Source organism: Eoetvoesiella caeni (genome assembly GCF_003315175.1).
GTDB classification, from domain to species: domain Bacteria; phylum Pseudomonadota; class Gammaproteobacteria; order Burkholderiales; family Burkholderiaceae_B; genus Eoetvoesia; species Eoetvoesia caeni.
The window spans coordinates 287,243-338,568 of the sequence record NZ_QNRQ01000002.1; the positions used below are offsets into that span (position 1 = coordinate 287,243).

Here is a 51,326-nt window from a genome sequence, read left to right on the forward strand (position 1 = left end):
TTCAGCTTGCGCAGGCCCAGGCCGCGAACTGTGTCGCGATGGGATTGCTTGGTGCCGATAATAGAGCGCACCAGGGTGATTTTGATTTGCTTCTGTGTCGTCATGACTTACCCCAGAATATCTTCGACCGACTTGCCGCGCTTGGCAGCAATTTCGGACGGAGTCGAGCAGGCACGCAAACCATTGAGCGTTGCACGCACCATGTTGTAGGGGTTGCTAGAGCCAAGGCTCTTGGCCACTACGTTGCGTACACCCATCACTTCGAAAATAGCGCGCATCGGGCCGCCGGCGATAACGCCAGTACCTTCAGCTGCAGGCGAAATGAGAACGGTGGAAGCGCCATGCTTGCCCACGACGGTGTGATGCAAAGTGCCGTCTTTCAGGGCGACCTTGTGCAGACCACGACGTGCCTGTTCCATTGCTTTTTGAACAGCGACGGGCACTTCGCGGGCTTTACCTTTGCCCATACCGATGCGACCATCGCCATCACCTACCACGGTCAGCGCAGCAAAGCTCATGGTGCGACCACCCTTGACCACTTTGCTGACGCGGTTGACCGCGATCATCTTTTCACGCAGGCCGTCGTCGTTTTCCTTCTCGGCGGCGTGCCTACCTTGTGCTTTAGCCATTTGACAATTCCTCGCTTAGAATTTCAAGCCGGCTTCACGCGCGGCATCAGCCAGCGCTTTCACGCGGCCATGATAACGGAAGCCCGAGCGGTCAAAGGCAACCACTTCGATACCGGCTGCTTTCGCCCGTTCGGCAACGCGCTTACCAATGAGGCCGGCAGCGGCAACATTGCCACCGTTGACTTTCTGGCTGGCGAGTTCTTTACGAACTTCGGGCTCGAGCGTCGAAGCGCTGATGAGCACACGGTCGCCTTCCGGCGAAATAATGTTGGCGTAAATATGCAGATTCGAGCGGAATACCGAGAGGCGATGTACGCGCAACTCGGTGATTTTCCGGCGACTCGGAACCGCACGACGCAAACGGGATACTTTCTTGTCCATGATTCGTCCTTGCCTGTGCGCTTATTTCTTCTTGGTTTCTTTCATGATGACGCGCTCATCTGCGTAGCGCACGCCCTTGCCCTTGTAGGGTTCGGGTTTGCGGTAGGCGCGGATGTTTGCAGCCACCTGACCGACAGCCTGCTTGTCCGCACCCTTGACCACAATTTCGGTCTGGGTGGGGCATTCGATTTTGATGCCGGCAGGCATCTCGTGCAGAATGTCGTGGGAGAAACCAAGTTGCAGTTTCAGCGCGTCGCCCTGGACCTGTGCGCGGAAACCCACGCCGACCAGAGTCAATTTACGCTCGAAACCTTTGCTGACGCCAGTCACCATATTGTGAACAAGCGCGCGCGTCGTACCCGACATGGCCTTGGCCAGGCGGGAGTCGTTTGCGACCGAAAATGTCAACTGGCCGTCTTCCTGGGCAATGGTGACGTCGCCGGTAAGGGCTTGCGTCAGTGTGCCGAGGGGACCCTTGACAATGATCTGGTCGTTGTTGATGGTTGCTTCTACGCCCTTGGGCAGCGCGACCGGGTATTTTGCTATACGTGACATATGGTTCTCCTTATGCGACGTAGCAAAGCACTTCGCCGCCCACGCCATTGGCGCGAGCTTTGCGATCGGTCATGACACCGCGCGGAGTCGACACGATAGCCACGCCCAAACCATTCATAACCTGAGGAATGGCCTTGCTGCCTTTGTATATACGCAGCCCTGGACGCGAAACGCGGTCGATACGCTCGATGACCGGACGGCCGGCGTAGTACTTAAGTGTGATCTCGAGGACAGGCTTGGCCTTGTCGCCGACGATCTGGAAACTGTCGATATAGCCTTCGTCTTTCAGCACGGCAGCAATAGCTACCTTAAGCTTCGAGGAGGGCATGCTGACCGACGTTTTGTTAACTTGTTGCGCATTGCGCACGCGGGTCAACATGTCGGCGATGGGATCGCTCATGCTCATGTGTGTTTCTCCTACCAGCTAGCTTTAGTCATGCCCGGCACTTCGCCACGCATCGCCATTTCGCGAAGTTTGTGACGAGTTAAACCGAACTTGCTGTAAACGCCACGCGGACGACCGGTAACAACGCAACGGTTGCGCTGACGAGTCGGGTTGGAATTGCGCGGCAATTGTTGCAGTTGCAAACGGGCCTGATAGCGCTCTTCGTCAGTCTTGGACTGATCTTCGATGATGGCTTTCAAGGCAGCGCGTTTGGGAGCAAATTTCTCTGCCAGCTTGGCGCGTTTGATATCGCGATTAATGAGTGAAAGTTTAGCCACGTCATCGCCCCTTAATTGCGGAACGGGAAGCTGAAGGCTGTCAACAGCGCTTTGGCTTCGTCGTCCGTCTTGGCAGTGGTCGTGATGCTGATATTCATACCACGGACTGCGTCGATTTTGTCGTATTCGATTTCAGGGAAAATGATTTGCTCTTTAACCCCAACGTTGTAATTACCCCGTCCGTCGAATGCACGCCCGGAAATACCGCGGAAGTCGCGAACGCGCGGCAGAGCCACGGCGACCAGGCGATCCAGGAATTCGTACATGCGCTGGCCACGCAGGGTGACCATGCAACCGATAGGGTAATCTTCACGGATCTTGAAACCCGCGATAGCTTTGCGCGTTTTGGTGACCACAGGCTTTTGGCCGGAGATCTTGGTCAGGTCGGACACGGCGTGCTCGATGACCTTCTTGTCTGCAACCGCTTCGGACACACCCATGTTGAGGGTGATCTTCGAGATGCGAGGCACTTCCATAACGCTTTTGTAGCCAAATTTGGCTTGCAGGTCGGCTACGACCTTGCTGCGGTAAAACTCTTGTAAACGAGCCATGTTATTCGCCCCTTAAGCCTTAGCGCCAACGACAGCGCCGCTGGAACGAAATACACGAACCTTGCGGCCGTCGACTTCTTTGATACCCACGCGATCGGCCTTGCCGCTTTCGGGGTTGAAGAGCGCCACATTCGAAATGTGGATAGGCATGGTTTTGTCGATGATGCCGCCCTGCGAGCCAGCCATGGGATTTGGCTTGACGTGTTTCTTGACGACATTAATGCCTTCGACCAGAACGTGGTCGGCATCTACGCGCTGCAAAACAGTGCCGCGGCGGGTTTTGTCGCGACCAGTCAATACGATGACTTCGTCGCCTTTACGGATTTTTTCCATGATGGCTCCTTACAGCACTTCTGGGGCCAAGGATACGATCTTCATGAACTTTTCTGTACGCAATTCGCGCGTGACAGGTCCGAAGATACGGGTACCGATGGGTTCCAGTTTAGCGTTGAGCAAAACAGCGGCATTGCCACCGAACTTGATCAGTGAGCCGTCTTTACGGCGTACGCCCTTAGCGGTACGAACCACTACAGCGTTGTAAATTTCGCCTTTTTTGACGCGTCCGCGCGGAGCCGCATCCTTGACGCTAACTTTAATAACGTCACCGATTGCGGCATAACGGCGCTTGGAGCCGCCCAGCACTTTGATGCACATAACAGAACGCGCACCTGTGTTGTCGGCCACGTCCAGCGTGGTCTGCATTTGTATCATGATTTTTCCTGTTCCAACTTAGCCGCGTTGTTCGCACGGCCATTAAGACCGACAAAGTCGCGCAACCAGTTTTGGTCCCGTCAGGCTCGAACAGACGACGCCTGTCGAACCCTGGGTTGAAATCTTGCCATTAACTGCTTCTTGGGTACTACTTGCTTTTACTGCCTGGTATTGCCAGCCCGCTTAAAGCCAACCTGGCGCATCAGTTGCGCTAGAGGGCTTTTGCTTTTACTAGCAAGTCAGTCATCATATACGGTTTAAACCAAACTTGCAAGCCCAGGCGCAAAAGAAGGGCTTGTGCGGGTTGAGGCGTAGGATTGCCGCAACGAAAGCCCCGGCCGCAGCCCCGGCTTGCCGCTTTCCAGTGCGTTGCCTGGAAAGGCCAGGCGCGCTTGGCATACAGCGCTGCCCAGGGGGCAGCGGCGCGCCCGCTACTCCATGGTAAAGCCGACCTTGATCGTAACCTGCCAATGGGCCACCTTGCCATCGGCAACATGGCCGCGCGTCTCGACAACCTCGAACCATTGAATATTGCGTACGGTTTCGTGTGCCTTGGCTATGGCCGTACTGACCGCGTCTTCGATGCTTGTAGGGGACGAACCAACTAAATCAAGCTGCTTGTACACATGACTGCTCATGATGACCTCCTGGGTGCGACAACGATTTAGGACGGACTTGCCCTGGCGGGCAAGTCTTGCGGCAGCCCTTGGGCTTCCAGCCCTAGGTTACCTCATCCAGAACCTCCGGCCTCGTGTTTCCCCGGACCTCAATAACGGCCGGACAGCAGGCTGCCTGCGTTTGGCACTTCGCGCTGCAAGTTCAATACTTTCAGCATCTGGTAGACCGTGCTGATTGCGGCGGTGGTTACCGGCAGGCCAAGTTGCTGTTCGACCTGGTGCACTGACTGGAACGAGGGCATTTGCACGCAGGCCGAGAGCACCACGGCGTCGACGCCGCTGGTATTCAGGCGCTTTACGTGTTCGGCCGGCGCCAGCGGGTTTTGGCGGCCGACTTCAAGGTTGTCGGGAATCTCGAGCGACACGGCGTCGTGCACCTCGATGCCTTCGTTTTCAATGTAGTCGACAACCAATTGTGTAAGCGGCTTCATGTAGGGGGTCAAAATGGACACTTTCTTTGCACCCATTGCGTGCAGGCCCTCGACCAGGGCGCCGGCGCTGGACACAACAGGGGCTGCGCCGCCGTTGGCCACCGTGGCTTCGTGCAAGCGCTTTTCAGACTGGCGGTGGTAGCCCAGGCCCATGCTCATGATGGCAACCAGGCAGGCATAGCCCAGCACATCGACGCGGGCGTCCGAGAGCTCCAGCGCACAGCGGTCGGAGTCGGCGTCCATGGCCTTGAGCTCTTCAGCGGTAACCTTCTTCATGCGCATGCGGCTGGAATGGAACGTAAAGCGTTCGCTGAACTTTTCCTCGCGGCTGCGCAGCATAAGGGGGATTTCCGTTTCCATGGTGGTGTTGGAACTGGGAACGATCTGGCCGATGCGGTAGTTGCGTGGCGAAGTAGTGGACATGTCGATGGCACCTGAAAATGATTATCGTAAACAACATCATCGGCCATTTCTTGCCGATGCACCAATATTGAATTCGTCTTGCGTGCCAGCTTTTGGCTATGGCCAAGGTAAACTTGGCCTATTCCCTTCCATAATAACGGCCCTTCCGTGGAACTACGTCAGCTACGCTATTTTATTGCCCTGGCCGAAGAGCTCAACTTTACCCGGGCGGCCGAACGCCTGCATATTTCGCAGCCGCCCCTTAGCGCGCAAATTGCCCAGCTGGAAACCGAACTGGGGGTCAAGCTGTTCGAGCGCAACAGCCGCAAAGTCAGCCTGACCGACGCCGGCGCCGTGTTCCTGCATGATGTACGGCTTATTCAAAGCCGGCTGCGCGAGGCCACCGAACGGGTCAAGCACGTGCACTCCGGCCTGGCCGGCCGAATCGAAATCGGGCTGTCGGGCTCCCACTTTCTGGGCCCCCTGCCCTTGTTCATCGGCAAACTGGCGGCCACGCATCCCGATATCGACGTCGTGCTCAACGAAATGGCGCCCAACGAACAACTGGAAGCCTTGCGCGAACAGCGCATCGACATCAGCATTTCCCGGCAATCAGTTGAAGACGACCTGCTGTGCAGCCGGCTTTTGTGGCCCGATCCGTTATTGGTGGCCCTGCCCGGCGGCCACCCTTTGGCGGCGCACGCAAGCCTAAAGCTTGCCTCCCTGGCCAAAGAGCGGTTCATCATGCTGCGGCGCGAGACCTCCTACTTTGCCGATCAGGTTTTCCTGGCTTGCGCCGCGCACGGCTTTACGCCGCATGTCGCCCACAGCGTCGCGGAGGTCCCCGCCCAGCTCAATCTGGTTGCAGCCGGCCTGGGCATTGCGCTCGTACCCGCGTCGACTCATAACCGCCAGCCCGACTCGCTGCTTTTTCGCCCCCTGGACGAACCCGGCCTTCAGGGCCACGTACACGCAGTCGTTCGCAAAGAGCACAAGAAGACAGCGGTCGAGACCTTCCTGGCCCTGCTCGGGCAATATCAGCCTTAAGTCGCACGGATCCCACACACCGTGTGCCGGTCGCGGCCCATGTATGGCTCAGGCCGTACCGTCCTTGACCACCTGGCGTACACATTCCAGCGCCTGCTCCACCGATTTGGGATAAAGCTCGTCGTTGCGCCAGTACATGGAAACCGAGCCGTAGCCATCCAGCTGCAGCGGCAAAATCCGCAGCAGCTTCATTTCGACCAGCATTACCGTGGCCCGGTGCGAGGCCGTACCGATGACATCGCTATTATTGATAAGCGTTATGTTGGCAATGACGGAATTGGATTCAATGTAGTTGGCCGGCAGCGGTATCCCCGCGGCCGCCAGCGCCGCTTCCAGCGCGTTGCGAATAGGCGTGCGGCGCGGCCAGACAATCCAGCGGTAGGCCTGCACGTCGCTCCAGCCAATCTCGGGCTTGCTGAACAGCGGGTGGTCGGGGCGGGCCACCAGATCGATAGGCTCGATATAAAGCACTTCGCTGTTGATGCTGGACTCGTCGAAATGATTGCTGACGCTGCGCCCAATGACAATGTCCAGATCGCCCTGCGACAGCAACGACAACAAGCGGTCCATCGTGCCTTCCAGCAAGTCGATGCGCATTTCGGGCAAGCGTTCAGCGATGGCCAGCACCGCCCTGGGCGCAGCTTCCGAGGCCGCGGCACCCGAAGCCCCAATGGCAATGCGCCCGCCGCCGCCCTCAAGCAGTACATTCATATCGACAACGGCTCGGTCCAGCTGAGCGTTGATGCGGCGCGCATGTTCGATCAGCACTTCGCCATGCGGCGTCGGCGACAAACCGCGCGCATGGCGCTCGAACAAGGCCAGGCCGATATCGCCCTCAAGGTCTTTGAGCCACTTGGACAAGCCTGGCTGAGTCGTATTGAGCAAGACCGCCGAATGGCTCAGGTTGCGCGTTTGCGCAAGACTAAGCAGGAATTTCAGGTTGCGCAGGCGAATGCGGTCAGTCCAATCTGTTGCCATGCCATTCACAAAACAGTTATCGAAAACCGCAAGCTTACGTCAAGAATGCCATGGTGGCCCACTCATCTTGCCACTTGCGCCAGAAAGGGATACATTATCGAAAATACCTATTATTTTATAAAATCGAATTTACCGAGACACGCCATGAAAACTGCTGCCCGCGCAAACCATCGCGAAGACATCGTCGGACGAGCCAATGTTGAGGATACTCCTGAACTTCTGGCCTATTACGACGAACTGGACAAACACCATACGGCCGCCCTCTGGACGGTCGCGAACAAGATCGAACCCTGGCAACCGCAGTCCAGCTCAGTGCCCGTAGTATGGCGCTACAAGGACTTGCGCGAACATGTGCTGCGGTCGGCCGACCTCGTTTCCCCTGAAAAGGCCGGGCGGCGCGTGGTGTACCTGAGCAACCCGGGGCGGCAGGACGTCGCGGCAGCCGTGGGCTGGCTATATTCGGGACTGCAAACCATGCGTCCGGGCGAACTGGCCACATCGCACAAGCACTCGGCCAGCGCGCTGCGCTTCATCATGGAAGGCAGCGGCGCCTTTACCATCGTCGACGGGCACAAAATGACGCTGGGCGCCAATGACTTCGTCATCACGCCCAATGGCACATGGCATGAACACGGCGTCAGCGAAGACGGCACTCAATGCATCTGGCAAGACGGCCTGGACATTCCCTTGATGAACGCCCTGGAAGCCAACTTCTTTACCGTGCATCCCGAGCTGCAGCAAGCCGTTACCTATCCTGTCGAAGACAGCACCGCCGCCTGGGCCGCCGGCACCGGACTGGTGCCGGCCAACGACACCTGGTCGCACGGTTATTCGCCGCTGTTCAAATACGAATGGGCGCCCACCTACGAAGCGCTGGCGCGCTATGCCAAGGTTACCGACGGCTCGCCGTTCGACGGCGTCATGATGAATTACATCAACCCTAAAACAGGGGGCCCCGTCATGCAAACCATGGGAGCCAGCATGCAGTTGCTGCGCCCCGGCGAGCACACCAAAGCGCACCGCCACACGGGCAGCGTCCTGTACCAGGTGGCCAAGGGCAAGGGCTATTCCATCATCAACGGCCAGCGATTCGACTGGGAAGAACACGACATTTTCTGCGTGCCGACCTGGATGTTCCATGAACACGTCAACGCCAACCCAAGCGAAGACGCCTGCCTGTTCAGCTTCAACGACATGCCTGTCATGAATTCTCTGGGCATCTATCGCGAAGAAGCCCTCAAAGAAAACGGCGGCCACCAGAAAATCCAAACACCATAATTTTCAATCCGGACACGGCAACAGCCCGACCAAACAACCAAGGAAAACTTCATGCGTCTAGTTACCTACCGCGCCAACGTTCTGGAAGCCGCCCGCCTGGGCGCTATTGTCGACACAATGGTCGTCGACCTCGAGAACCTGGGTGCCGACAATGGCATCCACTTGCCCGACAACATGCTGGACTTCATCGACCTGGGTCCCAGCGCCGTCAAGACAGCAACCATGCTGCTCGAGCAGAATCGCGCCAACTGGCCCGTAGGCACCGCCGTACCAGTGCAAAACGTCAAATTGCTGGCGCCCATTCCGCGCCCCCGCAAGAACATCTTCGGCATCGGCCTGAACTACGTCGAACACGTCGAAGAATCCAGCCGCTCGCTGGACACCTCGGCCGACCTGCCCAAGCAGCCCATCATCTTCACCAAGCCGCCCACCAGCGTCATCGGCCCCGGCGATGCCGTGCACCACAATGCCAAGATCACGCAACAGCTGGACTGGGAAGTGGAACTGGCCGCCATCATCGGCACACAGGCCTGCCGCATTGAAGAAAAAGACGCGCTCTCGCATGTGTTCGGCTACAGCGTCATGGTCGACATGAGCGCCCGCGACTGCAGCCGCGCCGGCCAATGGGTGTACTCCAAGGGCATGGACACCTACGCGCCCTTCGGACCCTGCATCATCACCGCCGACGAAATTCCCGATCCCCAGACACTGGATCTTTGGCTGACCGTGAACGGCGAAATCAAGCAAAAATCCAACACCAAGTTCATGCTGTTCAATGTTGCGCATCTTATCGCCGACATCAGCGCCGGCATGACGCTGGAACCGGGCGACATCATTGCCACCGGCACTCCGGCTGGCGTGGGCGCCGGACGCACACCGCAAGAATGGCTCTGGCCGGGCGACGTGATCGAAGCCCACGTACAGGGCATCGGTACTTTGCGTCACCCGATCGTCGCCATCTAAATCCGGCCTGACACAGGCGTTATCGAACCAGCTCAACAAGTAAGGACACCCATGCTTAACCTGCCCGCTTTCAAAGTCGCTGCCGTCCAGGCGGCGCCGGTTTTCCTGGACACCCAGGCAACCATCGACAAGGCCTGCGCGCTGATCCAGGAAGCGGCCGGCAACGGCGCCAAGCTCGTCGCCTTCCCGGAAGTTTTCGTGGCGGGGTATCCCTACTGGAACTGGATCATGACACCTGTCGAGGGCAGCCCGTGGTTCGACAAGCTGTGCCGCAGCGCCATCGAGATCCCCGGGCCCGAAATCCACCGGGTGGCGCAAGCCGCCAAACAACACGGCGTACATGTCGTCATAGGCGTCAATGAGCGCAGCAAAACCGGCATCGGCACGCTGTACAACACCCTGGTATTCATAGGGCCGGACGGCAAGCTGCTGGGCCGGCATCGCAAGCTGATTCCGACCTGGGCTGAAAAACTGACCTGGGCCAATGGCGATGGCGCCTCGCTGCGCGTCTACGACACCAATATCGGCAAGCTGGGCGGCCTGGCCTGCGGCGAAAACACCAATACTCTGGCGCGCTTCAGTCTGCTTGCCCAAGGCGAGCTGCTGCACGTGGCCAGCTATATTTCGCTGCCGGTGGCGCCGCCCGACTACGACATGTCCGAAGCCATCAAAGTACGCGCCATGGCGCACTCGTTCGAAGGCAAGGTCTATACCGTGGTTTCATGTTCGACCATCTCCGACGAGATCATCGACGCCTTCACGCCCACCATTCCCAACGCGGCGCAGATGCTTAAACGCAAGAACAGCGCGTTCTCGGGCGTCATCGGCCCCGATGGCCGCGTGGTCGGCGAGCCACTCATCGACCAGGAAGGCATCGTCTATGCCGAGGTCGACTTGGGCAAATGCATACAGCCGCGCCAAATGCACGACATCGTCGGGCATTACAATCGCTTCGATATTTTCGATCTGCGCGTCAACCGGCGCACACAGCAATCGGCCTCGTTCTCCGACACTTCCGAAAACCCGTCGCTCGACTACGACGACGAATCCTCGGGCAACGGTTCAACCGACAACCTTGGCAGCGCCCTTAGATGATACTGCCCGCCACCGAGACTCCTTCTACCGTACCGGCCAAATCATCCACCCTGGCCGAACAGGCATACCGCGGCCTGAAGCGCGACATCATGTCGGGCGAACTGCAACCGGGTGAGCCTTTGCGCCTGGAATTCCTGAAAAGTAAATATCAGCTGAGCTTTTCGCCGCTGCGCGAGGCGCTTAATCGCCTGCAAAGCGAAAACCTGGTTGACGCCATTGCACTGAAGGGATTTCGCGTAGCGCCGCTATCGCTCAAAGAGATGCGCGACTCTATCGACACACGCATTTTTGTCGACTGCGAAGCCTTGCGCCGCTCGATCGAGCGCGCGTCCGACGAATGGGAGACCCAGATCGTCGCGGCCTTGCATGCGCTGGGCATCGTTACCCAGCGGCGCGGCAACGCCGAAGCGGACGATGCCTTTCATGAACAATTAGAAGACCGCCACCTGGCCCTGCACCGGTCGCTGATCGCCGCCTGCGACTCGCGCTGGCTGCTGGATTTTTCCATGCGCCTGTATGTGCAAACCGAAAGATACCGGCGTCCCATGCTGCTGGCCGCAGCGGGCGTGCAGCCACCCCGCGACGTTACCCAAGAGCACCAGGAAATTGTCGCTGCAACCCTGAAACGCGATGCCGCGTCGGCATGTGCGCTATTGGCCGAGCATTACAACCAGACCGCAAGGCTTATTGAAAATTCGCTGCAAACACGGCAGGCCGGCTAAACGCCGACACCTTCATTGCGTGTAGCGGATCACGCCAAACGCGAAAGCGAAACGCGGACCTTACCTGCGTAAGGTCCGCGCGGCCGGCACGCCGGCTATTGGGTATGGTATTTAAACGCCCAGATACTGATTGACCAGTTCGGGTTGCTCAAGCAGCTCTTGCGAAGATCCCGTCCAGACAACGCGTCCTTTTTCTATCATATTGTGCTGATCGACCAAATGCCGCATTTCTTTCAGGTTTTTGTCGATAAGCAAAATAGTCTGGCCTTCGCTTTTCAGCTGATTCAGGCAAGCCCAGATCTCCTGCCGGATGACCGGCGCCAAACCTTCAGTGGCTTCGTCCAGAATAAGCAGCAGCGGATTGGTCAGCAAGGCCCGGCCTATCGCCAGCATTTGCTGTTCGCCGCCCGAAAGCGTGCGGGCCGACTGCGTGCGCCGCTCTTTAAGGCGGGGAAAAAGCGTAAATACCCGCTCCAGGTTCCAGTGGCCATGATGGTCGTTGCGTTCGGTCGCCACCAGGTTTTCCTGCACCGACAAAGAACCGAATACATGGCGCCCCTCCGGCACCAGGCCAACGCCCAGCCGGGCGATATGATGCGGCCTTAAGCCATTGAGCACCTTACCTTCGAACGTGACCTGGCCGCCCTGCACGGGCAGCATGCCCATCAGCGTCCTGACCGTCGTGGTCTTGCCCATGCCATTGCGGCCAAGCAAAGACACCACCTGATGCGATGGTATTTCCAGGTTCAGGCCAAACAATACTTTACTTGCTCCATAGCCCGACTGCACATCTTGAGCTTGCAACATTCAACCTTCTCCCAGATAGGCTTCACGCACCGCGGAGTGCTCGCGCACTTCGTCGGGTACGCCGGTAAATATGGGTTTGCCGTAAACCAGCACTGTCACGCGGTCCGCCAGCGCAAAAACAATATCCATGTCGTGCTCGACCAGCAGCATGGCATACTGTCCTTTCAAGCCCTGCAGGATGTCTTTCATGAGCATGGACTCTTCAGCACCAAGGCCTGCCATGGGTTCGTCCAGCAGCAAGACCGAAGCATTAAGAGACAGCGCAATGGCCAGCTCAAGCTGGCGCTTTTCGCCGTGAGCCAGCGAGGCCACTTTTTCGTTGCCCCGATCCGACAAACCCACCTTGGCCAAAGCCAGTTTGGCCGGTTCGCGCAGCTCCGGATCTTTACGCGCATTACGCCATAGGTTATAGCGCTTGCTGGATTGGGCCTGCACCGCCATGGCAACGTTGTCTTCTGCCGTGAACTCGTTATAAAGCTGGCTGATCTGGAAGGAACGGGCCAAGCCTACCTCGGCGCGCCGATATGCGGGCAAGCGGGTAATGTCGCGGCCATCAAGCAGGACAGTGCCAGAGTCAGGCATGAGTTCGCCGCTGATCTGTGAAATCAGGGTGGTCTTGCCGGCGCCATTGGGGCCGATCAAGGCGTGCAATTCGCCCTGGCCAACGACAAGACTGGCATTGTTCGTGGCTATCAAGGCCCCGAATGCTTTGTTCAGGTTTCGTATTTCGAGCTTGGGCGTGATCATATCAGTCATTGCTGCGGCTCCCGGCAAGCCAGCCGAACAGTCCGCGCTTGGCATACAAAATTACCAGGACCAGAATAGGGCCTAAAAACAGCATCCAATTTTCAGTCCAGGCGGTCAAGGTTTGCTCCAGCCCAAGATACACAGCCGCGCCAAGAATGGGGCCGAAAATACTGCCCATGCCGCCCAGCACGATCATCGCCATGAATTCGCCCGACTTGAGCCATGCCGCCATGTCGGGGCTGGCGTACAAGGCGTAGTTGGCCCACAAAGCGCCCGCCAGTCCGGTTCCGGCCGCCGAGATAACGAAAGCCGTAAGCTTATAGCGCATGGGCGCATAGCCCAGGTTGATGTTGCGCCGCTCGTTCTGCTTGAAGCCGCGCAAGGCCATGCCGAAAGGCGAATTGACGATGCGCCGGCAAATCCATACCCAGACGGCCATCAAGGCAAGGCAGACATAATAAAAAACGGTGGAGTTCTCGACATCCAGCCCCGGTATTGCATTGCGCACCGAAACTGACAACCCGTCGTCGCCCCCGTAAATTACCAGGCCCACCAGCACAAAATAAAGCATCTGCGCAAAGGCCAGCGTGATCATGATGAACTGGACGCCGCTGGTGCGCAACGACAGAAAGCCCATGGCCAGCCCGATGACAGCCGCCACCAACATGGCCAGCGGCCACACAATAAGCGCCGAATTGGAGCCGGCCCAACCCAGAATGGTGTCGCCCATGTCCATGTGGAAGCCAATGATGGCCACCACATACCCGCCAATTCCAAAGAATGCTGCGTGGCCGAAACTGATCATGGCGCCATAGCCCAGAACCAAATCCAGGCTGACGGCGGCAAGCGCGTATATGACGAAGCGGGTTGCCATATTCGTGATAAAGCTATTGCTGGTAACGTCCGCGATAAACGGCACCAGCAACAGAATCAGGAAAATGACACCAACAATAAAATATTTTCTATTCATTTTCTCTTATCTTTGCGCCGGAATCAGGCCGCGCGGCTTCACCAGCAAAACGACCGCCATCAAAATGTAAATACTTGCCGACACCAGGCTGGAGCTGATGGAGTCGCTGTATTGCGGCGGCAGCAGCTGCGACATCCAGATGGGGATATATGCCCGCCCGAACGAGTCGGTCATGCCCACCAGCAGCGAGCCTAGCAAAGCGCCGCGCACCGAGCCCACGCCGCCCACCACAATAACCACGAATGTGGTGATCAGTACTTTTTCGCCCATGCCGATTTCAACGGCCAGCAACGGCGCCGCCATGACTCCCGCAAACCCGCACAGCAAGGCTCCCAGCGTAAACACAAGCATGAACAGGCGGCGGATATTCACGCCCAGCGCTTCAACGGTTTCGCTGTCGTCGGCGCCGGCACGCACCAGCATGCCTACTTTTGTCCTGGAAATAAGCAGCCACAAGCCTATGGCCACAAATACACCGGCCGCGATAAAGGCCAGCCGCATGATCGGGTAATTCAAGCCGGGCAAAATAGGCACCGAGCCGGAAAGCAACGGGGGAATCGCCACGAACGGCGGGCTGCGCCCGAACACGACGGTAACCAGCGCGTTGGTGAACAGCAGTATCCCCAGCGTGGCCAGAACCTGGTCGAGATGGTCGCGGTGATAAAGGCGGCTGATGATCAGGCGCTCGACAATAAAACCATATAGCGCAGCGCCCACCAAAGCCGCCAGTATCGCCACCAGGAAGGAACCCGTCGCGGCAACCGCTGCGGCCGCACAAAACGCGCCCACCATATAAAACGAGCCATGCGCCAGGTTGACGACGTTCATGATGCCGAAGATGAGCGTCAAGCCGGCGGACAGCAAAAACAGCAGCGCACTGTACTGCAAGCCGTTCATGGCCTGCTCAACCAACATATACATAGAGAAGTATCCGTTATGCCAACGCCCGCCCAAGGCGATTATCGCCAGGGGCGGGCGCAAGGCCTAAGACTTATTTTTCCATTTTGCACAAGGGTGCATATGGATCCGTATGGTCTTTAGCAATGACGCTTATAGGCTTGTAGTCCAGCTTCCCTTCGGCATTACGAGCCACCTGCACCAGGTACCAGTCCTGGATAGGGTACTGATTGGGGCCAAACTTGAATTTACCACGCACGCTTTCGAAGTCGGCCTTGCGCAGTGCCGCGCGGAAGGCGTCCGGCTTGCCTTTGACGTCGCCTTTGACGGCTTTCAGGGCCGAACCGATCAGGCGCGCCGTATCGTACGAGGTTGCGGCATACACGGTGGGGCGGCGCTTGTATTCTTTTTCAAACGCGGCCACGAACTGCTTGCTTGCCGCATTGTCCTGTTCGGCCGTCCATTGCGTGCTCAGGTAGTAGCCTTCGCCCGCGTCGCCCGAAGCGGCCAGCATGCGGTCGTCCATGGAATACAGCGGCGTAACCATCTTCACGGTCTTGTTCAGGCCCGAATTGGCAAACTGCTTGGCGAAATTGATGCCGGCACCGCCAGGCAGGAATTCGAATACGCCATCCGGCTGCAACGAGCGGATGCGCGCCAGTTCAACCGAAAAGTCGGACTGATCGAGCTTGGTGTAGATTTCGGCGAGGATCTCGCCCTTATAGGCGCTTTTGAAACCATGCAAGGCATCGCGGCCGGCCTGATAGGCGGGCGCCATGATCACGATTTTCTTGACACCGAGTTCATTGGCCGCAATAGCGGCTGTGTCGCTGTACGAGTCATTCTGCATGGCCACCGAGAAGAAATTCGGATTGCAGGCCTTGCCGGCGAAATTGGATGCGCCCGCATTCAGGCTGATGTAGAAGCCGCCATCTTTGACGACGCTTGGCGCCACGGCAACCAGGACGTTGGAAAAGTTGATGCCCGTGAAGACGCGCACGCCGTCTTGCAGCATTTTCTCGGCCGACTGCTTGCCCGAACCGGGCTTCAAGCCGTCGTCTTCGATGATCATGTCGACTGGAACGCCACCCAGTTTGCCAGCGCCCTGCTTGACAGCCAGGGCGAAGCCGTCGCGTTCGTCTTCGCCGATGTAGCCGGCGGGAGTCGACAACGTTGTAATGAAGCCGATTTTTACCGGCTCTTGTGCATGGGACAGCGCAGCGATCGCCGACAGCGCGATTCCGACGCCCAGTTTTTTAAATAATTTCATATAGAGTCTCCAAAAGTTGCAACTATCCGCTTAGCATGCCTCTACTTCAGCGCACGAGTGGTTGAAGTTTAAAGCATTTTAGCGTGGCTCAAGGCAGTTTTCTTTGCGCCAGCCATACAGCCACTCCAAACCGCTATAAAACTGTTCTTGTGTCTTGCCTTTCCAGAGAAGATTGCGAACCGTGCGCTCAACGCCTTTGGCATGGTAAATACGGCCCATTTCACGTGTCGACCACACCACCCGTGCCGTACGGGGAACGCGAATCGACTCGTACAAGCGGAATGCGGCATCCAAGTCGCCCGGGCATCGAGCAACCGCCTCGCCCAAGGTAACCGCATCTTCAAGCGCCATGCAAGCGCCTTGCGCCATGTATTGCGCCATGGGGTGGGCTGCGTCGCCCAGCAAAGTGCACAAACCCGTACCCCATTCGTCGACAGGATCGGCGTCCGCCGTGGCCCAGCGCCGCCATGACGTGGGACGGTCGAGCATCTGGCGCGGGCGGGGATGAATGCCTTCGAAGTAGGACAAGACCTCTTCTTTGCTGCCGTCCGTCACACCCCACTCTTCCTGGTTGCGGCTGTGGAAGGTTACGACCAGATTGTATTGTTGGCCGCCTCGCAATGGATAGTGCACCAAATGGCAGCGCGGGCCGGCCCACAACATGGGCGCATTCACCTGCAGATCCTTGGGCATGTTCTCGACATCGACCACGGCGCGGTACACCACGTGTCCGGTCACCGTATGGTGGCGGCCTATGGTTTTTTCGCGAACCACGGATTTCGTGCCGTCGCACCCTATGACGGCATCGGCGCGATACACATTGCCATTGGTGTCGGTTACCTCGACCCCGTCGGCCTTGATCTTGACATCGTTGACATGCACGGACGTCTTGAATTGGATGAGTGGATCGTGTTGAACGGCTTCGAGAATCGACAAATGAATATCGGCGCGGTGGATCACGCCATACGCCCCGCCAAAACGCTGGCGGAACTTATCGTCGGTTTCGATGCGCACGACTTCGGCGCCGTCCACCGCGTCCATCATAATGATGTGGTCGGTAAACACCGCGCGCTGGCGTGTTGCCTCGCCCGCCCCCAAAGCATCCAGAGCATTGAAAGCATTGGGTCCCAACTGAATGCCAGCGCCGATCTCGCCTATCTGGGCGGCCTGCTCAAGAAGCAATACCTCGATCCCCTGGCGCGTCAGTGATAGCGCGGCGGCCAATCCGCCAATACCGCCGCCGACTACGATAATTTTCTGCTTTGCTTTTTGACCACTCATTTGATTTTGTCTTCCATTTTCAGTTTCGGCGTTCGCCGCACAGGCAAGCGCCAGCGTAGGTTCGGGTGCCGCCCGGCACCCGAATCATCGACGCATTACTTTTGAAAATCAGGCTGCTGCGCAGGAGCCGCCTGTTGAAAAGCCGGCAGCGTATTGCAATGCTCGTACACCGCCATTACACGCGGATAATTGGACACGTCGCAACCCATGCGCAACGCATTGGCAACCTGCGGCACCAGGCAACAATCAGCCAGCGAGACCTGGCCGCCAACGCAATACTGCCCCGACTGCGTGCGCACCAGCATCGCTTCCAGCGAAGTAAATCCCTCGGCGATCCAGTGGTGATACCACTCGTTCTTTTTCTCGTCGGAGACTTCCATTTCCTTGACCAGATAGCGCAGCACCCGCAAATTGTTCAAAGGATGCATATCGCAGGAAATAAGATTGGAAATCTCCAGCACTCTGGCGCGCGCCTGCAGGTCCTGCGGGATCAGGCGCGGTTCGGGGAACTTGCTGTCCAGGTAATCGATGATGGCCATGGACTGGCCAAGCTGAAAGCCGTCGTCGTCGATCAGCGGCACGCCGGCGCCCGGATTCTTGGCGACGTACGCGGCTTCCTTTTGCTGCATGACGCGTATGTTCACCGGCAGCAAGTCATGGTCAATGCCCTTCAGACCCATAACGATCCGCACGCGATAGGACGTGGAGCTATTGAAAAAGCTGTAAAGATCCATGCTTACACCACAGCGACGGTAATGCTGCCCAGGCCCTCGACCGAACCCACCATGGTTTGGCCGGCCACGACTGGGCCCACGCCTTCGGGCGTGCCGGTATAGATGATGTCGCCCTCTTCAAGCTTGAAATATTTCGAAAGATAGCTGACCGTTTCAGCCACCGACCAGATCAGCTTGTCGATGCTGCTGCTTTGCTTGCGCACGCCATCCACATCCAGCGTAATGGCGGCCTTTTCAATGTTGTGCACCGAAGCGGCCGGGTGCATGGGGCCAATAGGACCGCTTTGATCGAAGGCCTTGCCCAATTCCCATGGACGGCCCATTTCGCGCATTTTCATTTGCAGGTCGCGGCGCGTCATGTCAAGGCCCACAGCGTAGCCCCAAACATGGCTTAGCGCGTCTTCAACGCTGATGTTCGAGCCGCTTTTGCCGATTGCGGCAACCAGTTCGATTTCGTAGTGATAGTTGGCGGTCTCCGAAGGATAGGGCACCTTCAGGGTTTCGCCGTAGGCCACGGGTATGACGGCATCGGCCGGCTTGCAAAAGAAGAACGGCGGTTCGCGATCGGGATCGAAACCCATTTCGCGGGCGTGTGCAGCATAGTTGCGACCCACGCAATACACGCGGCGAACGGGAAACGTGTCGGTGCTGCCGACAACGGGAACGGAAACGACGGCGGGGGGAGTCACAACATATGACATAGGATCAGACCTCTTGGAAGCGAATATTAAAGACTTTGGTTGTACACAACGGAAGGCTAGGGGGCCGGCGAAAGAAAATAAACAAGCCGCTTGTTTGCCCGGCAACGCGCCGAAACAGGCAGAAAGCGGCTGCGCGCCAGCCTGCGGCCCATGTAGGCCATTACATCGACTATACGGTTTTTATACGCGGTTGTGTATATTTTGATATACGATTATTTATGAAAAATTCGTATTAATCATACCCAATTGGATATGCAAGACACGACGGGTCGCGCCTTAAGCCAGCCCGGCCTGACGCAGTTTTTGCAGTTGCTCGGGCGTGACGCCTATGGATTCCAATACTTCCTTCGTATGCTGCCCAAGCTTGGGCCCCAACCAGTTGGTCTTGCCCGGGGTGGCGCTAAGCTTGGGAACAATACCCGGCAGCTCGATCGGCTGCCCATCGGGCAACTGAAAGTTCTGGATCATTTCGCGCGCACGGAAATGCGCATCGTTGCAAATGTCTTCCGCCGTGTAAATACGACCGCAAGGCACGGATGCCCCGTCCAGCGTACTGAGTATGGTTTCCAGGTCGTGCCGGCCGGCCCATTCCCCGATTGCATTGTCCAGCATCTCGGTATGGCGCACGCGTCCTTCGTTGTGCTCCAGTTCGGGGTCGGCAGCCAGATCGTCGCGCCCTATCGCGTTCATCAAGCGCTTGAATATGCCGTCGCCGTTACCGGCAATGACAACATAGCGGCCATCGCCGCACAAATAGGTATTGGACGGCACAATCCCCGGCAGCGCGGCGCCCGACCGTTCGCGGATATGGCCGGTCATGGCGTATTCGGGAATCAGGCTTTCCATCACCGCCAGCACCGCCTCGCTTAGCGCCACATCGATAAACTGGCCTTTGCCGCCATTGGCCTTCAGGTGGTGCAAAGCCATAAGCACGCCGACGACGCCATACAGGGAAGCCAGGGTATCGCCGAGGCTTACCCCCACGCGCACCGGTGCGCGATCCTGGTAGCCGGTTACGTAGCGCAAGCCGCCCATACATTCCGCAATGGCGGCAAAGCCCGGACGCTGGCTGTACGGCCCGGTTTGGCCATAGCCAGAGACACGAAGCATGATGAGCTTGGGATTGACTTCCGATAACTGTTCCCAGCCTATGCCCCACTTTTCAAGAGTTCCAGGCCGGAAATTTTCGATCACGACATCGGCCTCGGCGGCCAGCTTGCGGATTATCTCTTGCGCCTCGGGCGACTTCAGGTCCAACGTCACCGATTTCTTGTTGCGGCTTTGCGCATACCACCACAGCGAAGTGCCTTCGTGCAGCTTGCGCCAGTTGCGCAAAGGATCGCCTCCTTTGGGGGCTTCGACCTTGATGACGTCGGCGCCGAATTGCGCCAGCAACGCGCTGGCGTACGGACCGGCAATGAGCGACCCCAGCTCGAGCACCTTCACGCCGGCCAGGGCCTGTACCTGCTGATCTTGTTTTGATTCCTGAGCCATTTGATCCATGTTTGTCCCATTCAGGCCGAAGCGACGATCGTTCGGCCCCGGCGACGCACGCGAAACAGCCGCCCATGCTGCCGCCATTATAAATTGAAGTCTAAATATCCCCTCAATCCAGCCGGCTTAATCGACCCCGCCAAACAACCAGGGCTCTTGCTGTCGACGCACGGCCTCGTAGCCGTGAATCTTGTCGATTCCGGACAAAGTCATGGCAATATCATCCAGCCCTGCCAGCAAGCTTTGCTTGCGCGCTGCGTCCACATCGAAAGCCCAGGTTTGTCCGGACGCCGCCCTGACCGTTTGCGTAGGCAAATCAATCCATAAACGATAGCCCACGTTGCGGCGCAATGCATCGAACAGTTCGTCCACCACGGCCGCTTCCAATACCACGGGCAGCAAGCCGTTTTTGAAACAGTTGCCGTAGAAAATATCGGCGAAGCTGGGAGCAATCAGCGCTCGAAAGCCATAATCATGCAAGGCCCAAGGTGCATGCTCGCGGCTTGAGCCACAACCGAAATTCTCCCGCGTCAGTAAAATCTGCGCGCCGGCGTACCGCGGCTCGTTCAACGAAAATGCGGGATTCTTGCGGCGTGTATCGGGATCCTGCCCTAGCTCGCCAGGGTCAAGGAATCGCAGCTCGTCAAACAAATGGGCTCCGAATCCGGTACGCGCGATCGACTTGAGAAACTGCTTGGGCACGATAGCGTCGGTATCAACATTGCTGCGATCCAGCGGTGCGACCAAGCCGTCAAGCGAAACGAAAGCTTCCATGTTTGCTCCTTACCAATTCTGTGTGATATCGACAAAATGGCCGGCGATGGCAGCAGCAGCCGCCATGGACGGGCTGACGAGATGCGTACGCCCCCCTGCCCCCTGGCGCCCTTCAAAGTTCCGGTTGGAGGTCGAAGCGCAGCGTTCTCCCTTTCCCAGTCGATCCGCATTCATGCCAAGGCACATCGAACAGCCAGGTTCGCGCCATTCGAAGCCCGCATCCGTAAAAACGGTGTCCAGTCCTTCCCTTTCTGCCTGCTCTTTGACTAAACCCGAACCGGGCACAACCAGCGCCAGTTTGATCGTAGGCGCCACACGCTTGCCTTTTACTATGGCGGCAGCGCTACGCAAGTCCTCAATACGCGCGTTCGTGCAGGAGCCTATAAAAATCTTGTCGAGCCGGATTTGCGTAATGGCCTGTTCCGGCCCAAGCCCCATATAAGCAAGCGCCGACTCCATATCGCTACGCCGCACGGAATCGCGTTGTAATGCAGGATTGGGAATCCGGCCATCGACTGGCACCACCATTTCGGGAGAAGTGCCCCAACTGACCATTGGGCGTAAACAGGACGCGTCGACCTCCAGGCTGCGGTCAAACTGCGCGCCTTCATCGCTGTGCAAAGTATGCCAATACGCTACTGCCCGCTGCCAGTCATCTCCCTTGGGAGCAAGCGGACGACCTCTCACATAATCGATGGTCTTATCGTCCACAGCGACCAAACCGACCCTTGCACCGGCTTCAATCGCCATGTTGCACAAAGTCATGCGGCCCTCCATGGACAGCGATTGGATCGTGTCGCCGGCAAACTCGATGGCGTAGCCGGTAGCCCCGGCCGTTCCCACCTGCCCGATAATCCAAAGAATCAAGTCTTTCGCCGTCACGCCTTCAGGAAGGTCGCCCTGGACCTTGACCAGCATAGACTTCATCCGGCGCATCGATAAGCACTGCGTGGCCAGTACGTGTTCGGCTTCAGACGCCCCCACACCGAAAGCCAGAGCCCCAAACGCACCATGCGTGCTGGTGTGCGAGTCGCCCGCCACTACAGTCATACCCGGCAATGTCGCCCCCTGCTCGGGGCCAATGACATGAATGATGCCCTGGCGTTTGTCTCCCAGCTTGTATTCGGAAATTCCAAACTCATCGCAATTTCGCGAAAGCTGATCCACCTGTATACGCGACAAAGGGTCGACGATGCCCGCGGCGCCTGATGAACGCTCCAACGTGGTCGTGGGCACATTATGATCGGCCGTCGCCAAGACGGTCTCGGGGCGCAGAACCTTGCGGTTGGATAAACGCAGTCCCTCAAACGATTGCGGGCTGGTCACGTCGTGAACAAGCTGACGATCTATGTACAAAAGAGAAAGCCCTTCCGCTGTCTCATCCACCAAATGACGCTGCCAAAGCTTTTCAAACAAAGTACGCGCTATTGCCATGATTCACTCGCCAAAGACATTCCGCAAAAGCGGATCAACTGCAAAAAGCACCGGCCGTTTGGCCCGCGTCGTCCTGCCCCGCGGGCAGCGGGTAACGCCGAGTCGAGGGCCCGGCTTTTGCCACTTGCCCAGGAACCCCGTGTTTGACAATATCCGGCAAGAGCCTGGCCAAGTCGAGCAGGCCATCCAGGTCGACCCCGGTGTCGCAGCCCATGGCTTCGAACATATGAACGAGATCCTCGGTACACACATTGCCGCTTGCCCCAGGCGCAAAGGGGCATCCGCCCAGCCCACCCAATGACGCGTCGAACCGCACAATGCCCGCCTGCAATGCCGCCAACGCATTGGCCAGCCCCATCCCGCGCGTATCATGAAAATGCGCCGTGAAAACCATGGCAGGCCAACGATCCTGTACCGCCAGGCAGGCCTCCATGACCTGGCGTGGGTTCCCGACGCCTGTCGTATCGCATAGCGTGACGCCTTCAATACCGATATCGGAAAAGCGATCGATCATCTCCAGCACGCGCGACAAAGGCACCTGGCCCTCGAACGGGCAACCAAAAGCTGTCGACAGCGAGGCATTCAAAAATGCCTTGCTATCCACCAGCTTGGCGATGTCGGCGAACTGACCGAGCGACTGCTCCGGCGTCATGCGCAAGTTAGCCACGTTATGGCTTTGACTGGCGGACATCACCACATTGACTTCATCGACCTGACAGGCCAGCGCACGTTCACAGCCCCGTACATTAGGCACCAGCGCAGCGTACTGAACCCCCGGAACACGATCGATCCGGCCCATGACCGCCTCCGCATCCGCCAATCCCGGAATCGCCCTGGGCGACGTAAATGAAGTGACCTCGATCTTGGCCACCCCAGTACGGCTCAGCGCGTTCACCAAGGCGACTTTCTGCTCTGTGGGGATAAATTCCGGCTCTATCTGGAATCCATCCCGAACAGAAACTTCATGAATATAAAGACGGGGATTTTTGGTGGGAACCATAACGTGCTTTACCTATGCTGCCCGAACGGCAACCTCCATCCGTCCGATCTTGTCGAATTCCGCCTCAATGCGGTCTCCGGCTTGCACGGGGCCTACTCCTTCGGGAGTGCCCGTAAAGATAACGTCGCCCGGGTGCAAGGTATAAAACGAAGAAGCGAACTCAATAAGTTCTGGAATGCCAATAAGCAAGTCTTTAGTATTTGCGCTTTGCTTGACTTCGCCATTGACCTTGAGCTGGAAATTCAAACTGGTCGGGTCGGGCAGCTCATCCGCCGTAACAAGCCAAGGGCCAAGCACGCTGTAGCTATCCACCGACTTGCGCATGCTTCGCTCCTCGGGGCCACGCACAGTCATATCCAGGCCAATGCAATAGCCGGCAATATAGTCCCAAGCATCCACACGAGAAATCCCAACCCCGGGCTTGCCGATGACAACCGCCAGTTCGATTTCATGGTCATTGCGGCGCTCCGGGTGGCGCACAGCCACTCCTGCGCCAGCGCCCACCATCGAGCTATTGGCTTTCAGAAACAACCCTATACGCTGAATCTCTTCGACCTTATTATTATGATGGACAGCCGGATCTGAGCGGGCCTCTTCCAGATGCTTGGTGTAATTCACCGGGGCCGCTATCAGCTTGCCGGGATTGGCAATTGGGCTTAGCAACTGCACGTCTTTCAGAGGAAAACGGGCGGCCGATGGCAAGAGCACATTGATCTTTTCCCGCACCTTATCAAGACTGGCAATGAACGGGTCAAAACTTGGTAGCGGGTAGCGGCTGGCCGTCAACACATCCAGTGCCTCAGTCACATCAAAAACCAATTCGTCTTCTATCACCCCAAGGCGATCTTTATTAAACCGACATATACGCATAATGATTCCTCGTTATTAAAGCCATTCTCAAGCATTGCTATGACGGCCACAATGCCCTACTCTTAATACGTTAAATTGCGTTCTTAAATACATCTTGCGACCGACATCAACATGGCCAACCTCGACTTATCAGACTTCCTTATTCTGAAAGAAATATATAAAACTCGAAGCATCACCGCGTCTGTCAAGAATGTGGGTCTAAGCCAGCCAGCCATAAGCATTCGCCTGGGAAATTTGCGCAATTATTTCAGTGATCCTTTATTCGTAAAGACCCCAGAGGGCATGATGCCCACCCCTCTGATGCAAACTCTCATTGCCCCTATAGACCAACTCTTGGATCTGCTCGGCCCAAACCGCGGACAGCTTGTCCCCTTCACCCCCGAAAGCTCACTCCGAAGATTTCATCTAGGGCTGAGCCATGTCGCTCAAATGGTCCTGCTGCCTCCGTTGTTGAGCATTCTCGAATCATCCGCACCGCGCATTCAAGTCGATTCAACCGACCTGAACGATCAAACGGCATTGGCAATGGCGCAAGGCGAAATCGACATAGCCATAGGCTATGCGGCGGAATTGAACACAGGCTTTTACCAGCAACGGCTATTTACAGAGCATTACGCTTGCATAGCCAGGAAGCAGCATCCGCGCCTCGCAAACGACTCCTCCTTAAGCACGGCGCGGCTTCTCAAAGAAGAATACTTGTCTCTTGTCGCGCCTGGTACTGGTCACTCATTGCTGGACAAACACTTGCACGCCGAAGGCATAACTCGTTCAATCAAAACCAGGGTTTCGTCTTTTCTGGGGCTCGAGCAAATTATCGTTGCCACCGACTTGCTGGCCATCGTCCCTGCGCGCTTGGCCAACACGCTTGCACAAGGAGGCCGGATACGGGCATTCGAAATCCCTTTCCCCATGCCCGCCTACGAAGTTCGACAATACTGGCACGAACGCTACCATCACGACCCTGCCAACCGCTGGTTGCGGCAGATCATTTTCAATACCTTTATAGATTTGCCTCCGGTCGAGTCGGCGGTGGAGGATACCGGCACTCAAATCAATCGCAACTAGCTGGGTGCCTTTTATTTGCAAGTCATCAAGGTGTTAAGCCGCTGATTACCGGATCTGTACCTCCATTCCAAATCCAGTCCAGGCACTTGTAAGAATCATCAGGGGTGCGCCCCTCCAGCCCTCTATTACGGACATCGCGTGCAGTTCCTTCCTCATGATAGAACTTCCAGACTTCCCTGCACTCCAGTTGCATGCGCGCGGTGCGTTGCGCGCGTCGCTTTGAAAACTCGGCAAAGGCGTTTTCATAGTCGTGATGCATTAGCAAATTAGCGATGCAGCCCGCATCTTCGATCGCCATCCCTGCACCTTGAGCGTAAGACTGCAAAACCGGGTGCGCGGCATCACCCAGGAGCACAACCCTTCCTCTGTTCCATCGCCTCACGGGCTTCCTGTCCGCGATCACCCAACGTCGCTCAAGATTCATCAAAGAAAGGATATTTTTCAAGGCGGGATGAGCATTGGCATAGACGTGCCGGACATCCTCTTCGTGGGTAACGTGCTGATCGCCATGATGCGGCGCCGGATCCTTGAAAACCGCCACAATGTTGAATAGAGTGCCATGCCTAAGCGGATAATGCACCACGTGGTATCCGGGCCCGCCCCACAAGACTACGTCCTTCTTATTTGGGAAATCGGCGGAAATGCTGTCCATGTCGACGATAGTCCGATGCGCAACATAGCCGGTGGGATGCAAGTCATCATTGACGAGAGTTTCGCGAGCCCGACTCTTGAGGCCATCGGCGGCAATCAAAGCCGCGCCTTCGAATGTACGGCCATCCGAGCACGTAACGCGCACATGATCGCCCAGATCTTCGTGAGCGATCACCGATGCATTCACGGTAATTTCAACGCCGGGCGCTTTGCGACATGCATCCAGTAAAATATTATGGATATCGGCTCGATGCACCACAACATAGGGGTGGTTAAAGCGCCGTTTATAGTCTTGTGTCGTCACGGGAATATCAACCAATGTTTTGCCGCTATCCGCGTCGGTCATGACGACCGAGTCGGGGAAATCCGCAATCGCCATGACTTCGCCGCTGAGGTTTATGCGGTCGAACACATTGAAAACATTGGGCCCCAACTGTATTCCATAGCCGATGGCGGCAATTTCGTGAGCCTGCTCCAGCACATGAACAGAGCGGCCCTGCTGTGCCAGCGCTAGCGCGGTTGAAAGGCCGCCCAGCCCTCCCCCCGCAATTAAAATAGTGCTACGTGCGCTCAACTCCGCCTCCTTTATCGTAGTGATCTGATTACCGCGAGGCCCAAGCGAGGCCACACGATTTGTAATCTATCGTCCGCGATCCGCGTACCGACCGTCAATAAAGCCGCGTTGATTGATGCTATAGCGATTTTAAATAGACGTCGCCCGCGAAGTCGCGGGCCACACCGGCGAGCGGCCAATATAGACATGCCCCGTCAAGCGATATGAACAAAGAAATGCTTGAGGCCAATCTCGGTATTTAAAAATACGATAGGCCTTATAAACAGGAGCTAATTGCAAGCACAAGAACAATGCTACAGACTGGGTTTTAGCGTCCGAGCGGCTTGTGTGCAGGTTCACCCCGCATCAAGAGCCCTCCTCACCAACCCCAAGCAAGGCAAACTTAAAATGTTGTCGCGAATAGACCAAGCAACGCCTTCCGAGCGCCAGTTTTTCTACGAGAAGATAGGCGGCGCAAATGTAACTCCACTGTGGGAGGTACTACACGGCATCATCACCGCCCAACCCAATACGCCTTGTGTACCGCACTTATGGAAGTGGCAGCAGCTATGGCCTTGGTTGCTTGAGGCCGGCAACCTGATCACAGCGCAGGAAGCCGAACGGCGCGTGCTTGTGCTGGAAAATCCCGGCCTGCGCGGTAGAACCCGTATTACACACAGCCTTTACGCGGGACTGCAGCTTATCATGCCAGGTGAAATAGCTCCTATGCATCGGCATTCCCAGTCGGCATTACGATTCATCCTACAAGGACAGGGTGCGTACACTGCCGTTAATGGCGAGAAAGTCACCATGAACGTCGGCGACTTCGTCATCACGCCTTCCTGGACATTCCACGACCACGGCAACCCATCCAGCGAACCGATGGTCTGGCTCGACGGGCTGGATCTGCCCATAGTCGAAGTGCTCGACGCCCAGTTCATGGAAAAGGGGACCAGCCAATCCCAGCAGACCACTCAAGGTGCCAACACCAACCTCGCCAGGTTCGGCAACACCATGAAACCTGTCGAGTACAAACCCAGCTCCAATACTTCACCCCTGTTTTGGTATCCGTACGAGCGTACTCGCGAGGCGCTTGAAACGTTAAGAGTTCATGACGAACTACACGCCTGCTGGGGCCATAAGCTGCAATACACGAATCCGGTTACCGGCAGTTGGGCCATTCCAACGATGGGAACTTTCATGCAGTTACTACCTGCCGGTTTCCTTGGTGCCTCATACCGTTCCACCGACTCCACGATTTACACCGTTGTCGAGGGACAAGGCCGGTGCCTTATTGCCGACCAGATCCTCGAATTCGGTCCCAAAGACGTGTTCGTCTGCCCTTCATGGATGCCTTACCGGCTGGAGGCGGACAGCGACACGGTGATGTTCAGTTATTCCGACCGGCCAGTACAACAGGCGCTGGATCTTTGGCGCGAGGCAATGGAATAACAAAAGCCCACATCCATAAATAAAACCACGGAGACTCCACATGCAAAAGCGATTATTCCTTCAAACCACTTTGATTACCGCCGCTCTAACCCTGGTTGGCCTGCCTATGGGTAGCGCTGTTGCGGCCCAAGACACATTCAAGGTAGGCCTCATCCTGCCTATGACAGGTCCGTTCGCCTCTACCGGGCACCAGGTCGAGAGCGGCGTGCAAGCCTATCTCCAGCAGTATGGGACTGAAGTAGCAGGCCGAAAAGTTGAAGTCATAACGCGCGATGATGCCGGCAATCCCGCCGACACCAAAAGATTGGCCCAAGAACTACTCGTTAGCGGCAAGGTCAATGTGCTTGCGGGATTTGGGCTGACTCCGCTGGCTCTGGCTGTAGCGCCTATCGCCACGCAAACCAAGACGCCAATGGTGATCATGGCGGCCCAGACCTTGCTCGTAATTAACGCCACTCCGTATGCCGTTCGTACCAGCGGGACTATTCCGCAGGTAACCATGGGAACCGCAGCATGGGCGGCCAAGCAAGGCATTAAAAAGGTCGTCACGCTGGTTCCCGACTATGCACCGGGCTATGAGTCGGAAAAAGCCTTCAAGGAGTTCTTCGTCGGATCAGGAGGACAAATCGCCAGCGAAATACGCGTACCGGTGGCCAATCCCGACTTCGCGCCATTTCTACGCAAGGTGCAGGACCTCAAGCCCGACGCCTTGTACGTCATGCTGCCGTCCGGCCCGGGTGCGTCCTTCCTCAAGGAATATGCAGCACGGGGGCTGGCCAAAAAGGGCATTCCCTTAATAGCCCACGGGGCCGTAACGGACGACGACTATCTGAACGAGGCCGGCAACGAAACACTGGGCATAATTACTTCGGACTATTATTCAGCCGCCCATCCTTCCGCGATGAACAAGAAATTCGTCGCTGACTTCAAAAAAATCAGCAACGGTAAAAGGCCTAATTTCTTCGGTGTGGCCGGCTACGACGGCATGCATGTCATCTATAACGCAATAAAGAACGCCACCGATGCAAACAATGGCGACGCCCTGCTGGCAGCAATGAAAGGCCAAAGCTTCGAAAGCCCTCGCGGACCGGTCACGCTGGACCCCAACACCCGCGACTTCATCCAAAATGTTTACGTCCGCAAGGTTGAACGAGTCGATGGCCAACTGTACAACGTCGAGTTCGATACTATCGAGCATGTCCTGAATACGGGTAAAACGAACTGAAGACAGGGATCTGCTATTTTCCTGTCTAGCGGGCCAGAGTTGCATCACCCTGGCCGCTGCGTCGCAAGCCATCGGCCACCATGCCGGATCTTTTAGCGAAGTCCAGATACTCGCCAAGCAGTCTTGCTCCGGCCTCCCGGCCGCGAGGGCAGCACATGGCCTGTTCGATGACGGTAAAACGGCCATCCAGAACACGATAGCCCGTGTGTTCGCTTGCATGAGCCTGAAGCGGCTGGCGCACGCCCGCGGCCGCATCCAGCCCCAAGGCTACGAATTGTTCTATGGCATCTTCTGAACGGTCCAGTCGAACTATAGAAGCATGCTTCAACGTACGCGACAAAAACAAATCGTATGCGGCACCTTTGCCCACCGCAATCCGGACGCCGGGAACATCAAGGTCTTCAATATTGCGAAAGGAAGCGCTCTGGCGTACCAAGTACGTCCCTTCGATGAGTACATAAGGCGCCGTATACGCTATGCTTTCGGCCCGCTTGGGGTCGATAGCCATGAAGGCAATATCCCAGGCATCGTCCAAAGCGGCGTCGACGACTTTTCCTGCGGTATCGAATGCATGGAACTCGATGGGAACGCCTAAACGCTGTGCGAGCCCTTGGGCAAGATCGGCGCTGACGCCGCGCGGCTCGCCAGAAAGCGGATCGCGCTGAGCCAATACCGGGTTACCGAAATTTATGGCGGCCCGCAACTTTCCTTTAGGTGTCAATTGGCGCACAGCCAGCGCATCGGCGTGCCAATCCGGTTCGCTCAATTTCAAATCATGGGTCGCCATAATGCTCCTTGGGTCTGGCATAAATCCAGCCTACATTGTAGAGACGACTCTTGCAGGACTCAAAGAGCATTACAGCATCTTCGCCGCCCACTCAAATCTTGAATGATTCCAGCGTCTCGGGGGCGAACAGCTCGCGCGGTTGTAGCAGCCGCTTCGACAAGCCTTGCTCGTATGAATAGCGCAAGAAGGTTGCCAGCGTCTTCTCGTTCTTCTCGAAGCCGTAAGGCCAGAAGTCCTCGCCCATCTCGGCGCGTACTTGCTCTACATGCGCGGTCAGCCAGGGAAGCATCGCCTTCAGCGCAGCAGTATCGTAGAGGTCTTTGTAGGTGTGAAGCTGCGACTCGACCAAGGCCTTCATCAGCGACTGCGCAACCCAGCGGTTGGCTTCGTAGACGTCGCGGCGGATGGCGACCGTGTGCATGATAGGGAAAATCCCGGTGCTGCGAAAATAGTCGCGCTCGACTTTTTCATAATCGGGGAACAGGCGCTTGACCTTGCCTGCGCCGTTGCTGAAGCTCGACGGCATTCGCGCCGTGTAGAGTGCGTCGATTTCGCCATCCAGCAGCATTTGCGAAAGCGTTTGTGTGGGACCTATGCTTTGCACCTTGATGTTTGACGGCAAGTCCAGCTTCAGCTTTTCGGGACGCCCCGGCTCTTCTTCGCCGCCGGTGTAGTAGGTCACGCTGTCCACCGGCACGCCGTAATGATCGGCCAGGATGCCGCGGATCCAGGTGGGGGCGGTCATCTGGTATTCCGGGTTGCCAACGCGCTTGCCGATCAAATCCTTCGGTTCGCGAATACCCGAGTCTGCGTTCACATAGATGCACGAATGCCGGAACATGCGGGAAGGGAAAACTGGAATCGCGATGAAGGGCGGCTCGGCCTGAAAGCAGGAAACGGTGTAAGAGGACAGTGACATCTCGCAAGCGTCGAATTCTTTATGCCGTAGCATGCGAAAGAAGGTTTCTTCGACGGGCATGTCCAGATAGTTGAGGTCAATGCCATCGGGACGGACGTTGCCTAATTGCAGGGCCCGGGTACGATCATAGTTCCAGCAGCCGAAACTGATTCTGAGTTTGGACATAAATTATTTCTAAATACCGTTTTATATTAAAGCTTGATTTGCTTGATATTGCATTGTTGCTGCGCTATTGGATGCCAATCGTTCTGTCACGTTAGCGGTCTTCTAAAAGCAAGCGGTCCAGTATCCGTCTGCAGCGCACTGGCCCTGCATCTATGGCCAGAAGCGCCGGCTCGAGCTTGGTAGTCGACGCAACAATACGGCGCTGCTGGGCTTCTATGATCGGAGCATCCTGGTCCGCAAAGGCGAAAGTGCGCAGTTCGCCGATCTTCTGGCGAATTTGCTCATTTTTCTCGTCGCCTTGCGTCATGACATTCCATCTTACGGCGCTATACCTGTAATGGGTGGTTCGTTCGGTTTCGGGAGTCAACAAATGAATGCCCCAATAGCCGGTGCCTGACTCCTGCGGCTGTCCGGTCTTGCACGAGCCGGTTTTCAACAGGAGATTGCTGGGCGCATACCAGGAAATGGAGGTGAAGGAATCTCCGCGTTCATAACCCTCGGGAGCCATCATTTGGAACATTCCCGGGGTTTCAACGTCTTTGACGAATCGGCTGACGGTTACCACGTCGCCGTGCGTTTCGAGCTTGATGTCGGACTGTTCCAGGCCTGGACTACCAAGTATGCCGCCGTGTACATAAACAACGTGCGACAGATCGAGCAGATTATTGGCGATCAACTCGTAGTTCGCCTTTATGCTTAGATAGCCGGGATCGGTAATGTGTATAGCGGGGCTGGTTTCGAGACAGCTGTAATCGGGTATCAAGGACGGATCGGCGGGCTTGTCGCCCATCCAGATCCAGATCATGGAGTATTTCTCGACCACGTGGAAACTGGGCAGATGCGCCGCGGTCGGGATTGTGCCGGGCGGATGCGGGTTGTTCATGCACCGGCCGTCTGCGCCGAACTCCAGGCCGTGGTAGGGGCACTGAACCCGGTCTCCGGGGACGAGCGTACCCATCGATAACGGCACAAATCTATGGGCACACCGGTCCAGAATCGCCGCAGGGGTTCCATCTTGCTTGCGAAAGAAGACCACGGGCTCGCTAAGTATCGTCTGGGGCACCAATGTTCCGGCTGGCAGCTCGCTGGCCCATAGGCCAACATACCACGCGTTTTTGATGAACCGCCCGCGCTCGACAGCGGGAGCTGCTGCCATGTCGGGAGAGTCTGGTTTGGTACTGCCAATCGCTTGATCCATTTTGGAAGTCTCCTTGAATAGTAGGTGGTTGCGGGATCTGCCTGGGCAAAACCTTAGGCAGCGCTGCGCGCAGGCGAGAACCGGGGAGCAGCCTCGAATCTACCTGCGCGTGCTGTGCCGGGGCCATTCATGCTGACTGGCATGATGGCCCGTTCTCCATTACATCTTGCAGTCGGCCGCATAGGGGTCGCCGCGATCCTTGGCAACCGTTTTCACGTTCTTGTAGACCACGTTGCCTTTGCCGTCATCCACTGTTTCCAGCATGTGCCAGTCTTGAATCGGAAACTGGTTGGGGCCGAACTTGAAGTTGCCCCGCACACTATGGAAATCGGCCTTGCGCAGCGCGTCACGGAAAGCGTCGGTCTTGCTCATGTCTCCGTCCACTGCTTTTAGAGCCGAGCCAATCAGCAGCGCCGTGTCATATGACTGGGCCGCCTGAGCGGTTGGAACGCGGTTGTAGGTCTTGGTGAAGGACTCAACAAATTTCTTGTTGGCGGCATTGGGCAGGTCGGCGCTCCATAAGCTGCTCATGTAGAAGCCCTTGCCGGCTTGGCCAACGGCGGCCAGCATGCGTTCGTCCATCGAGTAGATAGGCGTGACCATCTTGAGCTTTTTGTCCAGACCGGAGCTGGAAAATTGCTTGACCAAGTTGATTCCCGTGCCGCCAGGATGAAACTGGAACAGTGTGTCGGCGTCAAGTCCGCGTATGCGTGCCAACTCGACCGAGAAATCGGTTTGGTCAAGCTTGGTGTAGATTTCAGCCACGATCTGACCTTTGAAGGTCTTCTTGAAGCCTTCAGCTGCGTCACGGCCGGCCTGATAATTCGGTACCATGATTACCGCTTTCTTCGCACCGATCTCGTTGGCGACAAAGCCCACCGTGTCTGCGAACGTATCGTTCTGGAAAGCTGCGCCAAAGAAATACGGGTTGCAATTCTTGCCCGCGAAGGCTGCGGGACCGGCGTTGTTGCTGATATAGAATGCTTTGGCCCCGATGACCGTAGGGCCTACAGCCATCATCACGTTAGAAAAGTTGATGCCGGTAAACAGCTTGATTCCTTCTTGCAACATCCTGTCGGCCGTCAGCTTGGCATTGGCCGGCTTGAGCCCGTCATCTTCGATCCTGACATCAACGGGGATACCGCCCAGCTTGCCGCCTTCTTCCTTCACAGCAAGCATGAAGCCGTCACGCTCGTCTTCGCCAAGATAGCCCGCGGGGGTGGACAACGTGGTGATGAAGCCGATCGGCACGGGCTTTTGTGCCAAAGCGGGCGAGGCCACAGCCGCGGCCAGCGCCAGGGCGCAAAAATAATGTGAAGCAAATTTATTGTGTGTTCTCATAGTGTCTCCTTGTTGAAATTGTGTGGGTTCCAGAAGGCAAGCGAAGATTTCACCGCATTCTTTCAGCCCAGGTTTATATTCACGTTCTTGACCTGCGTGAATTCCAGCAACTCCTCGACGCATTCTTCGCGCCCAATACCCGAGTTCTTGTAACCTCCAAAGGGCGCGCCCAGAAAATGCTGACTGACGTTATTTATCCATACGAAGCCGGATTCAACTCGCGAGGCCGCGCGATGGGCGGCGGTGAGATTATTCGTCCAGATCGAGGCGGTCAGTCCATATTCGACGCTATTGACGATATTGAACATTTCATTTTCGTCACTCCAGCGAAACACGGCCATGACGGGACCGAAAACCTCTTCGTTCGCGATTGTCATGTCAGATCGCATATCGGCGAAGATGGTCGGTTCGATAAAGTATCCATTTGCCAGCGCCGGGTCGCTTGGCGTCTTGCCGCCCGTTACAAGGCGTGCGCCTTCGCGCTTGCTGGTCTCGATGTAGTTCAACACACGTTCGTGATGAGCTTTGCTGATGACCGGCCCCATCGTAGTGGCCCAGTCGGTCGGGATGCCAGGCTTGTGACGCGTGGCCAGAATCTCGACGACGCGCGCCAGCACCTCATCGTGAATATCGTCATGCAGGAACACGCGGCTGGTGGAGCCGCAAGACTGGCCCGCCCAGGTGAAATTCATACCCCGAACGATGCCGTCAGCCAGCTTTTCGAGAGTGGCGTCAGGGTAGGCGATAAGAGGGTTCTTTCCCCCCAGCTCGAGCAGCACTTGCTTTATAGTGTCCGCGCAGCCACGCAGTATGGCCTTGCCGGTGGCGGTGCTGCCAATCAACGTGATCTTTTTCACCAGCGGGTGTGCCGTCAGGGCCTCGCCGCATTCGCGCGCGCCAGTCAGCACATTGACCACGCCGGGCGGAAATACACCGCCGATGAGTTCAGCCATGCGTATGGCCGACAGCGGCGCTTGCTCCGAAGGCTTGATGATGACGGTGTTGCCTGCCGCCAGCGGAGCCCCGAGCTTCTGGGCCGCAAACATCAGCGGATGGTTGTAGGCCACGACACGCACAACGACGCCTAGCGGCTCGCGCACGGTGTAGTTGAGGTTGTTGTCGCCCATAGGGATGGTATGGCCTTTGGCTTCCATCGCAATGCCGGCAAAGTAGTCCAGGTTCGCCGCCGCAATCTTCGCATCCGCCACCATTTCGGCCACAGGGTTGCCTGTGTTGAGCGCGTCCAGCATCGCCAGTTCTTCTGCGTTGTCACGCAAGATGGCAGCGGCCTTTCTTAACAGTTCTGCGCGCTCCGAGGGCTTGGTCTTGCGCCATGACTTGAATGCTTCCGAAGCGGCCGCGACCGCTGCGTCCACATCGCTGGCCGTGGCTTGCGCTGTTTCGCCGATGACTTCGCCATTGGCGGGGTTGCTGGTCGGGACAAAGCGGCCATGTCCAGGCGCGTGCCACTGTCCGCCGTAGAACAAGGCTTTATTTCTGGGCAGCACGGCCGCGGGACTGAGGTCTTTTCCGTTTTTCAAAGCTGCGTTCATATTCATCCCCCGCTATGCGATGCACCACCGTCGACATTCATGACTTGCCCGGTCATGAAGCGGGAACCTTCGGTGGCCAGGAAGACCACTGCGCCCACCAGGTCCTGAGGAACCTGAGTACGCGGCACACACTGGCGAGACACGATGGCTTCGCGCTGTTGCGGCGAGACTGTCTTGCGCGGAATTTCAGTCTGTGTTGCGCCTGGCAGCACCGCGTTGACGGTGATGTAGTCGTTGCCAAGCTCGCGCGCCATCGAACGCGTCATGCCTATTAATGCCGACTTGGACGTGGTGTAGTGCGTGTAGTTCGGCCGCCCCATCAGGATGCTGGCAGAGGAAATGTTGACAATGCGCCCCCACTTCGCCCGCTGCATATAGGGGATGACGGCACGCGTGGCGAGCATGACGCCGGTGATGTTGACATGCATGACCTTGTCCCATTCGTCGAGCGGAATTTCCCAGAAGGGGCGCATCTCGAGCGTGGAGAAAATACCCGCATTGTTGATGAGCACGTCAATCCGGCCGTAAGCGTCGAACACAGTTTGCGCCATCGCTTGAAGCGAATCGAAACTTCCAATATCCACCGCCAAGGCCAAGGCCTTGTGGCCGCGCGCTTCAATTTCCCGCGCCACGATGTCGGCCTTGTCCTTGTTCAAGTCGGCCACCACCGCGACTGCGCCGTACGCAGCAAAGGCGTGCGCAAAGATGCGACCTATGCCTTGTCCCGCGCCGGTGATGATGACTACGCGATCCTGGACGCCAAGGAGGGAATTGAAGTCGGGGACGGACGATTCTTTCTCCGCTGTCGTTGAAGAATCCGGCATGGCAATATCCTTTTCAAAGTACGCGTTATTTCGCTTGACTTCATTATTAGCGACGACGCACCCATAAGTCCAATTCTTTTCTTAAGCATAATATATAATCCACTGCTTATGAATTACCACTCGATTACCGCATCTACCGTGCCGACCGACCCCGTGTCCAAGCTGCTTGTTGGCCCTCTTACATTCCGGAAGCTGGAATTGTTTTGCCACGTCGTGGCTCTGGGCAGCGTGACCAAGGCGGCAGAGGAATTACATGTCGCGCAGCCGGCAGTCACGGCACATATACGCGACATCGAGCGCCGCTTGGGTACGCCGCTGGTTTTCCGTGAAGGCCGCCGTTTGGCCCTGACCGATGCCGGCGTGCGTTTTCATAGCTGGTGCGAAGACATCCTTGCCCGCTGTGCCGAACTATCGAATGACTTGAACGGTATTTCGGTCGGCTCACTGGGGCATGTCACGATTGCCGCCTCCATGACAGCGGGCACATATCGTCTAAGCGATTTGCTGGCGCAGTACCGACAAAAATCACCCAAAGTGACCGTGACTTTAAGCATCGGTTCGGCGCAAACCGCCACCGAGATCCTGCGTACGCGCGGCTGTGATTTCGCCGTGCTGCGGCTTGATCCAAAGCAGGATTTGCATGGATTGACTTTGGAACTGCTGTGGGAAGACAGGCTGCTGTTGCTTGGCGCACCCGAGCAGGCGGCGGCGCTGCGTTCGGTCACGGCAAAAGCCATGGCGAAGCTGCCCTTCGTGACAACGCCCCGCTCCACCATTCGCCGCACTTTGGAAGACAATTTGCTCTATTCGGCGGGCGTGGCGAATCGCCAGGTTGTAATGGAATTGGGCCACCCAGAGGCCATCAAGCAAGCGGTAAAGAAAGGCATCGGCTATACGCTCATGGAAGCAAGCGCCGCCGCGGCAGACATAGCGCGCGGCGAACTGGCAGTGGTCGACATGCCAAGCATTGACCTGCGCATGCCCATTTACCTGGCCGTACTCAAAGACAAGGTTCTATCCCCCATGCAAACCGGGTTGATGGATTTTATTCGGCGAGGCGCACGGCCTTGACTGAGACTGAAAAAGCCGAGTCCTACAAGCTCCTGGTTTCCCGGCGACTGAACTCTCGCGCTTCCTGCAAGAAGGCCTCGAACAAGTCCTGGGCCGGCAGCGTCAACGGCGCGTCTGTCCGGGTTATGGCGTAAATCGTCGTTACCGGCAAAGGATCCTCTATAGGCAAAGACACCAGGCCGGCGCGGCGTCCATGACGATCCAGAAAGCTGCGCGGTACGATGCCCACCACATCCAGCGTGGGCATAATGCCCAGCAAGGTAGAGAACGACTCGCATTCCAGCATAACGTTGGGCGGCGCCATGCCACGGGCTTCCATATGAAGATGCATGGGGTCGCCAGGCCCCTGGGCCGGCCCGGTAACAATCCAGCCCGCATCGACCAGGTCTGTCAGCTTTCGTGCATTGGACAATGGATGCCCATGCCGTGTCGCGATAACTTCCTGGCTATGGTATACGACCTGACGCAGCAGATCGTTACCCACGCCCGAGGCAGGAACAGGGCCCAACATGAAATCAAGCTCCCCGCTGCGCAGCTGGCGCAGCGCCAGCGGATAAAGCGCGTCACGTATGCAAAGCTTGACCTTGGGCCAGCGTTTGCCGAAACGCTGCACGGCGCCCGGCGCAAACAGAATCGCCGTCGCCGGGGAAAGGCCCACGGTAACTTGCCCCGCCGCCTGTCCCATATGCCAGGCGATATCTTCGCGGCCACGCTCCAGTTCGCGCAGCGCTGTCACGGCGCGGGACGCCAGCAGCTCGCCCGCCGTGGTCAAACGCACGCCCTTGGCGCTACGCCACACCAATGCGGTACCGAGTTCTTCTTCGAGCTGGCGCAGTGATTTGCTAAGGGCCGGCTGCGTGACATTCAGCACTACGGCCGCCGCACGCAAGCTGCCGCGCTCGGCCAAGGCAATAAGCAGTTCCAATTGTTCCAGTCGCACGGGTTTCTCCTTGCTTGTGATTACCAATGGTAATCGACATGAAAACAAAGTACTACTGCGGCAGCGGGTAGCTCCATATACTCGAATCACAACAGCTCCCACTGACAAGAGCATATGGAGACAATATGACGAAGCGCCAAGTGAAGAACATTCTATTCATCATGTGCGACCAGTTACGCGCGGACCATCTTTCGTGCTTTGGCCATCCCACGCTGAAAACCCCCAATCTCGACGCCCTGGCCCGCAAAGGCGTACTGTTCGAACGCGCCTATGTGCAGTCCCCGGTTTGCGGGCCCTCAAGAATGAGCTACTACACCGGCCGCTATGTTCATTCGCACGGGGCCAGCTGGAATTTCGTGCCGCTGAAAGTCGGCGAGATGACAATAGGTGATCACCTGCGCCCGCTTGGAGTGCAGTCTGCCCTGGTGGGCAAAACGCACATGCGCGCCGACCTGTCGGGCATGGCCCGGCTGGGCATCGACCCTAACTCGAAAATCGGTCGCCGCATCAGCGAGTGCGGCTTCGATCCCTACGAGCGCGACGACGGCATACATCCTTATTCGGGTCATGATCCCGACCCGGCCTACAACCAATACTTAAGGGATCAAGGCTTTGACGGCGACAATCCCTGGGAAGAATGGGCCAACTCCACCGTCGACACTGAAGGCAACACCCGGTCGGGCTGGTTCTTGAAGTACTCGAACCAAGCGGCCCGTGTCCCTGAAGAACACTCCGAAACTCCCTACATTACCCGCCGGGCCATGGATTTCATCCAGGAAGCGGGCACCCAGCCCTGGTGCATGCATCTTTCTTATATCAAGCCGCACTGGCCTTATATGGCGCCCGAACCCTACGCAAGTATGTTCAAGCCGTCGGATGCACTGCCGGTAGCCAGATCGGAAGAAGAGCGGCTCGACCCGCACCCCGTCTACGAAGCCATGATGCAGCACAGGGTTTCACAAACGTTTTCCCGCGACGGCGTACGGGAAACCGTCATGTGCGGCTATATGGGACTGATCAAGCAAATAGACGATCAGCTAGGCGTGCTGTTCTCGTTCATGGAAGAACGCGGCCTCATGGAAAACACGATGATCGTCTTCACCGCCGACCACGGCGACTATATGGGCGATCACTGGATGGGCGAAAAAGATCTGTTCCACGAGGCTGTCATACGAGTACCGCTGATCGTCTACGATCCCGACCCTAGAGCTGACAACACACGCAATACGCGCAGCCAGGCCTTGGTGGAAGCGGTGGACCTGGCCCCCACTTTCCTGGACGTCTATGGCGGGCCGGCTGTGCCCCACGTCATGGACGGACGCTCGCTGCGCCCGCTGCTGTTCGGCGAACAACCCCATAACTGGCGCGACGCCGTCATTTGCGAGTACGACTATTCTTTCCAGGACGCCCGCATAGATCTTCAGACGGCGCCACGGCGGGCCTGGATGCGGATGATCTTCGATGGCCGCTGGAAATATGTGCTGTTCGAAGATTTCCGGCCCATGCTGTACGACCTGCAAACCGATCCGCAAGAGTTCAAGGATCTTGGCGCCTCGCAAAACCCCGAACATATCGAAGCGCGGGCACGCCTGCACGAGGCCTTGTTCCAGTGGGCCCGGCAGCCACGCCAACGCGTCACGGTAACCGACGAGGTGATCGAATCCGTTGAGGTGCAGCCTCGCATTTCCGAAGGAGGCATTCTTATCGGTTACTGGGATGAAGCCGACCTGGCCAAGGCGCGCCAAGGGTTCAAACCCAGGTTTGCTTCCACCAATCCTCTTGTCCAACCCACTCTGGATCGCCTGACGGCGCAGCAAGGAGACACGCATCATGCTTGAAACTCGCGACATCACCCTTGAAACCCCCGACATCACGCCCGCCCATGAAGGGCTCGACGGCGTGGCCTGGAATGTCATGGGGCAAGTCTATGTGCCGAAACAGGTCAGCGATGACAGCATTGCCTGGCATGCCACATTTCCGGTCGAAACCTTTGTGCCGCCTCATACGCACCCATATCAGGACGAATACATTTTCGTAATCGACGGACGTATCGACCTGATCCTGGACGGCAAGAAGCGAACGGCGACCAGCGGCGATCTGGTTCGTATGCCGCGGGGGTTGCCGCATGCTTTCTTCAACAACTCGGGCGAAGCCGCCACGGCCCTGTTCTGGGCATCGCCGGCCGGGAAACTGCTGGAGCTGTATCGGCGGCTTCACAACGTGACAAACCCCGCGGAGGCGGTCCGGATAGCGCGCGATTATGACGTAATATTTGGTCCACCCGTCTCATCGGCGGCCCCGCAGCATGCAGCCGCATCGAGGTAAAAGGCCACAAGAATCAACCGAAGGCGGGGTCGCATCCCGCCAAACCGGGTACCGGCTCCGCCGGGCCTGAATTTGTACACAAAGAACAGGAAGATACCTGGCTCTGCCAATATAGTCATAGCGGCAGTTTTACTATTTATAAATACAACGGAGACATCATGAACATCAAAACCTGGCTTGGTGCTGGACTGTTGGCCCTGGCGACTGTCGGCACGGCGGCCCACGCACAAAAAACCCTGCTGTTCAATCTGTTTATGGCACCGCAGGACCCGTTCAATACGCTGGTGATGAAGCCTTGGGCGGACGACGTTGCCAAAGCCACCAACGGGCGCGTAAAGATCGAGTTCGCTCCGGCCAGCCTGGCCGCTCCCCAAGCCCAGATGGACGGTGTCGTCAAAGGCGTTTTTGACGGCGCCTACATGTACCACGGCTTTCTGCAAGGCAAAGTAAAGCTGTCGCAGATTGCGCACCTTCCTTTCATCAATGTCGACGCCAAGGGAAGCTCTGTCGCCTTGTGGCGAACCTACGAACGGTATTTTGCCAAGGCCGACGAATACCATGATGTCCAGCTGCTGTCGCTGTTCACATTTCCGGGCGGCCCTATCTACAGCATGCACGAGCCTATCAAAGCCAAGTCCCAGCTTGCCGGCATCAAGGTTTATTCGGTTGCGGGCAACACAGCCGAAATGCTGCAAACCACAGGCGCGGGAATGGTCGTGGCCCCCGCAGCCCGTAGTTACGAGATTATTTCCGGCGGCACCGTCGATGCCTTTGCGGGCTATCCGCTGTACAGTGCCACGGCTTTCCACACCATCCAGTATGCAAAAAGCATCACAGACATTCCGGGGCAAATGTCGGCACCCAGCTTTGCCTTGTTCGTGAACAAGAAGCGCTGGAACGCCATCCCCGAGGTGGATCGCAAGATCGTCATGAGCCTGTCGGGCGAGGCCTTTGCCGCGCGACTGGCGGCCATCGACAAGCTTGAAGAGAAGCTGCGCCAGGACGCCGCCGCACGCGGAGTGCCGTTTTTGAAGGCCGACGACAGCCTTATGGATTCGCTGCGTCAATTCGGCGGCAAGCTGCAACACGATTGGCTGGCCGCTGCCGCCGAGCGGGGTGTTGACGGTGAGGCCGCGCTCAAGATGTACGAACAAGAAGCCAAGAACGACGCGCACTAAGTCAATGGGACTGCCATCATGACTAACAGATCTTCCGGTCCTCAGCAATTGGACCGCGTACTCGGTGTCGTCAGCGCCTTGCCCCTGGCGCTGATCGTCGTCCTTACATTCACCGATGTTTTCGCACGTTACCTTTTTGCGCATCCAATACCGGGCGCCTCGGAAATGATCCAGTTCGCGATGGCCATGGCAATTTTCACCGCTTTGCCGCTGGTCACCCGCGCCGGCGGCCATATTACCGTCGACTTGTTTATCTACGCGCTTAGCAAACGCAAACAGGTATTTCTGCAACTGCCCTGTGAACTGCTCAGCGGCCTGGCTTTGGCGCTTATTTCCTGGCGGCTTTGGGTACAGGCCCAGGAGTATGCGGAAAACAAGACCGCCAGCATCGTGCTTGGTTTGCCTTCGGCCCCGCTAGCTTATGCGATGGCGGTCTTTGCAGCCTTGGCCGTTGTGGTCGTCGGTCTGCGTTTCATCGATGCGCTGCGGCTAGCGCTTACTCCAGCGGAGGTGACGCAATGATGGCTTCACTGCTAGGTTTCGTTGCTCTGTTCCTGCTGGCTTTTGCGGGTGTTCCGCTTGCGTTTGCAATGCTGCTGGTAGGTACTGGCGGATTTGCGTTGTTGCGCGGCGGATTCGAGCCGGCTTTCTCCATGGTTGCCCAGCAAGTCATGGATGCCTCTGCCAACGACGGCATGTCGGTGCTGCCTATGTTCATCCTGATGGGCCTTTTCGTGCACAAGGCCGACCTGTCGGAAGAACTGTACAAGGCGGCCAATGCCTGGCTGGGGCATCTGCGCGGCGGCCTGGCGCATGCAACAGTAGCTGCCTGTGCCGTCTTCGCCGCTATCTCGGGCAGCTCCATCGCAACGGCGGCGACGATGAGCAAGGTAGCCATCCCGCCGATGCGCCGCCTAGGCTACAACGACGCGCTGTCTTGCGGGTCCGTTGCCTCGGCCGGCGTGCTTGGGGTGCTTATTCCGCCTTCCGTGCCATTGGTGATTTACGGGCTTTTGACGAACACTGATATCCGCCAGCTGTTCATCGCGACCATCATCCCCGGCATATTGCTGGCATTGCTGTTCATCGTTGCAGTGGTGGCTGTGGTGGCGATGCGTCCGGCCTGGGGACCGACGGGCGAACGCCAGGGGTGGCTGGAACGCTTCAAGTCCCTGCGCAGCGTATGGATGGTCTTGCTGCTGTTTGCCAGCATCATGGGCGGCTTGTACAGCGGAGTGTTCACGGCAACGGAATCAGCGGGGGTAGGCGCGACGGGCGCGTTGTTGATTGGGGTGCTAAGACGCAAAATAACCTGGCGCGGTCTTTTGGAATGCCTGATAGAAACAGCCACGACCACCGCCATGATCTTCACCATCATGTTCGGCGCTTTCGTCTTTGCCAACTTCATCACGTTGTCGGGACTGACAGGTTCATTGATTGAACTGCTGCAGCAACAAGGCACCGGCACCCTGGGTGTGTTGCTGACGATAGTTGCAATTTACCTGGTTCTGGGCGCTTTAATGGAAAGCCTCAGCCTGATGATACTGACAGCCCCGATCTTTCACGCCATTGCCGTTTCCATTGGCATCCATCCGATATGGTTTGGCGTCTTTATCGTGATGCTCATTGAAATCGGCATGCTGACGCCGCCGGTCGGCATGAACGTCTTCACCGTCAAGACGATGAATCCCGACGTGCCGATTCGAGTCATCTTCGCGGGGAGCACGCCTTTTGTCATCGCCAACGTCATAGCCGTAGCCCTCATGATAGCGTTCCCGGCGATTGCGCTGTTTCCGCTGCGCTGGCTTTGACTTTACCTGGAGGGCGGCGAGCTGTGAAGCAGTGAAGCGTGGGGGCCATCGTTTACGCCGGGCCGCCCCAAGGCAAACAGCGCCCCCTTGGGGGGCAGCGAACTGCGAAGCAGTGAAGCGTGGAGGCCATCGTTTGCCGCCGGGCCGCCCCAAGGCAAAAAAAACCCAGGATTTCTCCTGGGTTTTTTACATCAAGTTCGAATCCGGTCCAGGCTGCGTACGTATACGCCGGCCAGACCGTTTAGGAATTAGATGACGCGTGCGGCTTCCAACAAGCGCACAACAGTCCACGACTTGTCGCGGCTGATTGGGCGGCCTTCTGCGATTTCTACAGTGTCGCCTTCGTTGTACTGATTGGTTTCATCGTGCGCCTTATACTTGGCGGAACGAACGATGATCTTGCCAAAAACAGGATGCTTGACACGGCGCTCGACGCGAACGACGACCGTCTTGTCCATCTTGTTGCTGACAATCTTGCCAACCAGAGTACGCTGGTTCTTGACTGCTTCAATGTTTTGAGTTTCGCTCATTTTACTTTCCTGCCTTCTCAGTCAAAAGGGTACGGACGCGCGCGATGTCGCGGCGCACATTGCCCAGTTGGCTGGTGTTGGAGAGTTGCTGGGTAGCACGCTGCATACGCAGACCGAATTGTGCTTTCAGCAGGCTCTCGAGCTCGGTCTTGAGCTCGGCGGCGTCTTTGGAACGGAGTTCGCTGGCTTTCATAAGGTCTCCTTAAGCGCCGATGTGACGAGACACGAATGTCGTCGAAATTGGCAACTTAGCGGCGGCCAGGCGGAAAGCTTCACGTGCAAGCTCTTCGCTTACACCTTCCATTTCATAGAGCACCTTGCCGGGTTGAATTTCTGCGACCCAGTACTCGGGATTGCCTTTACCGTTACCCATACGGACTTCCGCAGGTTTCTGCGAAATGGGCTTATCCGGGAAAATGCGGATCCAGATACGGCCGCCACGTTTAACGTGACGGTTGATCGCACGACGGGCAGCTTCGATCTGGCGGGCGGTCAGGCGGCCACGACCCGTGGCTTTAAGACCGAATTCGCCGAACGACACCTGAGCACCGCGAGTAGCCAGGCCCGTGTTACGGCCCTTTTGCTCTTTGCGGTATTTTCTGCGTGACGGTTGCAACATATTTATTCTCCTTCAGGCGCTGGCGCTGCAGCAGCGTCAGGCTTGCGAGGTCCACGGCCACGGCCACCTGCGGGAGGACGACGGCCTTCGGGGCGGTCACCGCGAGGTGCGCGACGAGGGCGACGTTCATCGTCGCGAGGAGCGGCGGTCTCAACAGGCATTTCGCCGTTGGGAAGCATGTCGCCCTTGTAGACCCACACTTTGATACCGATAATCCCGTAGGTCGTTTGCGCTTCAGCAGTGCCGTAGTCGATATTGGCGCGCAATGTATGAAGAGGCACGCGACCTTCGCGATACCACTCAGTACGAGCGATTTCAATACCGTTCAGACGGCCGGCGCTCATGATCTTGATGCCTTGGGCGCCAAGACGCATTGCGTTCTGCATGGAGCGCTTCATGGCGCGGCGGAACTGAATACGCTTTTCGAGCTGCTGGGCGATCGAGTCGGCAATAAGCTGAGCATCGGTTTCCGGCTTGCGGATTTCTTCGATGTTGACGTGCACAGGCACGCCCATCAAACGCTGCAGGTCGGCCTTGAGGTTCTCGATGTCTTCGCCGCGCTTGCCGATCACCACACCCGGGCGAGCCGAGTAGACAGTGATACGTGCATTCTTGGCGGGACGCTCGATGATTACGCGGCCGACAGAAGCGCTTTTCAGCTTCTTCTTGAGGTATTCGCGCACACGAATGTCTTCGGCCAGCATGCCGCCGAAGGCTTTATCGTCTGCGTACCAGCGCGAACTCCAGTTGCGGTTAACCGCGAGGCGGAACCCAATCGGGTGTACTTTTTGTCCCATTGTGACTCCTTAAGCTCCGACTTTGACCACAATGTGGCAAGTCTGCTTCTCGATACGGTTACCGCGGCCTTTTGCACGTGCGGAAAAACGCTTCATCGACTGGCCCTTGTCCACATGGATAGTGGTGACCTTGAGTTCATCGATATCGGCGCCGTCGTTGTGCTCGGCGTTGGCGATCGCGGACTCAAGAGCCTTCTTGAGGATGCCCGCGGCTTTTTTGGGTGTGAAAGTCAGGATATTCAGCGCCTGAGCAACCGACTTGCCACGGATCAGATCCGCAACAACGCGAGTTTTCTGCGCAGAAATATGGACTCCACGGATAATTGCTGTAGTTTCCATCACTTACCTCTTGGACTTCTTATCCGCCGCGTGACCCTTGAAAGTACGGGTCAGGGCGAATTCGCCGAGCTTGTGGCCGACCATGTTCTCGTTGATATAAACGGGAACGTGCTGGCGGCCATTGTGCACAGCAATCGTCAGCCCAATGAACTCGGGCAGGATGGTTGAACGGCGCGACCAGGTTTTGATCGGCTTTTTACCCTTTTCTTCGACAGCTGCATCGATCTTTTTGATCAGATGCGCGTCGACGAATGGGCCTTTCTTAATCGAACGTGACATATGGTTCGCCCCTTACTTGCGCTTGCGACGCGAGACAATCATGTTGTCCGTGCGCTTGTTAGAACGAGTCCTGTAACCCTTAGCCGGGGTACCCCATGGGCTAACTGGCTCACGACCCTCGCCTGTACGTCCTTCACCACCACCGTGCGGGTGATCGACCGGGTTCATGGCCACGCCACGTACCGTAGGACGAACACCGCGCCAGCGCATGGCACCGGCTTTGCCGATTTGACGCAGGCTATGCTCTTCGTTGCCCACTTCACCGATGGTTGCACGGCAGTCGATGTGAACGCGACGGACTTCGCCAGAGCGCAGACGCACCTGAGCGTAGACACCTTCACGAGCCATCAGGACAGCCGACGCACCGGCGGAACGCGCCATTTGCGCGCCTTTGCCAGGCAGCATTTCGATGCAGTGTATGGTTGCGCCCACTGGAATGTTGCGGATGGGCAGCGTGTTGCCGGCGCGAATCGGAGCTTCGGTACCGGACAACAGGGTTGCGCCAACCTCAAGACCGCGAGGGGCAATGATGTAACGACGTTCGCCGTCGGCATAGCACAACAAAGCGATGTGCGCAGTGCGGTTAGGGTCGTATTCGAGGCGTTCGACCTTGGCAGGAATGCCGTCTTTGTTGCGACGGAAGTCGACCAGACGGTAGTGCTGCTTATGGCCGCCGCCACGATGGCGAACAGTGATGTGGCCGTTGTTGTTACGGCCCGAACCACGGATTTGCTTCTCGAGCAGGGGAGCGTGCGGCGCACCTTTGTGCAGAGCAGGTGTTACCACCTTGATCATGCCGCGGCGGCCTGCCGAGGTTGGCTTGACTTTAACGAGTGCCATTTAGTTCACCTCCGTAAAGTCGAGTTCCTGGCCGTCCTTGAGCGAGACATAAGCCTTGCGCTCGTTGCTGCGGCGACCCATGAATCGGCCAAAGCGTTTCTGCTTGCCTTTTTGGTTCAGAACCTGAACCGACTCGACTTCAACTTTGAACAGAAGCTCGACCGCTGCCTTGATTTCAGGCTTGGTGGCATTGGCCACGACACGGAAAGCGACTTGCTGGTTTTTTTCGGCAACGAATGTGGCTTTTTCAGTCACGATCGGAGCTAGGATAATTTGCATTAAGCGTTCGGCGTTCATCCCAACATCTCCTCGAGTTGAGCGATAGCCGGCTTGGTGATCAGCACTTTCTTGTAGTGGATCAGCGACAGCGGATCGGCATAACGCGGTTCAACCACGGCAACGTGCGGCAGGTTGCGCGTAGCGAGATAAACGTTTTCGTCGAGCACATCGGTAATGATCAGCACGGACTCAAGACCCATGCCCTTGAGCTTGGCCGCAGCCTGCTTGGTCTTGGGGGATTCGAGCTCGAAACTGTCGACGACAGCGATGCGGCCTTCACGAGCCAACTGGGAAAAGATCGCACGGATACCGGCGCGATACATTTTCTTGTTGACCTTCTGGGTGAAGTTTTCTTCAGGCGAATTCGGGAATGCACGACCGCCTCCACGCCAGATGGGCGAGGAAGTCATACCGGCACGAGCGCGGCCTGTGCCTTTTTGGCGCCATGGCTTTTTGGTGCTGTGCTTGACTTCGGCGCGGTCTTTCTGGGCACGGTTGCCGCTACGGGCATTGGCCTGGAAAGCTACGACGATCTGGTGCACAAGCGCTTCGTTGAAGTCGCGGCCGAAAACGGTGTCGGGCGCGGCGAACGTGGACGAGGATTGGCCCTGGTCATTCAGGAGCGTCAGTTCCATATTTAGGCTCCTTTCTTGGCCGACATCTTGATGGCCGGACGCACGACAACGTCGGAGTTCTTGTGGCCGGGAACAGCGCCCCTGACCAACAACAAACCGCGTTCTGCATCGACACGAATGATGTCTAGATTTTGAACGGTACGGGTAACGTCACCGAGGTGGCCCGCCATTTTCTTGCCTGGGAACACGCGACCTGGATCTTGTGCCTGACCGATAGAGCCCGGAACACGGTGCGAGCGCGAGTTACCGTGCGAATTACGCTGCGCGGTAAAATGGTGGCGCTTGATGGTACCGGCAAAGCCTTTACCTATCGTTGTACCGGTTACGTCAACCTTCTGACCAGCTTCGAATACGCTTTCGACGGCCACAACGGAACCGGCTGTAAATTCAGCGGCCTTTGCGGGATCTAGACGGAATTCTTTGAGGATGCTACCGGCTTCAGAGCCGGCTTTTGCGTAGTGCCCAGCCACGGGTTTGGTCACGCGCGAGGCGCGACGGCTGCCATAGGCTACTTGCACGGCCGCATAGCCATCGATTTCTGGTGACTTGACTTGGGTAACGCGGTTGTTGGACACGTCCAGTACGGTTACCGGGATGGACTCGCCTTCCTCGGTAAAAATACGGGTCATGCCGACTTTGCGCCCCACGAGCCCCAGCCGATGGGCGGCAGGCGTAGGTGTCGAGTTCGACATCAATTTTCTCCATTCCCGACTGCGATTGGTCGGGGCTAATTTACGCAAAGCACATATGCTTAAACGTGTATGGCCACATATATATGTTCCCGCACACGCAAGGTGCATACCTGCATTGCAAAACTTAAAAACCAAGATTTTTTGGTTAAGCTAGCACTTTAACATGCCAACGCGCAAATAATCAACCGGCACATTCGGATTAACCCTAAAGCTGTTGTTTTTGCCGGTATGTGTAACGGTAAACTCGTATAGTTACTGCTTTGTTTTTACGATCTTCTTCTTGTGGTTGCCCGCGCTGGCGTGCCGGCTTGACCCGTACAGGATTGCTCATGACATCGACCGCCGGGCCTGTCGCGCTGCGAGGCCCCACCCTGACCTTTACGGGCGACCCCTTTCAAATAGGCGACCAAGCCGCCATGCGCTATGAGCCCGACGGGCTTGTTCTTATGGAGAACGGCAAGGTATCCGCGGCAGGCGGCTACCAGGAACTTCGCACGCAACTGCGTTCGCATGAGTTCGTCCATTATCCGGACGCGCTGATCCTGCCCGGTTTTATCGACACCCACGTCCATTACCCGCAAACGCAGATCATCGGGGCCTATGGCTCGCAACTGATCGAATGGCTGAATAAATACACCTTCGTCGCCGAACAGCAGTTTGCCAGCGCCGAGCACTCGTCCGCGGTGGCCGATATCTTCTTGCGGGAATGCCTGCGCGCAGGCACCACTGCCGCCGCCGTCTACTGCACGGTACATCCCGAATCGGTCGAGGCTTTCTTCCACGCCGCCCAACAACGCGGCATGCGCATGATTGCCGGCAAAGTGCTGATGGACCGCAACGCTCCGCCGCCCCTGACCGATACCGCCCAGCGCGGCTACGACGAATCCGAGGCGCTGATCGCGCGCTGGCATGGCAAGGGCCGCCTGTCGTACGCCGTGACACCCCGCTTTGCCCCGACCAGCACACCGGCACAACTGGAAGCCGCCGCCGCCTTGTGGAAAAAACACGCCGGCACTTATATGCAAACCCATCTGGCCGAGACCCTGCAAGAAAACGAATGGGTCAAAAGCCTGTTTCCGGAACGGTCGGGCTATCTGGACGTTTACGCACATTACGGCCTGACCGGCCCGCGCAGCATCTTCGGCCATTCGCTGCACCTGGCCGAAGACGAATGGCGGCATCTTGCCGACAGCGGCTCGGCCGTCGCCCACTGTCCCAGCTCCAACGGCTTCCTGGGCAGCGGCCTGTTCGACTTCGCACGGGCCCGTCAACCCCAGGCACCGCAACGCCCCATACGCACCGGCCTGGCGACCGATGTGGGCGGCGGCACCACTTTATCCATGCTCAGAACCATGGGCGAAGCCTACAAAATCGGCCAGTTCGGCGGCTATTCGCTTTCAGCACCCAAGGCGTTTTACTTGGCGACCAGGGGCGCTGCCCAAGCCCTATACCTGGAAGACAAGATCGGCTCCATCGAACCCGGCATGGACGCCGACTTGCTCGTGCTGAACCTGAAGTCGACCCCGCTGATCGATTTCCGGATGAAGCATTGCGATACCCTGGAAGAAGCCATGTTCGTGCAGATGATCATGGCTGACGACAGGGCGACGCAGGCCGTGTATGTGGCGGGACAATTGGCTTATCAGGACTGAAGCCGCGGGCTGAACCGCGTACCATGTGGCCGTGACGAACGGGCGTTACGACAACAACATCACCGCCCCATCCCATGTAAGCTTCAGCCCTGTAAAGAACAAGAATATATACATCAGCTTGCTGAATGCCTGGCCGTCTATTCGGTGGTGCAGCCACACGCCCAGCTTGACGCCAATGATCGCAATCGGCGCCAGCACCAACGATGTCATCAGGTTTTCGGTGTCGAGTTGTCCAAGTATTGCGTAGGGTATTAGCTTGACGTAGTTAACGGCGGCGAAATAGATGGTTATTGTGCCGACCAGGATGCCCTTGTCCAGATTCTTGGGCAGCAGGTAGATCATGAGAGGAGGGCCGCCAGCATGTGCGACGAAGCTTGTATAGCCGGACAAGCCCGACCATACCCATGCGCTGGCCGTGTCGGGCAAATGCAAGGAGCCTCGAAACCGATCCTTCAGGAAGTAATTCAAGGAAAAGACCAAGGCCAGCAGGCCGATCAATAACTTAAGAAATGTGTCGCTGACAAACTGAAAGGTCAGCGCGCCGATAATAATTCCGACCACTGCGCTTGGCACCAGCTTGGCCATCAGCCCGCGGTCCCATTTATGCAGCCACATGCGTACGCCGGTCAGGTCCATGACGCACAGGATGGGCAGCATGATGCCCGCCGCCTGCAAGGGGGAAATCGTCAGTGACAGCAAAGGTACCGCCAGGATTCCCAGGCCGCCCGCGAATCCACCCTTGCCTATGCCCACGATCAATACCGCGGGGACGGCAATCAGGTAGAAGGCAAGGCTGTCGACAATAGGCATGGCACATCCCTATAACTGGCTTGAAACAAAACAGGCTCGGCACAATATAGCGCAAGCCAGCAAACGCAAAAGCCCCTGTCAGCGGACAGGGGCTTTTGCTATTCTTAAGCTAAAACACACCGCGCCAGGCATGGCGTGTTTTGGGCACTACGATCAGTGCAGTCAATTATTGCAGAGCGATTTCGACATCAACACCGGCCGGCAGGTCCAGACGCATCAGGGCGTCCACGGTCTTGTCGGTAGGATCAACGATGTCCATCAGACGCTGGTGCGTACGCATTTCCAACTGGTCACGCGCGGTCTTGTTGACGTGCGGCGAGCTAAGGACGTCGTAGCGACGAATGCGTGTAGGCAGAGGCACCGGACCGCGCACTACTGCGCCGGTACGTTTTGCTGTTTCAACGATTTCGGCGGCGGACTGATCGATCAACTTGTAATCGAAAGCCTTCAGACGGATGCGGATTTTCTGGTTTTTCATGGTGTTTCCTAAAGAACGAACGGCGAAGGCGCTGGGCCTTCGCCTATGACAAGTAAATTACTTGATGATTTTGGCTACCACGCCGGCGCCGACGGTACGACCGCCTTCGCGAATCGCGAAGCGCAGGCCTTCTTCCATGGCGATCGGAGCAATCAGCTTGACGGTCATGGACACGTTATCGCCGGGCAGAACCATT

The 51,326-nt window shown here is 57.2% G+C and carries 61 protein-coding genes (1 of these 61 cut by a window edge); 15 read left to right on the plus strand and 46 right to left on the minus strand.

What is annotated here, in order from left to right; translation table 11 throughout:
- From rpmD to DFR37_RS04995, 11 genes are all read right to left on the minus strand, one after another.
- Nucleotides 1–104 carry the 5' portion of a 50S ribosomal protein L30 gene (gene rpmD, locus DFR37_RS04945; protein WP_113932120.1) on the minus strand. The gene continues 85 nt to the left of window position 1, outside the view, so only the first 104 of its 189 coding nucleotides appear in the window; it begins with the start codon at nucleotides 102–104; its stop codon lies beyond the left edge, outside the window.
- A gap of 3 nt (nucleotides 105–107) precedes the next feature.
- A complete protein-coding gene (gene rpsE / locus DFR37_RS04950; RefSeq protein ID WP_113932121.1) occupies nucleotides 108–629 on the minus strand; it encodes a 30S ribosomal protein S5 in 522 nt (173 codons plus the stop codon).
- A 15-nt stretch (nucleotides 630–644) separates the two neighbouring features.
- A complete protein-coding gene (rplR, locus tag DFR37_RS04955) occupies nucleotides 645–1,010 on the minus strand; it encodes a 50S ribosomal protein L18 (protein ID WP_113932122.1) in 366 nt (121 codons plus the stop codon).
- A 21-nt stretch (nucleotides 1,011–1,031) separates the two neighbouring features.
- The gene (gene rplF / locus DFR37_RS04960) at nucleotides 1,032–1,565 is read right to left on the minus strand and encodes a 50S ribosomal protein L6 (RefSeq protein ID WP_113932123.1); all 534 of its coding nucleotides are present in this window, start codon (nucleotides 1,563–1,565) and stop codon (nucleotides 1,032–1,034) included.
- 10 nt (nucleotides 1,566–1,575) lie between these two features.
- Nucleotides 1,576–1,971: a 30S ribosomal protein S8 gene (rpsH, locus tag DFR37_RS04965; RefSeq protein ID WP_113932124.1), complete on the minus strand. Its 396-nt coding sequence runs from the start codon at nucleotides 1,969–1,971 to the stop codon at nucleotides 1,576–1,578.
- Between the two features lie 11 nt (nucleotides 1,972–1,982).
- Complete coding sequence (gene rpsN, locus DFR37_RS04970) at nucleotides 1,983–2,288, minus strand: 30S ribosomal protein S14 (protein WP_113932125.1); 306 nt, start codon at nucleotides 2,286–2,288, stop codon at nucleotides 1,983–1,985.
- Nucleotides 2,289–2,299: 11 nt separating this feature from the next.
- Nucleotides 2,300–2,839: a 50S ribosomal protein L5 gene (rplE, locus tag DFR37_RS04975; protein WP_113932126.1), complete on the minus strand. Its 540-nt coding sequence runs from the start codon at nucleotides 2,837–2,839 to the stop codon at nucleotides 2,300–2,302.
- A gap of 12 nt (nucleotides 2,840–2,851) precedes the next feature.
- Nucleotides 2,852–3,172, minus strand: a complete 321-nt coding sequence (rplX, locus tag DFR37_RS04980; RefSeq protein WP_113932127.1) for a 50S ribosomal protein L24 — start codon at nucleotides 3,170–3,172, stop codon at nucleotides 2,852–2,854.
- Nucleotides 3,173–3,181: 9 nt separating this feature from the next.
- Entirely contained in the window at nucleotides 3,182–3,550 is a 369-nt protein-coding gene (gene rplN / locus DFR37_RS04985) for a 50S ribosomal protein L14 (RefSeq protein WP_017524009.1), read from the minus strand.
- 431 nt (nucleotides 3,551–3,981) lie between these two features.
- Nucleotides 3,982–4,188: a dodecin gene (locus tag DFR37_RS04990; protein ID WP_113932128.1), complete on the minus strand. Its 207-nt coding sequence runs from the start codon at nucleotides 4,186–4,188 to the stop codon at nucleotides 3,982–3,984.
- Between the two features lie 128 nt (nucleotides 4,189–4,316).
- Nucleotides 4,317–5,081: a maleate cis-trans isomerase family protein gene (locus DFR37_RS04995; RefSeq protein WP_113932129.1), complete on the minus strand. Its 765-nt coding sequence runs from the start codon at nucleotides 5,079–5,081 to the stop codon at nucleotides 4,317–4,319.
- A 147-nt stretch (nucleotides 5,082–5,228) separates the two neighbouring features.
- Between DFR37_RS04995 and DFR37_RS05000 the strand changes: the two genes are divergently transcribed.
- On the plus strand, nucleotides 5,229–6,107 hold the full coding sequence (locus DFR37_RS05000) for a LysR substrate-binding domain-containing protein (protein WP_113932130.1): 879 nt from the start codon (nucleotides 5,229–5,231) through the stop codon (nucleotides 6,105–6,107).
- A gap of 48 nt (nucleotides 6,108–6,155) precedes the next feature.
- Here DFR37_RS05000 and DFR37_RS05005 read toward each other — a convergent pair whose 3' ends face one another.
- Nucleotides 6,156–7,085, minus strand: coding sequence for a LysR family transcriptional regulator (locus DFR37_RS05005; RefSeq protein ID WP_113932131.1), 930 nt, complete (start codon nucleotides 7,083–7,085; stop codon nucleotides 6,156–6,158).
- Nucleotides 7,086–7,229: 144 nt separating this feature from the next.
- Between DFR37_RS05005 and DFR37_RS05010 the strand changes: the two genes are divergently transcribed.
- From DFR37_RS05010 to DFR37_RS05025, 4 genes are read left to right on the plus strand one after another with little or no spacing between them, the layout of a single operon-like run.
- Nucleotides 7,230–8,363, plus strand: a complete 1,134-nt coding sequence (locus DFR37_RS05010) for a cupin domain-containing protein (RefSeq protein ID WP_113932132.1) — start codon at nucleotides 7,230–7,232, stop codon at nucleotides 8,361–8,363.
- A 51-nt stretch (nucleotides 8,364–8,414) separates the two neighbouring features.
- Nucleotides 8,415–9,326 carry a fumarylacetoacetate hydrolase family protein gene (locus tag DFR37_RS05015; protein ID WP_113932133.1) on the plus strand — a complete coding sequence of 304 codons (912 nt, stop codon included), beginning with the start codon at nucleotides 8,415–8,417 and terminating at the stop codon, nucleotides 9,324–9,326.
- A gap of 51 nt (nucleotides 9,327–9,377) precedes the next feature.
- Entirely contained in the window at nucleotides 9,378–10,421 is a 1,044-nt protein-coding gene (locus tag DFR37_RS05020; protein ID WP_113932134.1) for a carbon-nitrogen hydrolase family protein, read from the plus strand.
- Nucleotides 10,418–11,143 (plus strand): GntR family transcriptional regulator, encoded by a 726-nt coding sequence (locus DFR37_RS05025; protein WP_113932135.1) that lies wholly within the window; start codon nucleotides 10,418–10,420, stop codon nucleotides 11,141–11,143. The genes DFR37_RS05020 and DFR37_RS05025 overlap by 4 nt, the downstream gene beginning before the upstream one ends.
- Before the next feature lie 111 nt (nucleotides 11,144–11,254).
- Here the strand turns inward: DFR37_RS05025 and DFR37_RS05030 are convergent, their stop codons facing one another.
- The 13 genes from DFR37_RS05030 to DFR37_RS05090 form a co-directional block, all read right to left on the minus strand.
- Entirely contained in the window at nucleotides 11,255–11,950 is a 696-nt protein-coding gene (locus tag DFR37_RS05030) for an ABC transporter ATP-binding protein (RefSeq protein ID WP_113932136.1), read from the minus strand.
- Nucleotides 11,951–12,706, minus strand: coding sequence for an ABC transporter ATP-binding protein (locus DFR37_RS05035; protein ID WP_180148032.1), 756 nt, complete (start codon nucleotides 12,704–12,706; stop codon nucleotides 11,951–11,953).
- A complete protein-coding gene (locus DFR37_RS05040; RefSeq protein WP_113932137.1) occupies nucleotides 12,699–13,667 on the minus strand; it encodes a branched-chain amino acid ABC transporter permease in 969 nt (322 codons plus the stop codon). Before DFR37_RS05040 ends, DFR37_RS05035 begins: the two co-directional genes overlap by 8 nt.
- A gap of 6 nt (nucleotides 13,668–13,673) precedes the next feature.
- Entirely contained in the window at nucleotides 13,674–14,588 is a 915-nt protein-coding gene (locus tag DFR37_RS05045) for a branched-chain amino acid ABC transporter permease (protein WP_113932138.1), read from the minus strand.
- Between the two features lie 70 nt (nucleotides 14,589–14,658).
- Entirely contained in the window at nucleotides 14,659–15,834 is a 1,176-nt protein-coding gene (locus DFR37_RS05050; protein WP_113932139.1) for an ABC transporter substrate-binding protein, read from the minus strand.
- 78 nt (nucleotides 15,835–15,912) lie between these two features.
- Complete coding sequence (locus tag DFR37_RS05055) at nucleotides 15,913–17,115, minus strand: 3-hydroxybenzoate 6-monooxygenase (RefSeq protein ID WP_113932140.1); 1,203 nt, start codon at nucleotides 17,113–17,115, stop codon at nucleotides 15,913–15,915.
- Between the two features lie 95 nt (nucleotides 17,116–17,210).
- Nucleotides 17,211–17,849, minus strand: coding sequence for a maleylacetoacetate isomerase (gene maiA / locus DFR37_RS05060; protein WP_113932141.1), 639 nt, complete (start codon nucleotides 17,847–17,849; stop codon nucleotides 17,211–17,213).
- Nucleotides 17,850–17,851: 2 nt separating this feature from the next.
- Complete coding sequence (locus DFR37_RS05065) at nucleotides 17,852–18,550, minus strand: fumarylacetoacetate hydrolase family protein (protein WP_113932142.1); 699 nt, start codon at nucleotides 18,548–18,550, stop codon at nucleotides 17,852–17,854.
- Between the two features lie 276 nt (nucleotides 18,551–18,826).
- The gene (locus tag DFR37_RS05070) at nucleotides 18,827–20,053 is read right to left on the minus strand and encodes a CaiB/BaiF CoA transferase family protein (RefSeq protein ID WP_242341713.1); all 1,227 of its coding nucleotides are present in this window, start codon (nucleotides 20,051–20,053) and stop codon (nucleotides 18,827–18,829) included.
- A 117-nt stretch (nucleotides 20,054–20,170) separates the two neighbouring features.
- On the minus strand, nucleotides 20,171–20,818 hold the full coding sequence (gene leuD, locus DFR37_RS05075) for a 3-isopropylmalate dehydratase small subunit (RefSeq protein WP_113932143.1): 648 nt from the start codon (nucleotides 20,816–20,818) through the stop codon (nucleotides 20,171–20,173).
- A 9-nt stretch (nucleotides 20,819–20,827) separates the two neighbouring features.
- Entirely contained in the window at nucleotides 20,828–22,246 is a 1,419-nt protein-coding gene (gene leuC / locus DFR37_RS05080) for a 3-isopropylmalate dehydratase large subunit (protein ID WP_211317221.1), read from the minus strand.
- Between the two features lie 40 nt (nucleotides 22,247–22,286).
- Nucleotides 22,287–23,252: a hydroxymethylglutaryl-CoA lyase gene (locus tag DFR37_RS05085; protein WP_113932145.1), complete on the minus strand. Its 966-nt coding sequence runs from the start codon at nucleotides 23,250–23,252 to the stop codon at nucleotides 22,287–22,289.
- A gap of 12 nt (nucleotides 23,253–23,264) precedes the next feature.
- Nucleotides 23,265–24,122, minus strand: coding sequence for a fumarylacetoacetate hydrolase family protein (locus DFR37_RS05090; protein WP_113932146.1), 858 nt, complete (start codon nucleotides 24,120–24,122; stop codon nucleotides 23,265–23,267).
- 111 nt (nucleotides 24,123–24,233) lie between these two features.
- Between DFR37_RS05090 and DFR37_RS23415 the strand changes: the two genes are divergently transcribed.
- Nucleotides 24,234–25,187, plus strand: a complete 954-nt coding sequence (locus DFR37_RS23415) for a LysR family transcriptional regulator (RefSeq protein WP_113932147.1) — start codon at nucleotides 24,234–24,236, stop codon at nucleotides 25,185–25,187.
- A 25-nt stretch (nucleotides 25,188–25,212) separates the two neighbouring features.
- On the opposite strand, the gene DFR37_RS05100 is transcribed toward DFR37_RS23415, so the two are convergent.
- The gene (locus tag DFR37_RS05100) at nucleotides 25,213–26,412 is read right to left on the minus strand and encodes an FAD-dependent monooxygenase (protein ID WP_170139835.1); all 1,200 of its coding nucleotides are present in this window, start codon (nucleotides 26,410–26,412) and stop codon (nucleotides 25,213–25,215) included.
- Between the two features lie 387 nt (nucleotides 26,413–26,799).
- On the opposite strand from DFR37_RS05100, the gene gtdA reads away from it, so the two are divergent.
- Together gtdA and DFR37_RS05110 are read left to right on the plus strand one after the other, a co-directional pair.
- Complete coding sequence (gene gtdA / locus DFR37_RS05105) at nucleotides 26,800–27,843, plus strand: gentisate 1,2-dioxygenase (RefSeq protein ID WP_113932149.1); 1,044 nt, start codon at nucleotides 26,800–26,802, stop codon at nucleotides 27,841–27,843.
- 40 nt (nucleotides 27,844–27,883) lie between these two features.
- A complete protein-coding gene (locus DFR37_RS05110) occupies nucleotides 27,884–29,068 on the plus strand; it encodes an ABC transporter substrate-binding protein (protein ID WP_113932150.1) in 1,185 nt (394 codons plus the stop codon).
- A gap of 25 nt (nucleotides 29,069–29,093) precedes the next feature.
- On the opposite strand, the gene DFR37_RS05115 is transcribed toward DFR37_RS05110, so the two are convergent.
- The 6 genes from DFR37_RS05115 to DFR37_RS05140 all read right to left on the minus strand — a co-directional run bounded on the left by DFR37_RS05115 (nucleotide 29,094) and on the right by DFR37_RS05140 (nucleotide 35,855).
- Nucleotides 29,094–29,855: an ABC transporter substrate-binding protein gene (locus tag DFR37_RS05115; protein WP_113932151.1), complete on the minus strand. Its 762-nt coding sequence runs from the start codon at nucleotides 29,853–29,855 to the stop codon at nucleotides 29,094–29,096.
- Nucleotides 29,856–29,946: 91 nt separating this feature from the next.
- Nucleotides 29,947–30,939: an ABC transporter substrate-binding protein gene (locus DFR37_RS05120; RefSeq protein WP_113932152.1), complete on the minus strand. Its 993-nt coding sequence runs from the start codon at nucleotides 30,937–30,939 to the stop codon at nucleotides 29,947–29,949.
- 91 nt (nucleotides 30,940–31,030) lie between these two features.
- Nucleotides 31,031–32,137, minus strand: a complete 1,107-nt coding sequence (locus tag DFR37_RS05125; RefSeq protein WP_113932153.1) for an aromatic ring-hydroxylating oxygenase subunit alpha — start codon at nucleotides 32,135–32,137, stop codon at nucleotides 31,031–31,033.
- Nucleotides 32,138–32,296: 159 nt separating this feature from the next.
- A complete protein-coding gene (locus DFR37_RS05130; protein WP_113932154.1) occupies nucleotides 32,297–33,478 on the minus strand; it encodes an ABC transporter substrate-binding protein in 1,182 nt (393 codons plus the stop codon).
- Nucleotides 33,479–33,540: 62 nt separating this feature from the next.
- Nucleotides 33,541–35,031, minus strand: coding sequence for an aldehyde dehydrogenase family protein (locus tag DFR37_RS05135; protein WP_113932424.1), 1,491 nt, complete (start codon nucleotides 35,029–35,031; stop codon nucleotides 33,541–33,543).
- A gap of 2 nt (nucleotides 35,032–35,033) precedes the next feature.
- Nucleotides 35,034–35,855, minus strand: coding sequence for an SDR family NAD(P)-dependent oxidoreductase (locus tag DFR37_RS05140; protein ID WP_113932155.1), 822 nt, complete (start codon nucleotides 35,853–35,855; stop codon nucleotides 35,034–35,036).
- Nucleotides 35,856–35,963: 108 nt separating this feature from the next.
- Between DFR37_RS05140 and DFR37_RS05145 the strand changes: the two genes are divergently transcribed.
- On the plus strand, nucleotides 35,964–36,926 hold the full coding sequence (locus DFR37_RS05145) for a LysR family transcriptional regulator (RefSeq protein WP_113932156.1): 963 nt from the start codon (nucleotides 35,964–35,966) through the stop codon (nucleotides 36,924–36,926).
- Nucleotides 36,927–36,948: 22 nt separating this feature from the next.
- Here DFR37_RS05145 and DFR37_RS05150 read toward each other — a convergent pair whose 3' ends face one another.
- Nucleotides 36,949–37,866 (minus strand): LysR substrate-binding domain-containing protein, encoded by a 918-nt coding sequence (locus DFR37_RS05150; RefSeq protein WP_170139836.1) that lies wholly within the window; start codon nucleotides 37,864–37,866, stop codon nucleotides 36,949–36,951.
- Between the two features lie 125 nt (nucleotides 37,867–37,991).
- Here DFR37_RS05150 and DFR37_RS05155 point away from each other — a divergent pair, with 125 nt between their 5' ends.
- From DFR37_RS05155 to DFR37_RS05175, 5 genes are all read left to right on the plus strand, one after another.
- Nucleotides 37,992–39,704 carry an alkaline phosphatase family protein gene (locus DFR37_RS05155; RefSeq protein ID WP_113932158.1) on the plus strand — a complete coding sequence of 571 codons (1,713 nt, stop codon included), beginning with the start codon at nucleotides 37,992–37,994 and terminating at the stop codon, nucleotides 39,702–39,704.
- Nucleotides 39,697–40,191, plus strand: a complete 495-nt coding sequence (locus tag DFR37_RS05160; protein WP_113932159.1) for a cupin domain-containing protein — start codon at nucleotides 39,697–39,699, stop codon at nucleotides 40,189–40,191. Before DFR37_RS05155 ends, DFR37_RS05160 begins: the two co-directional genes overlap by 8 nt.
- A 158-nt stretch (nucleotides 40,192–40,349) precedes the next feature.
- Nucleotides 40,350–41,369 (plus strand): TRAP transporter substrate-binding protein DctP, encoded by a 1,020-nt coding sequence (gene dctP, locus DFR37_RS05165; protein ID WP_113932160.1) that lies wholly within the window; start codon nucleotides 40,350–40,352, stop codon nucleotides 41,367–41,369.
- An 18-nt stretch (nucleotides 41,370–41,387) separates the two neighbouring features.
- Complete coding sequence (locus DFR37_RS05170; RefSeq protein ID WP_113932161.1) at nucleotides 41,388–41,891, plus strand: TRAP transporter small permease; 504 nt, start codon at nucleotides 41,388–41,390, stop codon at nucleotides 41,889–41,891.
- A complete protein-coding gene (locus DFR37_RS05175) occupies nucleotides 41,888–43,180 on the plus strand; it encodes a TRAP transporter large permease (protein WP_113932162.1) in 1,293 nt (430 codons plus the stop codon). The genes DFR37_RS05170 and DFR37_RS05175 overlap by 4 nt, the downstream gene beginning before the upstream one ends.
- A gap of 248 nt (nucleotides 43,181–43,428) precedes the next feature.
- On the opposite strand, the gene rpsQ is transcribed toward DFR37_RS05175, so the two are convergent.
- From rpsQ to rplC, 10 genes are read right to left on the minus strand one after another with little or no spacing between them, the layout of a single operon-like run.
- Nucleotides 43,429–43,710, minus strand: a complete 282-nt coding sequence (rpsQ, locus tag DFR37_RS05180) for a 30S ribosomal protein S17 (RefSeq protein ID WP_113932163.1) — start codon at nucleotides 43,708–43,710, stop codon at nucleotides 43,429–43,431.
- A gap of 1 nt (nucleotide 43,711) precedes the next feature.
- Nucleotides 43,712–43,903 (minus strand): 50S ribosomal protein L29, encoded by a 192-nt coding sequence (gene rpmC, locus DFR37_RS05185; RefSeq protein WP_113932164.1) that lies wholly within the window; start codon nucleotides 43,901–43,903, stop codon nucleotides 43,712–43,714.
- A 9-nt stretch (nucleotides 43,904–43,912) separates the two neighbouring features.
- Nucleotides 43,913–44,329: a 50S ribosomal protein L16 gene (gene rplP, locus DFR37_RS05190; RefSeq protein WP_113932165.1), complete on the minus strand. Its 417-nt coding sequence runs from the start codon at nucleotides 44,327–44,329 to the stop codon at nucleotides 43,913–43,915.
- Nucleotides 44,330–44,331: 2 nt separating this feature from the next.
- Nucleotides 44,332–45,126, minus strand: a complete 795-nt coding sequence (gene rpsC, locus DFR37_RS05195) for a 30S ribosomal protein S3 (RefSeq protein ID WP_113932166.1) — start codon at nucleotides 45,124–45,126, stop codon at nucleotides 44,332–44,334.
- Between the two features lie 9 nt (nucleotides 45,127–45,135).
- Complete coding sequence (gene rplV / locus DFR37_RS05200; protein ID WP_113932167.1) at nucleotides 45,136–45,465, minus strand: 50S ribosomal protein L22; 330 nt, start codon at nucleotides 45,463–45,465, stop codon at nucleotides 45,136–45,138.
- Between the two features lie 3 nt (nucleotides 45,466–45,468).
- On the minus strand, nucleotides 45,469–45,744 hold the full coding sequence (gene rpsS / locus DFR37_RS05205; RefSeq protein ID WP_113932168.1) for a 30S ribosomal protein S19: 276 nt from the start codon (nucleotides 45,742–45,744) through the stop codon (nucleotides 45,469–45,471).
- A 12-nt stretch (nucleotides 45,745–45,756) separates the two neighbouring features.
- Entirely contained in the window at nucleotides 45,757–46,584 is an 828-nt protein-coding gene (gene rplB / locus DFR37_RS05210; RefSeq protein ID WP_113932169.1) for a 50S ribosomal protein L2, read from the minus strand.
- Nucleotides 46,585–46,881 (minus strand): 50S ribosomal protein L23, encoded by a 297-nt coding sequence (gene rplW / locus DFR37_RS05215; protein WP_113932170.1) that lies wholly within the window; start codon nucleotides 46,879–46,881, stop codon nucleotides 46,585–46,587.
- Nucleotides 46,878–47,498 carry a 50S ribosomal protein L4 gene (gene rplD, locus DFR37_RS05220; RefSeq protein WP_113932171.1) on the minus strand — a complete coding sequence of 207 codons (621 nt, stop codon included), beginning with the start codon at nucleotides 47,496–47,498 and terminating at the stop codon, nucleotides 46,878–46,880. Before rplD ends, rplW begins: the two co-directional genes overlap by 4 nt.
- A gap of 2 nt (nucleotides 47,499–47,500) precedes the next feature.
- On the minus strand, nucleotides 47,501–48,190 hold the full coding sequence (rplC, locus tag DFR37_RS05225; RefSeq protein ID WP_113932172.1) for a 50S ribosomal protein L3: 690 nt from the start codon (nucleotides 48,188–48,190) through the stop codon (nucleotides 47,501–47,503).
- Between the two features lie 329 nt (nucleotides 48,191–48,519).
- Between rplC and guaD the strand changes: the two genes are divergently transcribed.
- Nucleotides 48,520–49,842 (plus strand): guanine deaminase, encoded by a 1,323-nt coding sequence (guaD, locus tag DFR37_RS05230; protein ID WP_113932173.1) that lies wholly within the window; start codon nucleotides 48,520–48,522, stop codon nucleotides 49,840–49,842.
- A gap of 45 nt (nucleotides 49,843–49,887) precedes the next feature.
- Here guaD and DFR37_RS05235 read toward each other — a convergent pair whose 3' ends face one another.
- The 3 genes from DFR37_RS05235 to DFR37_RS05245 all read right to left on the minus strand — a co-directional run bounded on the left by DFR37_RS05235 (nucleotide 49,888) and on the right by DFR37_RS05245 (nucleotide 51,325).
- A complete protein-coding gene (locus DFR37_RS05235; protein WP_113932174.1) occupies nucleotides 49,888–50,652 on the minus strand; it encodes a sulfite exporter TauE/SafE family protein in 765 nt (254 codons plus the stop codon).
- A 166-nt stretch (nucleotides 50,653–50,818) separates the two neighbouring features.
- On the minus strand, nucleotides 50,819–51,130 hold the full coding sequence (gene rpsJ / locus DFR37_RS05240) for a 30S ribosomal protein S10 (protein ID WP_113932175.1): 312 nt from the start codon (nucleotides 51,128–51,130) through the stop codon (nucleotides 50,819–50,821).
- A 57-nt stretch (nucleotides 51,131–51,187) separates the two neighbouring features.
- Complete coding sequence (locus tag DFR37_RS05245) at nucleotides 51,188–51,325, minus strand: EF-Tu C-terminal domain-related protein (RefSeq protein ID WP_429866783.1); 138 nt, start codon at nucleotides 51,323–51,325, stop codon at nucleotides 51,188–51,190.
- Between the last annotated feature and the right edge of the window lies 1 nt (nucleotide 51,326).

Excerpts from the sequence above, each read along its gene's own strand:
- DFR37_RS05160 (WP_113932159.1), top strand. The coding sequence starts at position 39,697 with ATGCTTGAAACTCGCGACATCACCCTTGAAACCCCCGACATCACGCCC.
- DFR37_RS05005 (WP_113932131.1), bottom strand. The coding sequence starts at position 7,085 with ATGGCAACAGATTGGACTGACCGCATTCGCCTGCGCAACCTGAAATTC.
- rpsS (WP_113932168.1), bottom strand. The coding sequence starts at position 45,744 with ATGTCACGTTCGATTAAGAAAGGCCCATTCGTCGACGCGCATCTGATC.
- DFR37_RS05020 (WP_113932134.1), top strand. The coding sequence starts at position 9,378 with ATGCTTAACCTGCCCGCTTTCAAAGTCGCTGCCGTCCAGGCGGCGCCG.
- DFR37_RS05170 (WP_113932161.1), top strand. The coding sequence starts at position 41,388 with ATGACTAACAGATCTTCCGGTCCTCAGCAATTGGACCGCGTACTCGGT.
- DFR37_RS05090 (WP_113932146.1), bottom strand. The coding sequence starts at position 24,122 with ATGCGTATATGTCGGTTTAATAAAGATCGCCTTGGGGTGATAGAAGAC.
- DFR37_RS05175 (WP_113932162.1), top strand. The coding sequence starts at position 41,888 with ATGATGGCTTCACTGCTAGGTTTCGTTGCTCTGTTCCTGCTGGCTTTT.
- DFR37_RS05040 (WP_113932137.1), bottom strand. The coding sequence starts at position 13,667 with ATGAATAGAAAATATTTTATTGTTGGTGTCATTTTCCTGATTCTGTTG.
- maiA (WP_113932141.1), bottom strand. The coding sequence starts at position 17,849 with ATGGATCTTTACAGCTTTTTCAATAGCTCCACGTCCTATCGCGTGCGG.
- DFR37_RS05030 (WP_113932136.1), bottom strand. The coding sequence starts at position 11,950 with ATGTTGCAAGCTCAAGATGTGCAGTCGGGCTATGGAGCAAGTAAAGTA.
- rpsC (WP_113932166.1), bottom strand. The coding sequence starts at position 45,126 with ATGGGACAAAAAGTACACCCGATTGGGTTCCGCCTCGCGGTTAACCGC.
- guaD (WP_113932173.1), top strand. The coding sequence starts at position 48,520 with ATGACATCGACCGCCGGGCCTGTCGCGCTGCGAGGCCCCACCCTGACC.
- DFR37_RS05120 (WP_113932152.1), bottom strand. The coding sequence starts at position 30,939 with ATGTCCAAACTCAGAATCAGTTTCGGCTGCTGGAACTATGATCGTACC.
- DFR37_RS05115 (WP_113932151.1), bottom strand. The coding sequence starts at position 29,855 with ATGGCGACCCATGATTTGAAATTGAGCGAACCGGATTGGCACGCCGAT.
- rplW (WP_113932170.1), bottom strand. The coding sequence starts at position 46,881 with ATGAACGCCGAACGCTTAATGCAAATTATCCTAGCTCCGATCGTGACT.
- DFR37_RS04995 (WP_113932129.1), bottom strand. The coding sequence starts at position 5,081 with ATGTCCACTACTTCGCCACGCAACTACCGCATCGGCCAGATCGTTCCC.
- DFR37_RS05025 (WP_113932135.1), top strand. The coding sequence starts at position 10,418 with ATGATACTGCCCGCCACCGAGACTCCTTCTACCGTACCGGCCAAATCA.
- leuD (WP_113932143.1), bottom strand. The coding sequence starts at position 20,818 with ATGGAAGCTTTCGTTTCGCTTGACGGCTTGGTCGCACCGCTGGATCGC.
- DFR37_RS05015 (WP_113932133.1), top strand. The coding sequence starts at position 8,415 with ATGCGTCTAGTTACCTACCGCGCCAACGTTCTGGAAGCCGCCCGCCTG.
- DFR37_RS05235 (WP_113932174.1), bottom strand. The coding sequence starts at position 50,652 with ATGCCTATTGTCGACAGCCTTGCCTTCTACCTGATTGCCGTCCCCGCG.
- DFR37_RS05055 (WP_113932140.1), bottom strand. The coding sequence starts at position 17,115 with ATGAGTGGTCAAAAAGCAAAGCAGAAAATTATCGTAGTCGGCGGCGGT.
- DFR37_RS05045 (WP_113932138.1), bottom strand. The coding sequence starts at position 14,588 with ATGTATATGTTGGTTGAGCAGGCCATGAACGGCTTGCAGTACAGTGCG.
- DFR37_RS05130 (WP_113932154.1), bottom strand. The coding sequence starts at position 33,478 with ATGAGAACACACAATAAATTTGCTTCACATTATTTTTGCGCCCTGGCG.
- rplN (WP_017524009.1), bottom strand. The coding sequence starts at position 3,550 with ATGATACAAATGCAGACCACGCTGGACGTGGCCGACAACACAGGTGCG.
- DFR37_RS05135 (WP_113932424.1), bottom strand. The coding sequence starts at position 35,031 with ATGAACGCAGCTTTGAAAAACGGAAAAGACCTCAGTCCCGCGGCCGTG.
- rplX (WP_113932127.1), bottom strand. The coding sequence starts at position 3,172 with ATGGAAAAAATCCGTAAAGGCGACGAAGTCATCGTATTGACTGGTCGC.
- DFR37_RS05110 (WP_113932150.1), top strand. The coding sequence starts at position 27,884 with ATGCAAAAGCGATTATTCCTTCAAACCACTTTGATTACCGCCGCTCTA.
- gtdA (WP_113932149.1), top strand. The coding sequence starts at position 26,800 with ATGTTGTCGCGAATAGACCAAGCAACGCCTTCCGAGCGCCAGTTTTTC.
- rplF (WP_113932123.1), bottom strand. The coding sequence starts at position 1,565 with ATGTCACGTATAGCAAAATACCCGGTCGCGCTGCCCAAGGGCGTAGAA.
- rplR (WP_113932122.1), bottom strand. The coding sequence starts at position 1,010 with ATGGACAAGAAAGTATCCCGTTTGCGTCGTGCGGTTCCGAGTCGCCGG.
- rpsQ (WP_113932163.1), bottom strand. The coding sequence starts at position 43,710 with ATGAGCGAAACTCAAAACATTGAAGCAGTCAAGAACCAGCGTACTCTG.
- rpmC (WP_113932164.1), bottom strand. The coding sequence starts at position 43,903 with ATGAAAGCCAGCGAACTCCGTTCCAAAGACGCCGCCGAGCTCAAGACC.
- DFR37_RS05140 (WP_113932155.1), bottom strand. The coding sequence starts at position 35,855 with ATGCCGGATTCTTCAACGACAGCGGAGAAAGAATCGTCCGTCCCCGAC.
- DFR37_RS05010 (WP_113932132.1), top strand. The coding sequence starts at position 7,230 with ATGAAAACTGCTGCCCGCGCAAACCATCGCGAAGACATCGTCGGACGA.
- rpsH (WP_113932124.1), bottom strand. The coding sequence starts at position 1,971 with ATGAGCATGAGCGATCCCATCGCCGACATGTTGACCCGCGTGCGCAAT.
- DFR37_RS05155 (WP_113932158.1), top strand. The coding sequence starts at position 37,992 with ATGACGAAGCGCCAAGTGAAGAACATTCTATTCATCATGTGCGACCAG.
- rplD (WP_113932171.1), bottom strand. The coding sequence starts at position 47,498 with ATGGAACTGACGCTCCTGAATGACCAGGGCCAATCCTCGTCCACGTTC.
- rplE (WP_113932126.1), bottom strand. The coding sequence starts at position 2,839 with ATGGCTCGTTTACAAGAGTTTTACCGCAGCAAGGTCGTAGCCGACCTG.
- DFR37_RS05065 (WP_113932142.1), bottom strand. The coding sequence starts at position 18,550 with ATGTCATATGTTGTGACTCCCCCCGCCGTCGTTTCCGTTCCCGTTGTC.
- DFR37_RS05145 (WP_113932156.1), top strand. The coding sequence starts at position 35,964 with ATGAATTACCACTCGATTACCGCATCTACCGTGCCGACCGACCCCGTG.
- rplP (WP_113932165.1), bottom strand. The coding sequence starts at position 44,329 with ATGTTGCAACCGTCACGCAGAAAATACCGCAAAGAGCAAAAGGGCCGT.
- DFR37_RS05070 (WP_242341713.1), bottom strand. The coding sequence starts at position 20,053 with ATGGATCAAATGGCTCAGGAATCAAAACAAGATCAGCAGGTACAGGCC.
- DFR37_RS04990 (WP_113932128.1), bottom strand. The coding sequence starts at position 4,188 with ATGAGCAGTCATGTGTACAAGCAGCTTGATTTAGTTGGTTCGTCCCCT.
- DFR37_RS05035 (WP_180148032.1), bottom strand. The coding sequence starts at position 12,706 with ATGACTGATATGATCACGCCCAAGCTCGAAATACGAAACCTGAACAAA.
- DFR37_RS05050 (WP_113932139.1), bottom strand. The coding sequence starts at position 15,834 with ATGAAATTATTTAAAAAACTGGGCGTCGGAATCGCGCTGTCGGCGATC.
- rplB (WP_113932169.1), bottom strand. The coding sequence starts at position 46,584 with ATGGCACTCGTTAAAGTCAAGCCAACCTCGGCAGGCCGCCGCGGCATG.
- DFR37_RS05125 (WP_113932153.1), bottom strand. The coding sequence starts at position 32,137 with ATGGATCAAGCGATTGGCAGTACCAAACCAGACTCTCCCGACATGGCA.
- rplV (WP_113932167.1), bottom strand. The coding sequence starts at position 45,465 with ATGGAAACTACAGCAATTATCCGTGGAGTCCATATTTCTGCGCAGAAA.
- DFR37_RS05085 (WP_113932145.1), bottom strand. The coding sequence starts at position 23,252 with ATGGTTCCCACCAAAAATCCCCGTCTTTATATTCATGAAGTTTCTGTT.
- rplC (WP_113932172.1), bottom strand. The coding sequence starts at position 48,190 with ATGTCGAACTCGACACCTACGCCTGCCGCCCATCGGCTGGGGCTCGTG.
- rpsE (WP_113932121.1), bottom strand. The coding sequence starts at position 629 with ATGGCTAAAGCACAAGGTAGGCACGCCGCCGAGAAGGAAAACGACGAC.
- dctP (WP_113932160.1), top strand. The coding sequence starts at position 40,350 with ATGAACATCAAAACCTGGCTTGGTGCTGGACTGTTGGCCCTGGCGACT.
- DFR37_RS05245 (WP_429866783.1), bottom strand. The coding sequence starts at position 51,325 with ATGGTTCTGCCCGGCGATAACGTGTCCATGACCGTCAAGCTGATTGCT.
- rpsJ (WP_113932175.1), bottom strand. The coding sequence starts at position 51,130 with ATGAAAAACCAGAAAATCCGCATCCGTCTGAAGGCTTTCGATTACAAG.
- DFR37_RS23415 (WP_113932147.1), top strand. The coding sequence starts at position 24,234 with ATGGCCAACCTCGACTTATCAGACTTCCTTATTCTGAAAGAAATATAT.